This is a genomic window from Citrifermentans bremense (assembly GCF_014218275.1).
Classification (GTDB): domain Bacteria; phylum Desulfobacterota; class Desulfuromonadia; order Geobacterales; family Geobacteraceae; genus Geomonas; species Geomonas pelophila.
In genome coordinates this window covers 3,662,501-3,717,898 of the sequence record NZ_AP023213.1, presented here as the reverse complement: position 1 = coordinate 3,717,898, position 55,398 = coordinate 3,662,501, and the positions used below count along the sequence as shown (strand labels likewise).

Genomic DNA, 55,398 nt, shown 5'->3' with positions numbered 1-55,398 from the left:
GGTCGAAGGCCTCCGTGAGGGCCTCGCCGTCCAGGGCGAGCAGCAGGTCCCCCTCCTTCACCCCGGCGCGCGCGGCGTTCGATTCGGGAATCACGCTCTTTACCAGCAGTCCGCGCTTGTCAGGGCCCGGATCGAAGGCGACCCCCAAAAGCACGTCGTTACTTGGGAGTTCCTCGTAGGCGAAGTTCACCAGGAAGTCGAAGGGGACCATGGGGAATTCCGGAATCTCCACGTCCATCGTTTCCGGCGGCTTTTGCCGGGTGATGACAACCTCGTACCCCCCGATGGTGACGTAGGAAGTCGGGGCGCGGCGGAAGACGCGGCGCGGAATCCCGAAACCGTGGCTTACATGGTTGCCGCCGGCTACCACCAGCAGGTGGCGGTCCTTTCCCTGCGGGCTCTCCAGAAAACGCGCCGCAGTCTCGGCCATGGTGTCATCCCAAAGGGTCTGTGCACGCAGGAACCCCTCGACCGCCATCTTGCCGTGGCTGTGCCCGGCGAAGATGCTCTCGGTCTGCGCCCGCTGGTAGGGATCCGAGAGGTCCAGTTCGGGTAGCTGCGCCTTTTCTTCGGGCGTGAGTTCATCCAGATTCCTGTTACGCACCGCCTGCACCAGGTTTTTCTCCGCGTTAAGCCCGATAACCGGGATGTGCTTTTCTCTGGCGTACAGCAACAGGTCGCGGTAGTAGCCGAAATCCATCTTCCAGCTGTCGAACCAGCGTGACTCCTTGACGAAACTCTTCTCGTCCAGGTCCCCCGCGCTCCAGCGGTCCAGGACGGGCTGCTGGGACCTTTTGAACATCTCCATTCCGAGTGCTACCTTCCCTGGGTGGCGCTCCTCCAGGGCCTTGAGCATGTCCAACTCCAGGCGTTGAGACGCGGGGTTGTCGTGGGTCTCGCCCACGTAGACCACCCGCGCGTCGGTGGCAACTCGCTTCATCTGATCCGGGGTCACCAGCACGCCGGTGGGAAGGTGGACGATGTCCCCGACTTTGGGCGCAGACGGTGGCGGGTAGGGGGCCTCGGGGTTGCCGAGGACCTGTTTTCCTGAGGTCGTGCAGCAACCGGTCATGGCAAAGAGCGAGAGGGCGGCAGTAAGATGCCGGAAGTGGGAAGGGGAAAGCATGGTGCCTCCTGATAGCATGTCGGCCCAGCGGGCCTTGGATAATCGGGCAAGGAAACCTCCTGGCGGCGGACTGAACCGTCCGGAAACGGCCGTTCTGCCGGCAACGGCCGGCTGCGGCGTAAGCGCCCTTCTGTTAAGAGGGTATCATACCGTCTTTAATGAGGTTGTCCAGACGGTTTTGCCGGAGTACCGGCAAAACCAGGTCCAGTGGGCGTTCGCGACCCTGTAACTTCACTTTGCTGGATGAAGATTGGAAGGATATATCATAACTTTTCATGAATAGGAACTAAAAAGCATAAGGGGTAGAGAAGACAAAAGGTATACAGGACGAATACTTCATGACAATGGTATTTTCTGCGGCCTGCCCGTAGAGGTTCAGAGACTGTGTTAGTGATGATTGTCTTTGTGCCGGCTGCGACATGATCTCTGTGACTGTGCCGTTTCCCTCTCATGGTTTGGGGCGTTAAACGTATGTTTGACGGACTTTTTTTATGTTGACAATAGCGGCCGGTCGCAAATAGAATCCCTAATTTAATACACTTGGGAGGTCATGTGATGGGAAAGCTTTTTAAAGTGGCGGTATTGCCAGGAGACGGCATAGGCCCCGAGGTTATGGCGGAAGCACTGAGGGTGCTCGATGCGGTCGAGAAACGTTACGATGTCACTTTCGAGCGGACCCACGCCAACGTAGGTGGGGCGGGGATCGACCTGGAAGGTCGCGCGCTTCCCGAGACCACCGTGAATATATGCAAGTCTTCGGACGCCATCCTCTTCGGCTCCGTCGGCGGACCCAAGTGGGAGACCCTTCCCCCGGACGAACAGCCCGAGCGCGGCGCCCTCTTGCCGCTTCGCAAGATCTTCGGCCTCTACGCCAACCTGCGTCCGGCCATCATCTTCCCGTCGCTCACCAGCGCCTCCTCGCTTAAGGAAGAGGTGATCGCAGGTGGCTTCGACATCCTGGTGATCCGCGAGCTGACCGGCGGCATCTACTTCTCCCAGCCCAAAGGGATCGAAGGGGAAGGGCGCAACCGCGTCGGCGTCGACACCATGCGCTACAGCGTCCCCGAGATCGAGCGCATCACGCATGTGGCTTTCCAGGCGGCGAGAAAGCGCGGCAAGAAGGTCTGCTCCATCGACAAGGCCAACGTCCTTTCCAGCTCCGTGCTCTGGCGCGAGATCGTCATCAACATCGCCAAGGAATACCCGGACGTCGAGCTCTCCCACATGTACGTGGACAACGCCGCGATGCAGCTGGTGAAGTGGCCCAAGCAGTTCGACGTGATCCTTTGCGAGAACATGTTCGGCGACATCCTCTCGGACGAGGCGGCGATGCTGACCGGTTCCCTCGGGATGCTTCCCTCCGCCTCGCTGGCCGAGGGGACCTTCGGCATGTACGAGCCTTCCGGCGGTAGCGCCCCGGACATCGCAGGGCAGGGGATCGCCAACCCGATCGCCCAGATCCTCTCCGCGGGGATGATGCTCCGTTACTCCTTCGGCATGGTCGAGGCGGCAGACGCCATCGACCAGGCGGTCGCCAAGGTCCTCGACGGCGGCTATCGCACCCGGGACATCTATCAGGAGAAGGCAGGCGAGAAGCTGGTGAACACAAAGGAGATCGGCGACGCCATTATCGCCAACCTCTGATCGACGCAACATGGTAGAGGCGGGGCACAGCCGCCGGTGCATACATTAAATACAGATAAAAAGGAAGGTCGCCTATGAAAGTCGGACTGGTCGGTTGGCGTGGCATGGTAGGCTCCGTTTTGCTCCAGCGCATGCAGGAGGAGAACGATTTCCAGGGAATAGAGCCGGTTTTCTTTACAACCTCCCAAGTGGGGCAGCCCGCCCCGATGAACGCCGGAACCCTGAAGGACGCCTCGGACATAAACGAGCTTAAGAAGCTGGACGTGATCATCACCTGTCAGGGTGGCGACTACACAAAGTCGGTGCGCCCCGAGCTGAACAAGGCGGGCTGGCAGGGTTACTGGATCGATGCGGCCAGCACGCTGCGCATGGAGAACGACGCCGTCATCATCCTTGACCCGATCAACCGCAACGTCATCGACGCGGCACTTGCCAAAGGGGTCAAGGACTACATCGGCGGCAACTGCACCGTGAGCCTCATGCTCATGGGCCTGGGCGGGCTCTTCAAGGCCGGCGCGGTCGAGTGGATCACCTCCATGACCTACCAGGCGGCCTCCGGCGCCGGCGCTCCCAACATGCGCGAGCTCCTCTCCCAGATGGGCGTGCTGCAGGGCTCGGTAGCAGACCTCTTGGCGACCCCGGGCTCCGCCATCCTGGAGATCGACCGCAAGGTGACCCAGACCCTGAGAAGTGGCGATCTCCCGACCAAGGAGTTCGGCTTCCCTCTGGCAGGGAGCGTGCTTCCCTGGATCGACCGCGAGGTCGAGGACGGGCAGAGCCGCGAGGAGTGGAAAGGTTACGCCGAGACCAACAAGATCCTCGGCACCGCCAACCCGATCCCCGTCGACGGCATCTGCGTCCGCGTCGGCGCCATGCGCTGCCACAGCCAGGCGCTCACCATCAAGCTGAACAAGGACATCCCCATCGCCGACATCGAGGAGATGATCAAGAACGACAACCAGTGGGTCAAGTTCGTTCCCAACACCAAGGCGGAGACCCTGGCCCAGTGCACCCCGGCAGCCGTTTCCGGTTCGCTCACCGTGCCGGTGGGGCGCGTTAGGAAGATGAAGATGGGGCCGCAGTACCTCTCCGCCTTCACCTGCGGCGATCAGCTCCTTTGGGGCGCCGCAGAACCGCTGCGCCGCATGCTGCAGATACTCAAGGAGAGGTAAGGTCGAAGTCAAAGGCGTAGCACGCGGATTAAACGGATGGAACGGATGGAACGGATAGAGGCGGATAAGTCAAAAGCCTTTTGGGTTAACCCCCAAGGCTTCAGATTTTGCCTTTTCCGTCTTCTTCGGTGGCCATCCGTGTGAAACGCCGTTGACTCTGTTTCTGAATGTAAGGTAGCTGGAAGTGGAGCGCGTCCCCCGGTTTCAAGGGTGGCGCGCTCCCGTTTTTGTCTCAAGGAGATGTAATGAGTGTGAAGAAATTGTGGAATGTGGCAGTGGTAGGCGCAACCGGCGCGGTCGGGACCCAGATGATAGAATGCCTGGAAGAGCGGAAATTCCCGGTGGGGAAGATAAAGTTCCTGGCCAGCGCCCGCAGCGTCGGGCAGGTCCTTGAGTTCAACGGCAAGCCTGTGCCGGTGGAAGAGCTGAAGCACGACTCCTTCGAGGGGATCGATATAGCTCTCTTCTCCGCAGGCGGCGCGCGGTCCGAGGAATTCTGCCCCTCCGCCGCCAAGGCGGGTGCGGTCTGCATCGACAACTCCAGTGCCTGGCGCATGGACCCGGAGGTGCCGCTGGTGGTCCCCGAGGTGAACCCGCATGCGCTTGCGGGCTACCGCAAGAAGGGGATCGTCGCCAACCCCAACTGCTCCACGATCCAGATGGTGGTGGCCTTGAAGCCGCTGCACGACTTCGGTTCCATCAAGCGGATAGTCGTTTCCACCTACCAGGCAGTGTCCGGCACCGGCAACAAGGCGATCGACGAGCTGCGCAAGCAGACCGGCGAGCTCTTGAACGGGCGGCCGCCCAAGAACGAGGTATATCCGCACCGGATCGCCTTCAACTGCCTGCCGCAGATCGACTCCTTCTGCGACAACGGCTACACCAAGGAAGAGATGAAGATGGTGAACGAGACCAGGAAGATCATGGAGGCGGACATCAAGACCACCGCCACCTGCGTCAGGGTCCCCGTCTTCTTCGGACATTCCGAGTCGGTGAACATAGAGACCGCGAAGAAGATCACCGTGGTCAAGGCGCGCGAGCTCCTGGAAGATGCGCCCGGCGTGGAACTTGTCGACAACCCCGCCAATGGCGAGTACCCGATGGCGATGGACGCGGCGGGCGAGGACCTGACACTGGTCGGCCGCATCCGCGAGGACGCCACCGTCACCAACGGCCTGAATCTCTGGATCGTCGCGGACAACCTCAGAAAAGGCGCCGCCACCAACGCCGTGCAGATCGCGGAGCTGCTGGTGGAGGAGTACCTGAAGTAAGCTGGAGGACAGCTCGGACGGGTCCGCGGGAAGATTTATGCGCAACATCAAGCTGATCATAGAGTACGATGGCACCGCCTACTGCGGCTGGCAGGTGCAGCCGAACGGAAGGACGGTCCAGGAGGTGTTGGAGGAGGCGCTCGCCCGGATGCTGGGGGCGAAGGCGGCCCTGCACGGCTCCGGCCGCACCGATGCGGGCGTGCACGCGCGCGGCATGGTCGCCTGCTTCAAAACTGACAGTACCGTGCCGCTGCGCGCCTTCCGGGAGGGACTCAATTGCCTTCTTCCCGGCGACATCGCGGTGCGGGAGGCGTGTGAGGTCCCACTGGAGTTCCACCCCCGCTTCGACGCACACGCAAAGCACTACCGCTACACCATGCTCTTGGACGACCTGCGCTCTCCGCTTTCGCGCCTCACTGCCTGGCGCGTGAAGGGCAAGCTCGACGTCGAGGCGATGCGGGCCGCCTGCACCGCGTTTGTGGGAGAGCACGACTTCGCCGCCTTCCGGGCTTCCAACTGCGCCGCAAAGACCACGGTGCGCAGGATCTACAGCATGGAACTGGTGCAGGAGGGGCGCTTGCTCCACCTGGACATCAAGGGGAGCGGCTTTCTGAAAAACATGGTCCGCGTTATCACCGGGACCCTCATCGAGGTGGGGCAGGGGAAGAAAAGCGTAGAGGACGTGGCGCGCCTGCTCAAGGGGGGCGACCGGCAGCAGAACTCCGGCATGACGGTTCCTCCGCAGGGGCTTTGCCTGATGCAGGTCTACTACCCGGAAGGGAAGGATTGATGTCGCTTTTTATAGCGCGCTAATCTTGCCTTTTGGTTTTTTGTCTTGACATGAAGTCGCGAATCGATTAGATTCTCAAACTTCCGTAAGTTAATGTGCTAATTCCAGATAGCTGTGAGGTTTCGATGAAGACGCAAGTTGCCAAAAAAGAAGAAGTAACCAGGGATTGGTACCTGGTTGACGTGGATAATAAGGTGCTCGGTCGTGTTGCGACTGAAATCGCCAATGTGCTGCGCGGCAAGAACAAGCCGACCTTCACCCCGAGTGTCGATACCGGCGACTTCGTCATCGTCGTGAACGCTGAGAAAATCGCCCTGACCGGCAGGAAGCTCGCCGACAAGACCTACTACAGCCACTCCTCGTTCCCGGGCGGCCTGAAAGAGATCACTGCCGGCAAACTCCTCGACAAGAAGCCGGAAGAGCTTCTGAAAAAGGCTGTCAAAGGCATGCTTCCCAAGAACAAGCTTGCCCGCCACATGCTGAAGAAGCTCAAGATCTACAGTGGCGGAACCCATCCGCACGCGGCTCAGAACCCGAAGAATCTGAACATTTAATTCGTTCATCAGGAGATATAAAATGGCAGTCAGCTTTTACGCAACTGGGAAAAGGAAGTCGTCGATCGCCAGGGTTTGGCTCAAGCCCGGCAACGGCGAGATCATTGTAAATACCAAGACTCTTGACAACTACTTCGGCAGGGAGACCTCCAAGATGGTGGTCATGCAGCCGCTCGAACTGACCGAGAACGTCGGCAAGTTCGACATCTTCTGCACCGTCAAGGGCGGCGGCGACTCCGGCCAGGCGGGCGCCATCAAGCACGGCATCACCAAGGCTCTCATCGAGGCCGACGCCGATCTGCGCGGCACGCTGAAAAAAGCGGGCTTCATCACCCGCGACTCCCGTATCAAAGAAAGAAAGAAATACGGCAAGAAGGCTGCTCGCGCAAGCTTCCAGTTCTCCAAGCGTTAATCCGCTGCCGGGACAGGCTGTTTCAGCTTTACAAAGGGGGAATCCGCAAGGGTTCCTCCTTTTGCTGTTTCATCTCCCCCTGGCCCCGCTCCCGCTATGGGGCGGGGCGCTCCTTTCTGCGTGCCATCGGCGTGACAGCTGTGGTACATTGACCCTGTTTTTCCGTTCGATAACTTAGGGAGGCACTCATGCTCAAGGTCGCCATCGTCGGTGCAAGCGGTTATACCGGTGTTGAACTGCTGCGGATTCTCCATTCCCATCCCGAGGTCGCCGTCACCTGCGTCACCTCCGAACAAAGCGCCGGGCGGCCGGTCAGCTCCGTCTTCCCGAGCCTGCGCGGCAGGTGCGATATCGTGCTGGAGAACCTGGAGCCTGTGGGGATAGCAGAGAAGGTCGACATCGTCTTCACCGCGCTGCCGCACAAGGCCGCCATGGAGGTGGTGCCCACCTTCATGAAGATGGGAAAGGACGTGATCGATCTCTCCGCCGACTACCGCATTCACGACGCGGATACCTACGGCAAGTGGTACGAGCCGCACCTGAACCCAGAGCTTTTGCCGGAGGCGGTGTACGGCATTCCCGAACTGCGCCGCGCCGAGATTGCCGAGGCCTCGCTCATAGCCAACCCCGGCTGCTACCCGACCAGCGTCATCCTGGGCCTTGCGCCGCTTTTGAAGGGGAAGGTGATCGATCCGAAGTCCATCATCGTGGACGCCGCGTCCGGCACCTCCGGCGCTGGGCGGGGAGCCAAGGTCGATAACCTCTACTGCGAGGTGAACGAAGGGTTCCGCGCCTACGGCGTGGGGGGCGTTCACCGGCATATCCCCGAGATCGAGCAGGAGCTTTCGCTTCTGGCGGGAATCCCGCTCAACATCACCTTCACTCCGCACCTGGTTCCTATGGACCGCGGCATCCTGTCGACCATCTATTCGCAGCCCGGCGGGAGCGTCAAGGCATCCGATCTTATCGCCCTTTACGAGGCGTTCTACGACGGCGAGCCTTTCGTCAGGGTGCTGCCCGAGGGAGTTCTCCCGTCGACCGCGCATGTCAGGGGCTCCAACTTTTGCGACATCGGGGTGACGGTCGACCAGAGGACCGGGCGGGTCATCGTTATCTCCGCCATAGACAACTTGGTGAAAGGGGCTTCCGGGCAGGCGGTGCAGAACATGAACCTGATGTGCGGCCTCCCCGAGACCCTCGGACTGGATCTACTGCCGGTCTTCCCTTAAAGTAAAGAACCTTGGTCACGGAGGACATCTGACTAAATCCCTCTCAGATTTTCTCCGTGGCCAACGGTTTTAAGGTTCATATGAAACAGGCAAAACCTGCAAAGCATTCCCCTGTGAAACACTCCCCAGGCAAGTTTCTCCCCATCTCCCTTTCCGAAGCAAAAGCGCGCGGCTGGAACGAACTCGACGTCATCTTCGTCACCGGTGACGCCTACGTCGATCATCCCTCTTTCGGGGTGCCGCTTTTAGCGCGTCTGCTGGAGTCTAAAGGGCTGCGCGTGGGGATCATCCCGCAGCCGGACTGGCGCAGCAAGGAACCCTTCATGGCCCTTGGGCGCCCGCGCCTTTTCTTCGCCGTCGCCGCCGGCGCCATGGACTCCATGGTCGCCCACTACACGCCGGCCAGAAAGCTGCGCCGCGACGACGCCTACACCCCAGGCAACCGCCACGGCGCCCGCCCCAACCGCGCCACCATCGTCTATACCTCGAGGCTCAAGGAAGCCTATCGCGACGTGCCGGTCGTCATCGGCGGCATCGAGGCGAGCCTCAGGCGCTTTGCCCACTACGATTTCTGGGAAGACAAGGTGCGCCGCTCGGCGCTTCTGGACGCGAAAGCGGACCTGCTTGTCTACGGCATGGGCGAGACGCCGCTGTTGGAGATGGTGCGGCGGCTCCAGAAGGGGGAGCCTTTTGCCTCCATCAAGGATCTCAGGGGGACCGCCTACATCGCCGCCACCCCTCCGGAGACCGGGGAACTGCTGGAGCTTCCCAGCTTCGAGACGGTCGTCTCCGACAAGGCGGCCTATGGGGAATCTTTCCGGCTTTTGTCGGGCGAGCAGAACCCCGCCTGCGCGAAGGTGGTGGTTCAGCGCCACGCGGAGCGCTTTCTCGTCTGCAATCCCCCGGCTTGGCCCCTTTCCGAGCAGGCGCTGGACGCGATCTACGCGCTACCTTTCGTGAAAGCGCCCCATCCAAGCTACAAGGAGGCGATCCCCGCCTACGAGCAGATCCGCAATTCCATCACCACGCACCGGGGGTGCTTCGGCGGCTGCGCCTTCTGCGCCATCACCCACCACCAGGGAAAGACCATCCAGTCCAGAAGCGAGGAAAGCGTTTTGCGGGAATTGGAGCGGCTGGCGGCGCTACCCTGGTTTCGCGGCAGCGTAAGCGACCTGGGCGGGCCGACGGCAAATATGTTCGGCCTTTCCTGCGGCAACAAGGAGGAGGGGCGCAAGTGCCGCCGGGAGAGCTGCCTGTACCCCAAGGTCTGCGGCAACCTGGTCACCACCGATGCCAGGAGTTCCAGGCTTCTTGCCAAGGCCAGGAAGATCTCCGGGGTGAGAAACGTGGCAGTCTCCTCAGGGGTGCGCTACGACCTTTTGGAGCGTCAGCCCAACTACCTGCGCGAGCTGGTCGCGCATCACGTGAGCGGTCTGTTGAAGGTCGCCCCCGAGCACTTGACCGACAGGGTCACCTCGGTGATGCGCAAGCCCGGGCATGCCTGCTTCGAGCGCTTCAGGGATTCCTTCATGCGAGAGAGCGCCAAGGCCGGCAAGAGACAGTACATCGTCCCCTACTTCATCTCGGGACACCCGGGATGCACTCTCTCGGATATGGTCGATCTCGCTCTGGTGCTTAAGCGGTTGGGGATGAAGGTGGAGCAGGTGCAGGATTTCACCCCGACGCCGGGAACCCTTTCCACCTGCATCTACCATACGGGCGTGGATCCCTTTACCGGGGAGAAGGTGTACGTGGCGAAGAGCGGCCGGGAGAAGGGACTTCAGAAATCTCTGCTCTTATACCATGTGCCGGAGGAGAGAAAGAGCTGCCTGCAGGCGCTCAGGGAATGTGGCAGGGAAGACGCGGCGGAAGAGCTTTTCGGGATTGGAAGGAGGTAGCCATGCACTACTTGTTGTTCTACGAGGTGGCGCCGGATTACCTGGAGCGCCGCGGCGAGTATCGTGCCGAGCATCTGGCGCTTGCGTGGGAGGCGGTTGAGCGGGGCGAGCTGCTGCTGGGCGGGGCGCTGGCCGACCCCGCCGATGGCGCCGTGCTGCTGTTCCAGGCGGATTCCCCTGCGGTGCCGGAGGCGTTCGCCAAGGCGGACCCCTACGTGCTGAACGGACTCGTTGCCAGGTGGAGCGTGCGCGCCTGGACCACGGTGGTCGGGGCGCTCGCGCAGGCGCCGGTGGGCCCAAGGTAGCGGCACAATCGCGGGAGCGCCGCTCTCAAGGCGCCAGTGGGGCGGGGCGATGTCTGGGCGCTAGACGGCTGGGCGAACCTGAACCTGGTGCGCGACGGGTGCTATGGCGGCTCCAGAATGACATGGGGAATCCAGTCGCATCTCCACCGGGGCAAGCGCCTCGGCCAGGGCCGGCATCCCTTTTTTTACCTCGAACCTTGCTCCCGCTTGCAACAGGTAGTCCCGGCCGTCCCCGACTGTCAGCCAGATGGTTCCCTTGAGACATCGCAGTGTCAATGCGCCCTTGCCAGCTTCCAGTTGCAGCAACTCCCCTTTGTCGAGACTGCAGTTCATGTTCGTCCCCCTTTTCGTTTAGTGGATCAACTATAGCGATGAGCCGAGGATGAGTACAGACACAGGGGTCGCGATATGTCGCCGTTACAGTTGCTGCAGAGGCCAACTGTTGCCATTGCAAAGCGGAGCGACTGTGCCCCAGGCGGTTTGCTTTGATTTGAATCCGCCCTTGCTCTTTTTTGTCTTTGGACACGATGCGCGCCAGCGATCCACAATTATTGTTGCGCGGCGGGAAATGGCCGATATAGTGTTTCTTTTCCTGGATCGCTTCCGGGGCGCGTCTCGCGAAAATATGCGGGTGTACCTTGTCGGTTGGAAAAAAAATCACTCCCGGAAAAAAAGATATTGACACCAAGGGGGTTTTGCTTTAGAACAGGGATTCGCTTCGCAACGCAAGCTTTCGAAGCAAAGCAGGGCGCGATGGTAGCGGAATCGGCTGGCGTAGCTCAATTGGTAGAGCAGCTGACTTGTAATCAGCAGGTTGCGGGTTCGAGTCCCATCGTCAGCTCCAACTGACAATTAGTAAGCACTTCTGTCTGGAGGGATTCCCGAGCGGCCAAAGGGAACAGACTGTAAATCTGTCGTCATCGACTTCGGAGGTTCGAATCCTCCTCCCTCCACCATACAAACTTCAGATGAGATGAGCGTCTGCTCAATCCAGGAGATCGTAAGGTCGTTGGTACTGGGTGAGTGGGTGGCGAGTCGAGTCAAAAAACTTCTAGCAGGGAATGGGCGGGAATAGCTCAGTTGGCTAGAGCATCAGCCTTCCAAGCTGAGGGTCGCGGGTTCGAGTCCCGTTTCCCGCTCCAAAAATTGAATAAGCCCACATAGCTCAGTAGGTAGAGCACTTCCTTGGTAAGGAAGAGGTCACCGGTTCGAATCCGGTTGTGGGCTCCACTCTCTCTTTTAAAAAACAAAACAAAGCTATACATAAACACGCTGTCGATACATCAGGGAGGATTCCTCATGGCTAAAGCTAAATTCGAAAGAACTAAACCGCATGTGAACATAGGGACCATCGGTCACGTCGACCACGGCAAGACCACCCTGACCGCGGCAATCACCAAGGTACTCGCAGGCAAAGGCCAGGCCGAGTTCAAGGCATTCGACCAGATCGACAACGCTCCGGAAGAGCGCGAGCGTGGTATCACCATCGCGACCGCCCACGTCGAGTACGAAACCGACAAGCGTCACTACGCTCACGTCGACTGCCCGGGCCACGCCGACTACGTAAAGAACATGATCACCGGTGCGGCGCAGATGGACGGCGCTATCCTGGTTGTTTCCGCAGCAGACGGCCCGATGCCGCAGACCCGTGAGCACATCCTGCTCGCACGTCAGGTTGGCGTCCCCTACATCGTCGTGTTCCTGAACAAGGCCGACATGGTGGACGACGAAGAGCTCCTCGAGCTGGTCGAGCTGGAAGTTCGCGAACTCCTCTCCTCCTACGACTTCCCGGGCGACGATATCCCCATCATCAAGGGTTCCGCTCTGAAAGGGCTCGAGGGTGACCAGGGCGAGCTGGGCGAGCAGGCCATCATGAAGCTGATGGAAGCTGTCGACACCTACATCCCGGAGCCGCAGCGCGCCATCGACAAGCCCTTCCTGATGCCGGTCGAGGACGTTTTCTCCATCTCCGGTCGCGGTACCGTCGCAACCGGTCGTGTAGAGCGCGGGATTGTGAAGGTCGGCGAAGAGGTCGAGATCGTCGGCATGAAAGCCACCACCAAGACCACCGTAACCGGCGTCGAGATGTTCCGTAAGCTCCTCGACGAAGGCCGCGCAGGCGACAACATCGGCGCACTGCTCCGCGGCGTGAAGCGTGAAGAGATCGAGCGCGGCCAGGTTCTGGCCAAGCCGGGCTCCATCACCCCGCACACCAAGTTCAAGGCAGAAGCCTACATCCTCTCCAAAGAGGAAGGCGGCCGCCACACCCCGTTCTTCAACGGTTACCGTCCGCAGTTCTACTTCAGGACCACCGACGTGACCGGCGTGGTTGACCTTGAGGCTGGCGTAGAGATGGTCATGCCGGGCGACAACGTCTCGGTGACCGTCAACCTGATCACCCCGATCGCGATGGACGAAGGTCTGCGTTTCGCAATCCGCGAAGGCGGCCGTACCGTCGGCGCAGGTGTTGTAGCCTCCATCATCGAGTAAGGCACATCGAGCGCGCGCTTCGCTGCCGGTTTCCCCGGTACGAAGCGCGATGCTCTTTTTAAATTAGTTTGAAAAGGACACAAAGACATGCCTAGAGACATCATCACCCTTGGTTGCACCGAGTGCAAACAGCGTAACTATACGACCACCAAGAACAAGAAAAATACGCCGCAGAAACTGGAGTTCAACAAGTACTGCCGTTTCTGCCAGAAGCACACTCTGCACAAGGAAACTAAATAGTTCAGTTTGGGACCCCGCTCTTTGGGATCCCCGCCGCAGGCCAGTAGCTCTAACGGCTAGAGCACCGGTCTCCAAAACCGGGTGTTGGGGGTTCGAATCCCTCCTGGCCTGCCATTTTTTTGTAAATTCACCAAGTGGGGAGTGACAAGTGCTCGCTAAAGCCAAGACTTTTTTTGAGGACGTACAGGCGGAGCTTGCCAAGGTGACTTGGCCGACCCGCAAGGAGACCATCTCTACAGCTCAGGTAGTCGTCGTCATCATCGTGATCATCTCTCTATATCTTGGCGCCTGCGACGTGGTCCTTACTAAGCTCATCAGGTCGATTCTTCGCTAGGGGACTGAAAATGGCACATAAATGGTACGGCGTACACACCTACTCCGGATTCGAGAACAAGGTGCGCCTCTCGCTTGCCGAGCGCATCAAGAACCTCGAAATGGAGGAGTTCTTCGGCGAGATCCTGATCCCGTGCGAAACCGTCGTCGAACTGAAAAAGGGGGAGAAGAAGACTTCATCCAGGAAGTTCTTCCCCGGCTACATCCTGGTCAACATGGAATTGAACGACGACACCTGGCACGTGGTCAAGGAGACCGCAAAAGTGACCGGGTTCGTCGGAGGCAACAACCCCTTCCCGATACCGGACGACGAAGTCGCCAAGATCACGAAGAGGATGGAGGAGGGCGCCGAGAAGCCCCGCCCCAAGGTCCTCTTCGAGGTGGGCGAGACGGTGCGGGTCATCGACGGACCATTCCTCAACTTCTCCGGCGTAGTCGAGGACGTGAAGCCCGACAAGGGGAAACTCAAGGTCATGGTAAGCATCTTCGGGCGCGCCACCCCGGTCGAGCTCGAGTTCATGCAGGTAGAAAAGCAGTAGGGGCGACCCTTCTGTTACCTATAAGACGCTTCAGGCAGTTCGAAGGAATGATAAAGGAGTAGGAAAATGGCGAAAAAAATCACCGGTTATATAAAGCTGCAGGTACCCGCAGGAAAGGCTAACCCCTCTCCCCCGATCGGTCCCGCACTCGGTCAGCACGGCGTCAACATCATGGAGTTCTGCAAGGCTTTCAACGCGAAGACCCAGGCCGACGAGGGTACCATTACCCCGGTCGTCATCACCGTCTACGCCGACAGGTCCTTCACCTTCATCACCAAGACCCCGCCGGCTCCGGTCCTCATCAAGAAGGCTCTCGGCCTCCAGAGCGGCTCCGCGGTCCCCAACAAGACCAAGGTCGGCAAGCTCACCAAGGACCAGGTCCGCGAGATCGCTACCAAGAAGATGCCCGACCTCAACGCCGCGAGCCTTGAGGCTGCCATGAAGACCATCGAAGGCACCGCGCGCAGCATGGGCGTTGAAATAGTTTAAGTAAAGAGAGGGTAACTAGAAATGTCTATGTCAAAGAAGCTTAAAGAGGCTCGCGCCAAGGTCGACAGGACCAAAACCTATCCCCTCGCGGATGGCCTTGAGCTGGTTAAAGGCGCGGCATTCGCCAAGTTCGACGAGACCGTCGACCTCGTGGTGAAGCTGGGCGTCGATCCCCGTCACGCAGACCAGATGGTCCGCGGCGCAGTGGTGCTCCCGAACGGCCTGGGCAAGGACGTGCGCGTCCTCGTTTTCGCCAAGGGCGAGAAGGAGAAGGAGGCCCGCGAGGCCGGCGCCGATTTCGTGGGCGCCGACGACCTGGTCGCCAAGATCCAGGGCGGCTGGTTCGAATTCGACACCGCCATCGCTACCCCGGACATGATGGGTGTGGTCGGCAAGATCGGTAAGCTCCTCGGTCCCCGCGGCCTGATGCCGAACCCGAAAGTCGGCACCGTGACCTTCGACCTGGCCCGCGCCATCAAGGAATCCAAGTCCGGCAAGGTCGAGTTCCGCGTCGAGAAGGCTGGTATCGTCCACGCCCCGGTAGGGAAGGTCTCCTTCGGTGCCGACGTGCTGAAGCAGAACGTGGTCGCCCTGGTGGAAGCCCTCCAGAAAGCGAAACCGGCTGCTGCCAAGGGCACCTACATGAAGAAGGTCTCCGTATCTTCCACCATGGGCCCCGGCGTCAACATCGATCTCGCTGACATCAGCGCGATCTTGAAATAAAAAGCAGTAAAGCTGTAAAGCCAAAGTCAAAGACAGTAGGTGCCTGAAAAACAGATTGAGAGAGAAACAGATTGAGATTGAGATAAAGCTTTTAGCTTCTCCTTAACCTTAATCTTAGTCTTAGTCTTAATCTGCCTCTAGGGTTAAACGCCTCGCGGCGGCCAACCGAGACTTGCAAGACGTTGCGCGAAAATGCATGTTCCCGCAACTTCCTGACTTTGGCGGGGTTCCGTACCCGTATACCAAAAGAAAGGAGGAAGGCGCTTGAATAAGGAAAACAAACAAGAACTTGTTGCCGAGATGCACGACAAGCTCCAGAGGGCCCAGGCGGTCTTTCTCGCGGATTTCCGCGGGATGAACGTCGGCCAGGCCACCGAGCTCAGAAACGAGCTCAGGAAAGCGAACGCCGAGTACAAGGTCGTCAAGAACACCCTGCTCGAGATCGCTTCCAAAGGGACCGACAAGGAAGGGCTCAACCCCTACTACGCCGGCCCTACGGCTATCGCTCTTTGCTACGACGATCCCGTCGCAGCGGCCAAGGTGCTGTCCCGCTTCAACAAGGAAAACACCAACCCGTTTACCTTGAAAGCCGGCGTGCTCACCGGCAAGACCATCAACGTGGCTGACATCCAGGCCCTGGCGGACCTGCCGAGCCGCGAAGTGCTTATCGCCAAGATGCTGGGCAGCATGCAGGCACCGGCAAGCAACTTCGTACGCGTTCTGGCAGCAGTCCCGGGCGGCTTTGTACGCGCGCTGGACGCGATCCGCGCACAGAAAGAAGCCTAGTCACAGTTCACACACACTTTCGCTCAACCATCTAAAATATTCTGTGGAGGAATAAAGAAATGGCTATCACCAAAGAAGAAGTAATCAGCTTCATCGAAAACATGTCCGTACTCGAACTTGCTAACCTCGTGAAAGAGCTCGAGGAGAAGTTCGGCGTTTCCGCAGCAGCTCCGGTTGCTGTCGCTGCTGCAGGCCCGGCTGCTGGCCCGGCTGAGTCCGCTGAAGAGAAGACCGAGTTCGACGTCATCCTGAAATCCGCTGGCGCCAACAAGATCGCAGTCATCAAGGTCGTCCGCGGCCTGACCTCCCTCGGCCTCAAAGAAGCCAAGGACCTGGTCGACGGCGCACCGCAGCCGGTCAAGACTGGCATCTCCAAAGAAGAAGCTGCTGACGCACAGAAGCAGCTGGTCGAGGCAGGCGCAGAAGTGGAAGTGAAATAAGTAGTCCTGCACCGATCTTTACCAAAGCCAAGGTCGCTTCATGCGGCCTTGGCTGTTCTATTTTAGTTTGAGGCCGCTTCACCCCGCTGTACCCGCCACACCTACCACAGCAGGAAATTCAAGGGGGTGGAGGTCTTCCAAGGCGTTCACCACAAGGAGAAGATATGGCTTATTCAATCGCGAATAACCCCCTGTTGCGCAAGAACTTCGCCAAGATCCACAAGATCATCGACATACCGAACCTCATCGACATCCAGAAAAATTCCTACAAGAGATTCCTCCAACTCGACACTCCCGTAGACGCACGCAAGAACTCCGGCCTCGAGGCCGTTTTCCGCAGCGTGTTCCCGATCAGGGACTTCAGCGACACCGCCTCGCTTGAGTACGTTTCGTATTCGCTGGGCGCGCCGAAGTACGACGTGGAGGAGTGCCACCAGCGCGGGATGACCTTTGCGGCCCCGATGAAGGTGAAGGTGAGGCTGGTAGTGTGGGATGTGGCGAAGGACCCCGGTACCAGATCGATCCGCGACATCAAGGAGCAGGAGGTTTATTTCGGCGAAATCCCGCTGATGACCGACAACGGGACCTTTATCATAAACGGCACCGAGCGCGTCATCGTGAGCCAGCTGCACCGCTCTCCGGGCGTGTTCTACGACCACGACAAAGGGAAGACCCACTCCAGCGGCAAGGTGCTCTACTCCGCTCGCGTGATCCCGTACCGCGGCTCGTGGCTTGACTTTGAATTTGACCATAAAGACATCCTTTATGTCCGCATAGACAGACGCCGCAAGATGCCGGCCACCGTGCTCCTCAAGGCGCTCGGCTACTCCAACGACGCGCTGATCAACTACTTCTACAAGTCCGAGGAAGTGAAGGTCGGCGAAAACGGCGCCATGACCAAGCTCGCCGACGCTGAGCTTCTCTCCAACCAGAAGGCGACCGCGGACATCGTGGATCCTGCTACCGGCGAGGTGATCCTCAAGGCGAACCGCAAGTTCACCAAGGCGGCGCTCAGGAAGATGACCGAGCACGGGATCAAGGAGATCCCCATCTCCGAGGAGGAGGTGGTTGGAAAGGTCGCCTCGCACGACATCTACGATCCCGCCACCGGCGAGATCCTGGTCGAGTGCAACGAGGAGATCTCCCAGGCGAAGCTCGAGGAGATGATCCAGAAGGGGATCACCTCCTTCCAGGTGCTCTTCATCGACAACCTGCACGTCACCTCCAGCTTCCGCGACACCATCCTGATCGACAAGATCGGCTCCACCGACGAGGCGCTGATCGAGATCTACCGCCGTCTGCGTCCGGGCGATCCCCCGACTTTAAAGAGCGCGCTGGTCCTCTTCGAGAACCTGTTCTTCAACGCGGAGCGCTACGACCTCTCCGCCGTCGGCCGCCTGAAGCTCAACTACAAGCTGGGCGTGGACGTGCCGCTTGACTGCATGACGCTCACCCGCGAGGACATCCTCGAGGTGGTGCGCTACCTGATCGAGCTGAAAAACGGCAAGGGCAACATCGACGACATCGACCACCTGGGCAACCGCCGTGTCCGCGCCGTGGGCGAGCTCCTGGAAAACCAGTACCGCATCGGCCTGGTCAGGATGGAGCGCGCCATCAAGGAGCGCATGTCTCTCCAGGAAGTCGAGAACCTGATGCCGCACGACCTGATCAACTCCAAGCCGGTCTCCGCGGTGGTGAAGGAGTTCTTCGGTTCCTCGCAGCTCTCGCAGTTCATGGACCAGACCAACCCGCTCTCCGAGGTCACGCACAAGCGTCGTCTCTCGGCTCTCGGACCGGGGGGCTTGACCCGCGAGCGCGCAGGCTTCGAGGTCCGCGACGTACACCCGACCCACTACGGCCGCGTCTGCCCGATCGAAACCCCTGAGGGTCCGAACATCGGTCTCATTGCGTCGCTCTCCACCTATGCGCGGATCAACGAGCACGGCTTCGTCGAGACGCCGTACCGCGTGGTCAGGGACGGGCGCGTCACCGACGAGGTCCGCTTCTTCTCGGCTCTCGAAGAGGAAGGGCACGCCATCGCCCAGGCCAACGCCGAGATCGACGAAACCGGGCGCTTCGCAGCCGACTACATCTCGGCGAGGAAGTCCGGCGAGTTCGTCCTCGTCGGCCGCGACGAACTGGAGCTCATGGACGTGGCCCCGATGCAGCTCGTTTCCGTCGCTGCATCGCTGATCCCGTTCCTCGAGAACGACGACGCAAACCGCGCGCTCATGGGTTCCAACATGCAGCGTCAGGCAGTGCCGCTTCTGCGCGCCGACTCCCCGCTGGTCGGTACCGGCATGGAGCGCGTCGTGGCGAGGGACTCCGGGGTCTCTCTGGTCGCCCGTCACAACGGCGTGGTTGAATCGGTCGACGCCTCCAGGATCGTCGTCAAGATCGACGAGGACCAGTACGATGCGACCGGCACCGGCGTCGACATCTACAACCTGATCAAGTTCGCCCGTTCCAACCAGAACACCTGCATCAACCAGCGGCCGCTGGTCAAGGTAGGCGACCACGTCACGTCCGGCGACATCATCGCCGACGGCCCCTCCACCGACATGGGCGAACTGGCGCTGGGACAGAACGTGCTTATCGCCTTCATGCCGTGGGGCGGCTACAACTACGAGGACTCCATCCTCATCTCGGAGCGCCTGGTAAAAGACGACCGCTACACCTCGATCCACATCGAGGAGTTCGAGGCCGTCGCCCGCGACACCAAGCTCGGCAAGGAGGAGATCACCTCCGATATCCCGAACCTGGGCGAAGAGACCCTGAAGGACCTGGACGAGTCCGGCATCATCAGGATCGGCGCGGAAGTCCGTCCGGGCGACATCCTGGTCGGCAAGATCACTCCGAAGGGCGAGACCCAGCTCTCCCCGGAAGAGAAACTCTTGCGCGCCATCTTCGGCGAAAAGGCGGGCGACGTGCGCGACACCTCGCTGCGCGTGCCGCCGGGGGTCGAAGGGACCGTTATCGGCGCCAAGATCTTCTCCCGCAAGGGCGCCGACAAGGACGCCCGTACCGAGATCATCGAGAAGGCCGAGGAAATGCGCCTGCGGAAAGACGAGCAGGACGAGATCCGGATCATCCGTGATTCGGCTATCGGCAAGCTGAAGAAACTGCTGGTGGGGAAAACCGCCGCAGTGAAGATAGAAGGGGCCGACGGCAAGGTGCTGATCCCGAAAGGGGCGGCCATCACCGAGGAGATGCTGAAATCCTTCTCCATGGACCGCTGGGACGAGATCTCCATCGCCGATGACGACACCGTCGACGAGAAGGTAGCCCAGACCCTCTCCACGCTGAACCAGCAGATCGACATCATCAAGTACGTCTTCGACGACAAGGTGCAGAAGCTGCGCCGTGGCGACGACCTTCCGCCGGGCGTCATCAAGATGGTCAAGGTCTACATCGCCATCAAGAGAAAGCTCCAGGTCGGCGACAAGATGGCCGGCCGTCACGGCAACAAGGGCGTCGTCTCCAGGATCCTCCCCGAGGAGGACATGCCGTACATGGAAGACGGTCGTCCGGTCGAGATCGTGCTGAACCCGCTGGGCGTTCCTTCCCGTATGAACGTCGGGCAGATCCTGGAAATGCACCTCGGCTGGGCCGCCAAAGGCCTGGGTTGGAAGATCGAGGAGTTCCTTGAGAAGAACGCTCCGCACGATGAGATCCGGAGCTTCCTGAAGGGTGCCTACGACAACCCCGACATGGACCGGTTCCTCGACAAGCTGGAAGGGGAGGAACTCCTCAACGTGGCGAAGCGCCTGAAGCGCGGCGTCCCGATGTCGTCGCCGGTATTCGAAGGGGCGAGCGAGGATTCGATCCAGTCGATGCTGACCCACGCCGGCTTCAGCACCACCGGGCAGGTCACCTTGTACGACGGCAAGAGCGGCGACAAGTTCATGCACAAAGTCACGGTCGGCATCATGTACTTCCTGAAGCTGCACCACCTGGTCGATGACAAGATCCATGCGAGGTCCATCGGACCCTACTCGCTGGTCACCCAGCAGCCGCTGGGGGGCAAGGCCCAGTTCGGTGGGCAGAGGCTCGGGGAGATGGAAGTCTGGGCCATGGAGGCCTACGGCGCCGCTTACGCGCTGCAGGAATTCCTCACCGTCAAGTCCGACGACGTGGCCGGCCGCACCAGGATGTACGAGGCGATCGTCAAAGGGAAGCACACCCTCGAACCGGGTCTGCCGGAATCGTTCAACGTCCTCATCAAGGAACTCCAGTCCCTTGGCCTCGACGTGGAACTTCTGGAAGGCGACGAGGACTAGGGTGGTCGGACGTCGGACAGGTCGGACAAGTCTGACAGGTCCGACTGGTCCGACTGTCGGACGGAACGCTCTCAACTGATTACGTAACTCCTACTGCTAAGGAGGAATATACTTTGGAAGACATTTTTAACTTTTTCGATAAGCCGAAGGACCCGCTCCACTTCTCTTCCATCAAGATCTCGATCTCCTCGCCGGACAAGATCCGCGAGCGTTCCTTCGGGGAAGTGAAGAAGCCGGAAACCATCAACTACCGTACCTTCAAGCCGGAGCGCGACGGCCTGTTCTGCGCCAAGATCTTCGGACCGACCAAGGACTACGAGTGCAACTGCGGCAAGTACAAGCGCATGAAGCACCGCGGCATCGTCTGCGAGAAGTGCGGCGTCGAGGTCATCCCGTCCAAGGTGCGCCGCGAGCGTCTGGGTCACATCGACCTGGCCACCCCGGTGGCACACATCTGGTTCCTGAAGTCGCTCCCGTCCAGGATCGGCAACCTGATGGACATAACGCTTAAGGACCTCGAGAAGGTGCTCTACTTCGAGGCCTACGTGGTGACCGACCCGAAGGAAACCGGCCTTGCCTTCGGCACCGTCTTCTCCGAGGACCAGTACCAGAAGGCGCTCGAAGAGTACAACTACGGCTTCGAGGCCGGCATGGGTGCTGCGGCAATCCGCACCTGCCTCACCTCGATGGACCTGGACCAGCTCTCCGAGCAACTCCGCATCGAGATGCAGGAGGCGACTTCAGAGGCCAAGCGCAAGAAGACCGCCAAACGCCTCAAGGTAATCGAGGCGTTCAAGAACTCCGGCAACAAGCCCGAGTGGATGATCCTCGAGTGCATCCCGGTCCTGCCGCCGGAGCTCCGCCCGCTGGTTCCCCTCGACGGCGGCCGCTTCGCTACCTCCGACCTGAACGACCTGTACCGTCGCGTCATCAACCGCAACAACCGGTTGAAGCGCCTGATGGAGCTGCAGGCCCCCGAGGTCATCATCCGCAACGAAAAGCGCATGCTGCAGGAGGCTGTCGACGCGTTGTTCGACAACGGCCGCCGCGGCCGCGCCATTGCAGGCCCGAACAAGCGCCCGCTGAAGTCCCTCTCCGACATGCTCAAGGGAAAGAGCGGCCGCTTCCGCCAGAACCTCCTCGGCAAGCGTGTCGACTACTCCGGCCGTTCCGTTATCGTCGTCGGCCCGGAACTGCGCCTGCACCAGTGCGGTCTGCCGAAGAAGATGGCTCTGGAGCTCTTCAAGCCGTTCATCTACAACAAGCTCGAGGAGCGTGGCTTCGTCACCACCATCAAGAGCGCGAAGAAGATGGTGGAGAAGGAGAAGCCGGAGGTCTGGGACGTTCTGGAGGAGGTAATCAAGGAACACCCGGTCCTCTTGAACCGCGCCCCGACCCTGCACAGGCTCGGCATCCAGGCGTTTGAGCCGGTCCTGATTGAGGGTAAGGCTATCCAGCTCCATCCGCTGGTCTGCACCGCCTTCAACGCCGACTTCGACGGCGACCAGATGGCGGTCCACCTCCCCCTCTCCGTAGAGAGCCAGGTGGAGGCGCGCGTCCTCATGATGTCCACCAACAACATCCTGTCGCCGGCGCACGGCAAGCCGATCATCGTGCCGTCGCAGGATATGGTTCTCGGCATCTACTACATGACCCGCGAGAAGTACTTCGCCCAGGGTGAAGGTAAGATCTTCGCCTCTCCGGACGAGGTGAACATCGCCTGGGATGCAGGCGAGATCCACCTGCAGGCGCGCATCAAGGTGAGGATGAAGAACCTCGTCTCCGACGAGAAGCCCACCCTGATCGAGACCACGACCGGCCGCGTGCTTCTGCGCGACATCCTGCCGGACGCGGTGCCTTTTGCGACCATCAACAAGGTCATGACCAAGAAGGAGCTCTCCAACCTGGTGGACGTCTGCTACCGTCTGGCCGGGAACAAGGAGACGGTCATCCTCGCCGACAAGCTGAAGGCGATCGGTTTCCGCTACGCGGCCAAAGCCGGTATCTCCATCTCCATCAACGACATGGTCATCCCGGAAGGAAAGTCGGCCATCATCACCCGCGCGACGGAAGAGGTGCAGGAGATCCAGAATCAGTACACCGAGGGTCTCATCACCGACGGCGAGCGCTACAACAAGGTCATCGACATCTGGGCGAAATCCACCGAGGACATCGCGAAAGAGATGCTGGACAACCTCTCCCGCGACACCATCCTCGATCCGGAAGGCAAAGAAGTGAAGGTCCCCTCCTTCAACGCGATCCACATGATGGCCGACTCGGGCGCAAGGGGTAGCGCACAGCAGATCCGCCAGCTGGCAGGGATGAGGGGACTCATGGCCAAGCCTTCCGGCGAGATCATCGAGACCCCGATCACCGCGAACTTCCGCGAGGGTCTCACCGTGCTCCAGTACTTCATCTCCACCCACGGCGCACGTAAGGGTCTGGCCGATACCGCGCTCAAGACGGCGAACTCCGGTTACCTCACCCGCCGTCTGGTCGACGTCGCCCAGGACGCCATCATCACCGAGGCGGACTGCGGCACCATCGACGGGCTCACCGTCTCCTCCCTCACCGAGGGGGGCGAGGTCATCGAGCATATCGGCGACCGCATCCTCGGCCGCGTGGCGCTCGACGACATCCTCGACCCGGTCACCGGCGACGTGCTGGTCCCGGCCAACGAGGAGATCGACGAAACCCTGGTGGCGAAGATCGAGGCCGCCGGCCTCGAGAAGGTCAAGATCCGCTCGGTGCTCACCTGCGAGAGCCGCCGCGGCATCTGCGCCAAGTGCTACGGCCGCGACCTGGCACGCGGACACCTGGTGAACCGCGGCGAGGCGGTCGGCGTCATTGCCGCCCAGTCCATCGGCGAGCCGGGCACCCAGCTCACCATGCGTACCTTCCACATCGGTGGTACTGCTTCCAGGCGCGCCGAGCAGACCGCGTTGGAGGCGAGGAACGAAGGCTTCGCCAAGTTCATCAACATCAACTACGTCACCAACTCGGAAGGGCACCACATCGTCATGAACCGCAACGGCGAGCTCGCCATCGTGGACGAGACCGGGCGCGAGCGCGAGAAGTACGGTGTCGTCTACGGCGCGAAGATCAAGGTCAGCCCGGAAGAGAAGGTCACCCAGGGGCAGTCGGTCGCCGAGTGGGACCCGTACACCATGCCGATCCTCACCGAGATCGCCGGCCGGGTCAAGTTCGGTGACGTCATCGAGGGTGTCACCATGGAGGAGCAGGTCGACGAAGTCACCGGCCTCTCCAGGAAGGTCATCATCGAGACCCGCGACGCCGACAAGCGTCCGCGCATCACCATCAAGGACGAAAGCGGCAAGACGGCCAAGATCGGCGAGAACCTCCTGGCACGCTACTACCTCCCGGTGGGCTCCAACATCAACGTGCTGGAAGACACCGAAGTGAACGCAGGCGACGTGATCGCCAAGATCCCGCGCGAAACCACCAAGACCAAGGACATCACCGGTGGTCTGCCGCGCGTAGCCGAACTGTTCGAGGCGAGAAAGCCCAAGGACTTCGCGGTCATCACCGAGATCGACGGCGTGGTTGCTTTCGGCAAGGACGCCAAGGGCAAGCGCAAGGTCCTGGTCACCCCGGAACTGGGCGAGCCGAAGGAATACCTCATCCCCAAAGGGAAGCACATCAGCGTCCACGAAGGGGACCATGTCCGCGCCGGCGAGGCGCTCATGGACGGCTCATCCAACCCGCACGACATCCTGCGCGTACTGGGTCAGAAAGAGCTGGCCAAGTACCTGGTCGACGAGGTCCAGGAGGTGTATCGACTCCAGGGCGTCAAGATCAACGACAAGCACATCGAGACCATCGTACGTCAGATGCTGCGCCGCGTAAGAGTCAAGGATGTCGGCGACACCAATCTGCTCATCGACGATCAGATCGAGCGCTGGGTCTTTGAGGAAGAAAACGAAAAAGCCATGGAGAAAGGCGGGCGTCCTGCAACGGCTGAGTCACTGCTCCTTGGCATAACGAAGGCGTCGCTTTCTACCGAGTCATTTATTTCTGCTGCTTCCTTCCAGGAAACAACAAAAGTATTGACACAAGCTTCCATAGAAGGTAAGGTTGATAGTCTTCGCGGTCTCAAAGAGAACGTGATTATGGGCCGCTTGATCCCGGCGGGAACGGGATTGGCTCTTTACCGCAACCTGCGCATGGTTGCTGAGGAGCCAGTAATCATTCCGGAGCCAGTTGAACCGGAAGATGAAGAAATCTACGAAGAAGAAGCCTAGCCTGAATGCTCGGTCGGAGGAAGAGGGGTTCCCCTGAATCCTCCGACCGATTTCTCACTTTTTTCAAAATAAAACTTGACAAGCGCCGTATGCGCTGTTATTTTCGTCGCTTCCGCCGGGAGACCATCTCCCTTGCGGGAAGAATTGCGTGAGAGGAATGTATGCCAACTATTAATCAGCTTATTCGTCATGGTCGGGAGTCAAAGGGTGATAAATCCACTGCTCCGGCACTCAGGAGCTGCCCGCAGAAGAGGGGCGTTTGCACCAGGGTTTACACCACAACCCCGAAGAAACCGAACTCCGCACTCCGCAAGGTTGCGAGGGTAAGGCTTACCAACGGCGTTGAGGTGACCTCCTACATTCCGGGTGTTGGTCACAACCTCCAGGAGCACTCCGTCGTTCTGATCAGGGGCGGCAGGGTCAAGGACCTTCCGGGTGTTCGTTACCACATCGTCCGCGGCACGCTCGACTCTGTCGGCGTCAAGGGTCGGATGAAGAGTCGTTCGAAGTACGGGGCCAAAAGACCCAAGTAACCGATTAAAGTGAGAGGTTTGACATGCCAAGAAGAAGAGAAGTAGCCAAGCGGGTAATTCTTCCAGATCCTAAATATGCGGATAGGGTAGTTGCCAAGCTCATCAATATAATCATGCTGGACGGCAAGAAGTCGACCGCAGAGAAGGCCCTTTACGGGGCGATGGAAATCGCTGCCGGCAAGGCCGGTGAAGAGCCGGTCAAGGTGCTCAAGAAGTGCCTGGACAACATCAAGCCGATGCTCGAAGTCAAGTCCCGCAGGGTCGGCGGTTCCACCTACCAGGTGCCGGTCGAGGTGCGTCCCGAGCGTCGCGTCTCCCTGGCGATGCGCTGGCTGGTGAAGTACTCCAACGCCAGGAGCGAGAAGACTGTTACCGACAAGCTGGCTGGTGAGATCCTTGACGCGTACAACAACCGCGGCTCCGCGGTGAAGAAGCGCGAGGACACCCACAAGATGGCAGAGGCGAACCGCGCCTTCGCCCACTACCGCTGGTAGCTTTCGGCGGCACACATTAAGGCTTAGAGAGCAACTCGAAGGAGATAGTAAGTGGCACGTCAGGTTTCGTTGGAAATGACCCGTAATATCGGGATCATGGCTCACATAGATGCAGGGAAGACCACCACCACGGAGCGTATCCTCTACTACACCGGTGTCTCCCACAGGATCGGCGAAGTCCACGACGGCGCCGCTACCATGGACTGGATGGAGCAGGAGCAGGAGCGCGGCATCACCATCACCTCCGCTGCTACCACCTGCAACTGGAAGGACCACCGCATCAACATCATCGACACCCCGGGGCACGTCGACTTCACCATCGAGGTCGAGCGCTCCCTGCGTGTTCTCGACGGCGCGGTCGCCGTCTTCTGCTCGGTCGGTGGCGTCGAGCCCCAGTCCGAGACCGTCTGGCGTCAGGCTGACAAGTACCACGTCCCCCGCATCGCGTTCATCAACAAGATGGACCGCATCGGTGCAGACTTCTTCCGTGGCGTCGCCATGATCAAAGACCGCCTCAAGGCGAACCCTGTGCCGCTGCAGATCCCGATCGGCTCCGAGGAGAACTACAAGGGCGTCGTCGACCTTATCCTGATGAAGGGTATCGTCTGGAACGACGAGTCCATGGGCGCAACCTACGACGTCATCGACATCCCGGCGGACCTGGTCGAGCAGGCTAACGAATACCGCGAGGCGCTGATCGAGGAAGTTTCCTCCCACGACGACGTGCTGATGGAGAAGTACCTGGGTGGCGAGGAGATCAGCAACGCGGAACTGAAGGCTGCCATCCGTCAGGCCACTCTCGACATCAAGATCTGCCCCGTGATATGCGGATCCTCCTTCAAGAACAAGGGCGTTCAGAACCTGCTTGACGCGGTTCTCGACTACATGCCGGCTCCGACCGACATCCCCGCTATCCAGGGTGTCGACGCCAACACCGACGCGCCGATCGAGCGTCATGCATCCGACTCCGAGCCGTTCGCGGCCCTGGGCTTCAAGATCATGACCGACCCGTTCGTGGGGCAGCTCTGCTTCTTCCGCGTCTACTCCGGCGTGATCCAGTCCGGCTCCTACGTGTACAACGCCACCAAGGGCAAGCGCGAGAGGATCGGCCGCATCCTGAAGATGCACGCCAACAAGCGTGAAGAGATCAAGGAAGTCTACGCCGGCGATATCGCCGCCGCGGTAGGCCTTAAATACACCACCACGGGCGACACGCTCTGCGCCGAGGACCATGCCGTCATCCTCGAGTCCATCGAGTTCCCCGAGCCGGTCATCTCCATCGCCATCGAGCCGAAGACCAAGGCCGACCAGGAGAAGCTGGGCATCTCGCTCGGCAAGCTCGCTTCCGAGGACCCCTCCTTCCGCGTCAAAACGGACGAGGAGACCGGTCAGACCATCATCTCCGGCATGGGCGAGCTGCACCTCGAGATCATCGTGGACCGTCTGTTCCGCGAGTTCAAGGTTGAGGCGAACGTCGGCAAGCCGCAGGTCGCCTACCGCGAGACCATCACCAAGAAGGTCAAGGCGGAAGGGAAGTTCGTACGCCAGTCCGGCGGCCGCGGTCAGTTCGGCCACGTCTGGCTCGAGATCGAGCCGCAGGAGGCAGGGAAGGGTTACGAGTTCGTCGACGCCATAAAGGGGGGCGTCGTTCCCCGCGAGTACATCCCTGCGGTCGACAAAGGGATCAAGGAATCGCTCGACAACGGCGTCATGGCCGGCTTCCCGGTGGTGGACGTGAAGGTCACCCTGGTCGACGGTTCCTACCACGAGGTCGACTCCTCGGAGATGGCCTTCAAGATCGCAGGTTCCATGGGCTTCAAGGAAGGCTGCCAGAAGGCCTCGCCGATCATCCTCGAGCCGATCATGTCGGTTGAAGTCGTGGTTCCGGAGGAGTACATGGGCGACGTCATCGGCGACTTGAACTCCCGCCGCGGCCGCATCATGGGGATGGAAGGGCGCGCAGGCGCACAGGTGGTCGCATCGATGGTGCCGCTGGCACAGATGTTCGGCTACTCCACTGACCTGCGTTCCGCAACCCAGGGTCGTGCAACGTACTCCATGACCTTCGATCATTACGAGCCGGTGCCGAAGTCTGTCGCCGAGGAAATAGTAGCGAAGGTCAAAGGCTAATTATTCAATTTCCCTATCGAGGAGGATTCCGAAATGGCAAAAGCTAAATTTGAAAGAACCAAGCCGCACGTTAACATCGGCACCATCGGTCACGTCGACCACGGCAAGACCACCCTGACCGCAGCGATCACCAAGGTGCTCGCAGGCAAGGGCCAGGCCGAGTTCAAGGCGTTCGACCAGATCGACAACGCACCGGAAGAGCGCGAGCGTGGTATCACCATCGCTACCGCCCACGTCGAGTACGAGACCGACAAGCGTCACTACGCTCACGTCGACTGCCCGGGTCACGCCGACTACGTAAAGAACATGATCACCGGTGCAGCGCAGATGGACGGCGCCATCCTGGTCGTTTCCGCAGCAGACGGCCCGATGCCGCAGACCCGCGAGCACATCCTGCTCGCACGTCAGGTCGGCGTCCCCTACATCGTCGTGTTCCTGAACAAGGCCGACATGGTGGACGACGAGGAACTCCTCGAGCTGGTCGAGCTGGAAGTTCGCGAACTTCTCTCCTCCTACGACTTCCCGGGCGACGATATCCCCATCATCAAGGGTTCCGCTCTGAAAGGGCTTGAAGGTGACCAGGGCGAGCTGGGCGAGCAGGCCATCATGAAGCTGATGGAAGCTGTCGACACCTACATCCCGGAGCCGCAGCGCGCCATCGACAAGCCCTTCCTGATGCCGGTCGAGGACGTGTTCTCCATCTCCGGTCGCGGTACCGTCGCAACCGGTCGTGTAGAGCGCGGGATCGTGAAGGTCGGCGAAGAGGTCGAGATCGTCGGCATGAAAGCCACCACCAAGACCACCGTAACCGGCGTCGAGATGTTCCGTAAGCTCCTCGACGAAGGCCGCGCAGGCGACAACATCGGCGCACTGCTCCGCGGCGTGAAGCGTGAAGAGATCGAGCGCGGCCAGGTTCTGGCCAAGCCGGGTTCCATCACCCCGCACACCAAGTTCAAGGCAGAAGCCTACATCCTCTCCAAAGAGGAAGGCGGCCGCCACACCCCGTTCTTCAACGGCTACCGTCCGCAGTTCTACTTCAGGACCACCGACGTGACCGGCGTGGTTGACCTCGAGGCTGGCGTAGAGATGGTCATGCCGGGCGACAACGTCTCGGTGACCGTCAACCTGATCACCCCGATCGCGATGGACGAAGGTCTGCGTTTCGCAATCCGCGAAGGCGGCCGTACCGTCGGCGCAGGTGTTGTAGCCTCCATCATCGAATAAGAACAGAAAAACATACGGTTTTCATCCCGGTTTCCGGCGGGCCGCCTGTGCGGTCCTGCCGGAAACTTCGGCTGTAAACTGAAAACTTGTTTCATCACGAGGAAGAGATGCCTAGTCAGAAAATTAGAATTCGCTTGAAAGCATACGACCACAAGCTGCTTGATACCTCTGTTGGCGAGATCGTCGACACCGCGAAACGGACCGGGGCACGCGTTGCCGGCCCGATCCCGCTGCCGACCGTGATCAACAAGTACTGCGTGCTTCGTGGACCGCACGTCGACAAGAAGTCGCGCGAGCAGTTCGAGATCAGGACCCACAAACGCCTGATCGACATCCTCGAGCCGACTCAGCAGACTGTTGACGCTCTGATGAAACTCGACCTCTCCGCAGGTGTGGACGTCGAGATCAAGCTTTAATACAAGGATAGGAAGTCGACCATGAATAAGGGATTGATTGGGAAAAAGCTGGGGATGACCCAGATATTCGCCGAAGACGGCAGACGCATCGCTGTTACCGTCGTCGAGGCTGGGCCGTGCGTCGTCGTCCAGAAGAAGAGCGTGGCAAAGGACGGCTACTCCGCCATACAGGTCGGTTTCGGAGCGAAGGAAGCCTCCAGGGCTAACGCAGCACAGGTCGGGCACTGCAAGGGTGCCGGCGCGGGCGTGTTCACCCACTACCGCGAACTGCGCATGGACGACACCGACGCCTACAACCTGGGCGACGTGATTGAGGCTGCGGTTTTCGAGGAAGGCGACCTGGTCGACGTGACCGGCACCTCCATCGGTAAGGGTTTTGCCGGCGTCATCAAGCGCTGGGGCTTCAAAGGCGGACGGTCGAGCCACGGCTCCCGTTTCCACCGTGCTCCGGGCTCCATCGGCTGCTCCGCGACCCCCTCCAGGGTTTTCAAGAACAAGAAGATGCCGGGCCAGCTCGGTAACGAGAAGGTGACCGTGCAGCGCCTCAAGGTGGTTCGCGTTGACGCTGCTGACAATCTGATTCTGCTCGGTGGAGCGATCCCCGGTTCCGCCAACGGCGTTGTCCTGATCAAGGACTCCGTCAAGGCGAAGAAATAACGGGGGCTGGAGATAGTTATGGCAAAGCTAGACGTATTTGACATCAAGAAAGCAAAGGTCGGTGAGATCGAGCTCGACGACGCAGTCTTCAACGACGACGTCCGCGAGTACCTGATCCACGAGGCCGTAAAGATCCAGCTCGCTAACCGCAGGCAGGGTACCGTTGCCGTCAAGAACCGCGCCCTGGTGGCAGGTTCCGGCAAGAAGCCGTTCAAGCAGAAGGGAACCGGCCAGGCCCGCCAGGGTTGCCGCAGGGCTCCCCAGTACCCGGGCGGCGGCGTCGCCTTCGGTCCGCAGCCGAAAGACTACAACCTCTCCATGAACAAGAAGGCGAGGAAGGCCGCGCTGAGAAGCGCTCTTTCGATGCTCTACAAGAAGGACGCAATCACCGTGGTGAACAGCTTGGAGCTTCCCTCCATCAAGACAAAGGCATTTGTTGAGGTACTAACTGCTTTTAACCTTGACAAGACGCTCGTTATCACTGATACTGCGACTCCCACTTTAGAACTGTCCGCCCGCAATGTGAAACACGTCAAGGTGCTGGGTCCTGAAGGTCTCAATATTTTCGACATTATGAAATACCAGAGCGTCGTCTTTACCGAGGCAGCCGTTCGTCGTGTTGAAGGAGCATTACAGTCATGAACATTTATGACGTCATAAAGAAACCTCTCATCACTGAGAAGACCACGGTAGAGAAAGACGACAAGAACGTCGTCGCTTTCGTGGTGAACGGCGCGGCCAACAAGATAGAGATCAAGGCGGCCGTCGAGAAGCTCTTCAACGCGCAGGTTTCCGCCGTCAACACCGTCAACGTGGCCGGCAAAACCAAGCGCACCGCCAAGGGCATCGGCAAGCGTTCTAACTGGAAGAAGGCGTACGTCACCCTGAAAGAGGGTTCCAACGTAGATTTCTTCGAAGCATAAAAATATCTGTGGGGATTTAGATAATGGCTATAAAAACTTACAAACCTACTTCTCCGGGTAGAAGGGCGCAGACCTGCTCGACCTTCGAGGAGATCACTGCCTGCAAGCCCGAGAGGTCCCTCGTTGAAAACCTCAAGAAAAGCGGCGGCAGGAACTCGAATGGCCGCATCACTTCCAGGAACGTCGGTGGTGGTCACAAGCAGAAGTACAGGATTATCGACTTCCGCCGTGACAAGACCGACATCCCGGCCAAGGTCGCCAGCATCGAGTACGATCCGTGCCGCAGCGCGCGCATCGCTCTTCTTAACTACGCAGACGGCGAGAAGCGCTACATTCTGGCTCCGCTTTCCCTGAAAGTGGGTGACGCCGTTATCTCCAGCGAGCAGGCCGACATCAAGCCGGGCAACGCGCTCCCCATCAGGTGCATCCCGCTGGGTACTATCATTCACAACATCGAGCTGAAGATCGGCAAGGGCGCACAGCTTGCGCGCTCCGCCGGCACCTTCGCACAGCTCATGGCCAAAGAAGGGAAGTACGGCCAGGTGAAGCTCCCCTCCGGCGAAGTCCGCATGATCCTGATGGACTGCAAGGCGACCATCGGCCAGGTGGGCAACGTGGATCACGAGAACGTCTCCATCGGCAAGGCGGGCCGCTCCCGCTGGCTCGGCGTACGCCCCCACGTAAGGGGCGTCGCGATGAACCCGGTCGACCACCCGCACGGCGGTGGCGAGGGCAGGACCTCCGGTGGCCGTCACCCGGTAACCCCGTGGGGTATCCCGACGAAGGGTTACAAGACGCGCACCAACAAGCGTTCCACCCCGTTCATCGTGAAGAAACGCACCAAATAAATCATCTGGATAGAGGATTTTAAAAGATGGCAAGATCTATAAAGAAGGGGCCTTTCGTCGACGGACATCTGGAAGCGAAAGCCCAGGCAGAACAGGCCGGCAGCAAGAAGGTGATCAAGACCTGGTCGCGTCGCTCGACCATCATCCCCGAGTTCATCGGACTCACCTTCGCGGTGCACAACGGCAAGAAGTTCATCCCTGTGTTCGTCACCGAGAACATGGTCGGCCACAAGATGGGCGAGTTCTCACCCACCAGGACCTTCTACGGCCACGCTGCTGACAAGAAGAGCAAGCTCAAGAAGAAGTAAGGTCCCTAAAGGAGTTTTGTAATGGAATCATCGGCTAAATTATCCTCTGTCCGCCTCTCTCCGAGAAAGACACGCCTGGTCGTGGATCTCGTCAGGGGCAAGGGCATTCAGACTGCGCTGAACACTCTGCGTTTTTCGCCGCAACCGTCGGCGAAGCTCATCTCGAAGCTCCTCTCCTCTGCCGTGGCCAACGCCGAGCAGAAGGGTTGCTCCGATGTGGACAAACTCTTCGTCAAGACGATTTTCGTCGACGGCGGCGCAGTACTTAAGCGCTTCACCCCCCGCGCCATGGGCCGGGCCAGCAAGATCAGAAAACCGACGAGCCACATTACCGTGGTCCTTGCGGAAAAGAAATAAGAAACGGGTCGGAGGTGATGTTTTGGGTCAGAAAGTAAATCCTATCGGGTTCAGACTCGGGGTTATTAAAACCTGGGATTCGAAATGGTACGCGGAAAAAGATTATGCAAAGCTTCTTCACGAAGATCTGAAGCTGCGCAATTTCCTTAAAAAAAGGCTGTATCATTCCGGCGTCTCCAAGATCGAGATCGAGCGCGCTGCGGGCAAGGCGAAGATAAATATCTACACCGCCCGTCCGGGCCTCATCATCGGTAAGAAGGGCTCCGAGGTCGAGACCCTGAAGAAGGAGCTGGCCAAGCTCACCGACAAAGAGGTCTACCTTAACATACAGGAAGTCAGGAAGCCCGAGCTGGACGCACAGCTCGTCGCCGAGAACGTGGCCATGCAGCTGGAGCGCCGTATCGCGTTCCGCCGTGCCATGAAAAAGAGCGTCACCTCGACGCTCAAGTTCGGCGCCAAAGGGATCAGGATTACCTGCTCGGGCCGTCTGGGCGGCGCAGAGATGTCCAGGACGGAATGGTACCGCGAGGGGAGGGTGCCGCTGCACACGTTGCGCGCGGACATCGATTACGGCTTCGCCGAGGCGAAGACCACCTACGGGATCATCGGCGTAAAAGTGCTCCTCTTCAAGGGTGAAGTGCTCTCCGCTAAAAAATAGGAACAGGAGTTTTTTGCGATGTTAATGCCCAAGAAAGTTAAGTATAGAAAGCAGATGAAGGGGCGCATGACCGGTACTCCGCAGCGCGGCGTTGAGCTCGCCTTCGGCGACTTCGGCCTGCAGGCCACCGAGTGCGGCTGGCTGGACTCCCGCCAGATCGAAGCTGCCCGTATCGCTATGACCCGTTACATCAAGAGGGGTGGCAAGATCTGGATCCGTATTTTCCCGGACAAACCGCTCACCTCGAAACCTGCCGAGACCCGTATGGGTAAGGGGAAAGGCTCCCCGGACTCCTGGGTTTGCGTCATCAAGCCGGGCAGGATCCTTTACGAGATGGAAGGGGTCAGCGAGGAAGTAGCGCGCGAGGCGTTCAGGCTCGCGGCGCACAAGCTCCCCGTAGCCAGCAAGTTCATCACAAGGACGGAAATCAATGAAGGCTAACGAACTGAAAAAAGCGACGGCTGCTGAGCTCGAAGCCAAAGGCACGGAGCTGACCAAGGAACTCTTCAACGTGAAGTTTCAGCTTCACACCGGGCGGCTGGAAAACACTTCCAAGGTTTCCAACCTGAGGAAGGACATCGCCCGCGTGAAGACCATACTCCGTGAAAAGAGAGGCTAAGAGATATATATGAGCGAAAGAGGCAACAGGAAAACTCAGGTCGGTGTGGTCGTCAGCGACAAGATGGACAAGACCGCGGTAGTGAAAGTCGACCGTCTGGTGAAGCACCCCGTCTACAACAAGTACATCAAGCGCTCCGCCAAGTACAAGGCGCACGACATGGACAATGCCGCGAAGATCGGCGACCGCGTCCTCATCGTAGAGACTCGTCCGCTTTCCAAGGACAAGCGCTGGAAAATCAGACAGATTATCGAGTCCAAGGGTTAAGGGCTCGCCGGGAGTTAAACAATGATTCAGATGCAGACACTATTGGACGTGGCGGACAACTCCGGCGCGAAGAAGCTCTTTTGCATTAAAGTGCTCGGCGGCTCCAAGCGCCGTTACGCCGGGATTGGCGACATCATCGTCGCTTCCGTGAAGGAAGCTCTCCCCAATTCGAAGGTGAAAAAGGGTGACGTGGTGAAGGCTGTCGTGGTGCGCACCGCCAAGGCTGTGGGACGTCCTGACGGCTCCTACATCCGTTTCGACACCAACTCCGGCGTGGTCATCAACAACGCCAAGGAGCCGGTCGGCACTCGTATCTTCGGGCCGGTCGCCAGGGAACTTCGCGCCAAGAAGTTCATGAAGATCATATCCCTCGCCCCCGAGGTACTTTAGACAAGATCCTGGAGAATAAGAGATGCTGGGCAAAAAATTACATGTAAAGAAAAACGACACCGTCGTGGTCATCGCGGGCAAGGACCGCTCCAAAAGCGGCAAGGTGATCTCCATCCATCCCAAGAAGGACGGGGTCATCGTCGAAGGGGTCAACGTGGTCAAGCGCCACCAGAAGCCCCGCGGGTCCGAGCAGGGGGGCATCCTGGAGAAGGAAGCTCCGGTGCACATCTCCAACGTCATGCTGCTCTGCGGGAAGTGCAACAAGCCGGTCAGGACCAAAACCACCGTACTCGAAGACGGTAAGAAGGCGCGCTGCTGCGTAAAATGCGGCGAGTCTTTCGATAAATAGTTTGGAGGATTGCAATGGCACGGCTAGCTGAGCTTTACAATAAAGAGATGGTTCCGGCCCTCATGAAGGACCAGAATTACAAGAACATCATGGAAGTCCCCAAGCTGGTGAAGATCGTGGTCAACATGGGCCTCGGCGAGGCGATCCAGAACGTCAAGATCCTGGACTCCGCAGCAGAGGAACTGGCCGCCATCACGGGGCAGCGCCCGGTCATCACCAAGGCGAAGAAGTCCATCGCGGGCTTCAAACTGCGCCAGGGGATGCCTATCGGCTGCGCCGTGACGTTGCGCCGCGAGAAGATGTACGAGTTCCTCGACCGCCTGGTTAGCGTATCGCTGCCGCGCGTCCGCGACTTCAAGGGGATCTCCGGCAAGGCCTTCGACGGCAAGGGTAACTACTCCCTGGGCGTCAAGGAGCAGTTGATCTTCCCCGAGATCGATTACGACAAGGTCGACAAGATCAAGGGCCTCAATATCACGATCGTGACCACGGCAAAGACCGACGCTGAGGGGAAAGCCCTGCTCAAGCTGATGGGTCTGCCGTTCAGGAACTAATACAGGTTTGGAGGAACTCCGTGGCTAAGACATCTATGATCATAAAGGCTCAGAGAGGGAACAAGTTCAAGGTGCGCGAGCGTAATCGCTGCCCTTTGTGCGGCCGCCCCAGAGCTTACTACCGGAAATTTGACATGTGCAGGATCTGCCTGAGGAAGCTGTCCAACCTCGGTCAGATTCCCGGTGTGATAAAGTCCAGTTGGTAAAAAGATTCCGATTTAGGAAAGAGGAGTAGTTTGTATGTGCATGACAGATCCAGTTACCGACATGCTGACCAGAATCAGGAACGCTGGTATGGCAAAACACCAGAAAGTTGACATTCCCTCGTCGAACCTCAAGGTGAGCCTCGCCACGGTGCTGCGCGCCGAAGGGTTCATCAAGAACTTCAAGGTGATCGCGGACAACAAGCAGGGTATCCTGCGGGTTTACCTCAAGTTCATCGACGAGAAGGAACCGGTCATCAACGAGATCAAGAGGATCAGCAAGCCGGGCGGCCGGGTCTATGTCAACTCCGACAAGATCAAGCAGGTGAAGAACGGACTGGGCGTAGCCATCCTCTCGACTTCGAAGGGGCTGGTAACCGACAAGACCGCCCGTGAAATGGGCATCGGCGGAGAAGTTCTCTGCACGGTCTGGTAGTCATTTCGCTTTAAGGAGCTTTGCATGTCTAGAATAGGAAAACTTCCCATCGCGATTCCCGCGGGGGTGAAAGTCATATACAACGCCCCTGAGATCAAGGTGGAGGGCCCGAAAGGGAAACTCGCCCGCAGCATCGGGGAAGGCGTCTCCGTCGACGTGACCGCGCAGGCGATCACGGTGAACAGGAACGACGACACCATCAAGTCCCGCTCGGCCCACGGCCTGACCAGGACCCTGATCAACAACATGGTGGTCGGCGTCTCCAAAGGGTTCGAGACGCTGCTCGAGATCAACGGCGTCGGTTACCGCGCCGAGGTGAAGGGCAACGTGCTGAACCTGGCCCTGGGCTTCTCGCACCCGGTCAACTTCGAGCTTCCGGCAGGCATCACCGTCGAGGTGGAGAAGATGACCAAGCTGAAGGTCATGGGCATCGACAAGGAGATGGTCGGCGAGACCGCCGCCAAGATCCGCGCGTTCCGTCCGCCCGAGCCGTACAAGGGCAAGGGTGTGAAGTACGCTGACGAAACGATTCTGAGAAAAGCCGGCAAAACCGGTAAAAAATAGCAATTGCTAAGGAGAAGTGCCTTGAGTTCTTTAGCCCAAAAACAGGTAGCTCGTCTTAAGAGACAGACCAGGGTCAGGAAGAAAATAACCGGATCGCCGGCACGCCCGAGACTGAACGTCTTCAAGAGTGCACGCCACATATACGCTCAGTTGATCGACGACACCACCGGCGCAACCCTCGCCTCGGCCTCCACCCTGGTGGGCGACGTTGCCGAGGGGCTCAGCTACACCGGCAACATCGAAGCTGCCGCCAAGGTGGGCGCCGCGATTGCCAAGAAGGCCCTGGAGAAGGAAATCACCGCGGTGGTCTTCGACCGCAACGGCTTCCTCTACCACGGTAGGATCAAAGCTCTGGCTGACGCCGCACGCGAAAACGGTCTGTCCTTCTAGGGCAGGTAAGGAGGAATTAGTTTGCTTAAGATCAATGCCAGTGAAATGAATCTTACCGATAGGGTCGTCCACATCAGCCGCGTAGCCAAGGTGGTGAAGGGTGGCCGCAGGTTCAGCTTCTCCGCCCTCGTGGTGGTAGGCGACGGTAACGGCTGCGTGGGCTACGGCCTGGGCAAGGCCAACGAAGTGCCGGAAGCGATCCGCAAAGGGGTCGAGCAGGCCAAGAAGAACCTGATCAAGGTTCCCATCGTGGCCGGCCAGACCATCCCGTTCGAGATCCTCGGCTGCTTCGGCGCGGGCAAGGTTCTCATGATGCCCGCTTCCCCGGGTACCGGTGTCATCGCAGGCGGCGCCGCCCGCGCGGTATTCGAGTCGGCAGGTCTGCACAACATCCTTGCCAAGTGCCTGGGCTCCAACAACCCGCACAACGTGGTCAAGGCCGCATTCGCGGGTCTCTCCCGTCTCAAGACTGCGGAAGAGCTGATGGCGCGTCGCGGCATCACCGAATAGCATTTAAGGAGTTGAACATGTCTGCAGAACTGAAGATAACCCTGGTTCGGAGCGCCATCGGCCAGTCCGAGAAAATGAAAGGCCGTCTGCTCGGCATGGGGCTCACCAAGCGTGAGAAGACCGTGACCCTGCAGGACACCCCGGAGATCCGCGGCATGATCGCCAAGGTGGCCCATCTGGTAAGAGTCGAAGAGTAATCCCCCTAAAGGTGATAAAAATGCAATTAAATACCATCAAACCGGCCGTCGGGTCGACCAAGAATAGAAAGCGTATCGGCAGGGGCATCGGCTCCGGTCACGGCAAGACCGCTACCAAGGGCCACAAAGGCCAGAAGGCGCGCTCCGGCGGTTCTGTGAAGCCCGGCTTCGAGGGCGGCCAGATGCCGATGCACAGAAGGCTTCCCAAGCGCGGATTCACCCCGCTGTCCAAGAAGGACTACGCCCTGGTGAACCTCTGCCAGCTGGAAGTGTTCGAGGCGGGGAGCGTCATCGACGCCGAGGCGCTTCTGAAGAGCGGGATCATCTCCGGCGTGCGCGACGGCATCAAGGTGCTGGCAACGGGTGACATCACCCGGGCACTGACCATCAAGGCTCACAAATTCAGCGCCTCTGCTCGCGAAAAAATAACTGCGGCAGGTGGATCCATCGAGGAGATTTAGTCTTGATAGAAGCCTTCCAGAACATTTTCAAGATCCCCGAGCTCAAAAAGAAGGTCCTGTTTTCGCTGGCCATGCTGGCCGTCTACCGGGTAGGGTGCCACATCCCTACTCCGGGGATCGACGCCCAGGCGCTCTCGCAGTTCTTCAAGGCTGCGCAGGGCACGCTGCTCGGTATGTTCGACATGTTTTCTGGCGGGGCTCTCGAGAAGCTGACCGTCTTCGCCCTCGGCATCATGCCGTACATCTCCTCCTCCATCATCTTCCAGCTCCTCACCGTAGTGCTTCCCGCCGTCGAGAAGCTTTCCAAGGAAGGTGACGCTGGCAGGAAGAAGATCATCCAGTACACCCGCTACGGCACCATCGTGCTGGCGGTGGTCCAGGCGTTCGGCATCAGCATCGGCCTCGAAGCCATGCGCGGCCCCGCCGGCGAGCTGGTGGTGCCGAATCCGGGCTGGAGCTTCAGGCTGATGACGGTGATCACCCTGACCGCAGGTACCGCGTTCATTATGTGGCTCGGCGAGCAGATGTCCGAGAAGGGGATCGGCAACGGTATCTCCCTGATCATCTTCGCCGGCATCGTGGCTCGTATCCCGAACGCCATCGGCAACAGCTTCCGCCTGGTCAAGACCGGCGAGCTCTCTCTCTTCGTGTTGATCCTGATCGCCGCGGTGATGTTCGCGGTGATCGCGGCGGTGGTCTTCATGGAGCGCGGCCAGCGCAGGATCCCGATCCACTATGCCAAGAGGGTTGTGGGGCTCAAGACCGTCGGCGCGCAGAGTTCGCACCTGCCGCTTAAGGTGAACATGGCCGGCGTCATCCCGCCGATCTTTGCTTCGTCGATCATCATGTTCCCGGCCACGGTGGGCAACTTCATCGACGTCCCCTGGGTGCAGGCAGCATCGAAACAGCTGGCCCCCGGAAAGTTGCTCTACGAGATTTTATTTGTTGCCTTTATCGTCTTTTTCTGTTACTTCTACACGGCTGTGACTTTCAACCCGGTTGATGTCGCCGACAACGTCAAGAAGCAGGGGGGGTACGTCCCCGGGATCCGTCCCGGCAAGGAGACCTCCGACTTCCTCGACGCGGTGCTGACCAAATTGACCTTCGCCGGTGCCATCTACATCTCCGCTGTCTGTGTGCTTCCTTCGATCCTGATCGGGAAATTCAACCTCCCCTTCTACTTCGGCGGCACTTCCCTGCTCATCGCCGTTGGCGTTGGCATGGACACCCTGGCGCAGATAGAGGCGCACCTGATTACCCGTAGCTACGAAGGGTTCATGAAGGGTGTGCGCATACAGGGTAGAAGGTAAGGGGTTATCATGAATCTCATCCTCCTCGGACCCCCGGGCGTCGGCAAGGGGACCCAGGCAAAACTTCTCATAGACAGGTTTGGTATCCCGCAGATATCGACAGGCGATATTCTGCGGGCTGCCGTTAAAGAGCTCACTCCCATGGGAGCGAAGGCCAAGGGGTACATGGACTCCGGCGCGCTGGTTCCCGACGAGGTCGTGATCGGCATCGTCGAGGAGAGGCTGGCGCAGGCGGACTGCCAGAAGGGATTCATCCTGGACGGTTTCCCCCGCACGGTCCCCCAGGCAGACGCCCTTGGTCAGGTCCTTTCCGGCATGGGGAAGTCGATCGACCACGTAGTCTCGCTGTCTGTGGACAAGGCAGAACTCCTGAAGCGGCTCACCGGCCGTCGCGCTTGTGCCAATTGCGGCGCCGGCTACCACGTCGACTTCGCACCTTCCAAGGTTGCAGGCGTATGCGATGCCTGCTCCGGCCAGTTAGTCCAGCGTGAGGACGACAAGGAAGAAACCATCCTGAACCGCCTGGCGGTTTACGAAGCGCAGACCGCACCTCTGATCGCCTACTACCAGGCGGCAGGGCTGCTCCGCTCGGTCGATGGCCTCGGGACCGTAGAAGGGGTCCAGGCGGACATCCTCGCGGCGGTACAGGCCTAGCGGTGATCGTACTCAAATCCCCGGCTGAGATCGAGAAGATGGCGGCCGCCGGAAGGATCGTAGCTGAGATCCTGGCCGGGCTCAGGGAAAAGGTGGCACCCGGGGTTACCCTGGCAGAGCTGGACGCATTCGCGGAGAGGGAAACGCTGAAGAGGAAGGCGAAGCCAGCCTTCAAGGGTTACAGCGGCTTCCCCTTTTCGCTTTGTTGTTCGGTAAACGAGCAGGTGGTTCACGGTTTCGCGACGCAGCGCGTCCTGGTCCCGGGCGACATCGTCAGCCTCGACTTCGGCGTCGTCTACGGCGGCTTTTACGGCGATTCGGCTATTACGGTTCCCGTAGGTGAGATCTCCCCGGCCGCGGCCAAGTTGATCAAGGTCACCGAGGAGTCGCTCTACAAGGCGATCGAGGTCGCTGATGCCTTGCACCGCCTCTCGGACGTGTCCCACGCGGTGCAAGCCTACGTCGAGGCGCGCGGCTTCTCCGTGGTGCGCGACTTTGTCGGGCACGGCATCGGCAAAGAGCTGCACGAAGGGCCGCAGATCCCGAATTTCGGTGTGGCCGGCAAAGGGCCCAAGCTGAAGCCGGGCATGGTGCTCGCCATCGAGCCAATGATCAACGAGAAGGGATACGACGTGCGGGTGCTGGCAGACGGTTGGACCGCAGTCACCACAGATGGCGGACTCTCGGCACACTTCGAGCACACGGTGGCAGTAACGGACAATGGTCCGTTGATACTTACACAAATTTAGAACAGCAATACGTCTTCAAAAGGAAGTGAACTATGAAGGTTCGGGCATCGGTTAAGAAGATCTGTGTTAAATGCAAGATAGTTAAGCGCAAGGGCATCGTCCGCGTTATCTGCGAGATTCCCAAGCATTCACAGAGACAGGGTTAAGAGTAACCATTAGGAGGAGCGGGCATTGGCACGTATCGCAGGGGTAGACTTACCCAGGAATAAGAGAATAGAGATCTCACTCACTTACATCTACGGCATTGGCAGATCTCTGTCCCAGGAAATTCTCAAGGCAGCCGGTGTGGACATGAACACCCGTTGCGACGACCTGACCGAGGCTGAAGTCACCAAGATCAGGGAGTATATTGATAAGAACGTGAAGGTCGAAGGCGACCTGCGCCGCGACATTTCCATGAGCATAAAGCGTCTGATGGATCTCGGCTGCTACCGCGGACTTCGTCACAGGAAAGGTCTTCCCTGCCGCGGACAGCGGACCAAGACCAATGCACGCACTCGCAAAGGGCCGGCTCGTACGGTCGCTGGCAAGAAGAAATAAGATTCTGGAGGGATAATGGCGAGCCCGGCTAAGAAGGTCGTTAAGAAGAAAAAAGAGAAGAAGAATATTCCTAATGGCGTCGCGCACATCCAGGCGACGTTCAACAATACCATGATCACCATCACCGACCCGGTCGGTAACGTGGTAGCCTGGTGCACCTCCGGTGCCAAGGGTTTCAAAGGGTCCAGGAAGAGCACCCCGTTCGCAGCGCAGATGGCTGCCGAGGATGCCGCCAAGAAGGCCCAGGAGCACGGTATGCGCAGCATCGAGGTGTACGTGAAGGGTCCCGGTTCCGGCCGCGAGTCCGCTCTGCGCGCGCTGCAGGCCGCCGGCTTCGCCGTCAGCTTCATCCGCGACGTCACGCCGATCCCGCACAACGGCTGCCGTCCCCCGAAGAGAAGAAGAGTCTAGGCCTTAATCGAGCCTGGAGTTACGGAACAATCAGTTAGGATCAAGGAGGTCTTCAATTGGCTAGGTATACAGGGCCCTCATGCAGGCTGTGCAGACGGGAAGGTTCGGAGCTATTTCTTAAAGGCGAGCGTTGCTACACCGACAAATGTGCCATTAAGAGAAGAAGCTATCCCCCGGGGCAGCACGGCCAGGGCCGCATAAAGGTATCAGATTACGGTGTTCAGCTGCGTGAAAAGCAGAAGGTGCGTCGCATCTACGGCATCCTCGAGAACCAGTTCCGCGGTTACTTCGAGACGGCCGACCGGATGAAAGGCGTGACAGGCGAGAACCTCCTCTTCATCCTGGAGAGAAGGCTCGACAACGTCGCTTACCGCCTTGGCTTCGCAACCTCGCGCGACGAGGCACGTCAGCTGGTACGTCACGGACACTTCACCCTGAACGGCAAGAAGGTCAACATCCCTTCCCTTCAGGTGAAGGCAGGCGATGTCCTGCAGCTGCGCGAGAAGAGCCGCAAAGTTGCCGCCATCTCCGAATCTCTCGAAGGCGTAGTACGCAGGGGTATCCCGCAGTGGCTTGAACTGGATAAGGATGCGTTCAAAGGTACCGTCAAGGCTATGCCGGTACGCGAGGACATCACCATGCCGATTCAGGAACAGTTAATTGTCGAGCTCTACTCCAAGTAAAGGCTGACTACAACCGATACAGGGGGATCTAAATGTATAGAAACTGGCGCGATCTGATCAGACCTAAGAAGCTCCAGGTTGAGACGGAATCGCTCACAAATACATACGGGAAGTTCTTTGCCGAGCCTTTTGAAAGGGGCTTCGGCACCACCCTGGGAACAGGTCTGCGTCGGGTCCTCATCTCCAGCCTGCAGGGGGCGGCCATCGTCTCCGTGAAGGCGAAGGGCGTACTGCACGAGTTCTCCGCAGTCCCGGGCGTCACCGAGGACATGACGGACATCATCCTGAACCTCAAGGGTGTGCGCCTCAAGGTGCACGGCAACGAGTCCAGGATGATCAGGATCGTCCAGAAGGGCGAGGGGGTGGTGAAGGCGAAGGATATCATCACGGACAACAACGTGGAGATCCTGAACCCCGAGCACCACATCGCGACCTGCTCCAAGGACGCGAACCTGGAGATGGACCTCATGGTCAAGGTCGGCAAAGGGTACGTCCCCGCTGACCGCAACCGCGACGAGAAGGCGCCGGTAGGGACCATCCCCATCGACGCGATCTTCTCCCCGGTCCACAAGGTGAACTTCACTGTAACCAACGCTCGCGTGGGTCAGATCACTGACTACGACAAGCTCACCATCGAGGTCTGGACCGACGGCAGCGTCAAGCCGCAGGATGCCGTGGCCTACGCTTCCAAGATCCTCAAGGACCAGCTTTCCATCTTCATCAACTTCGATGAGGACGTAGAGCCCCAGGAGGAGGCGGAGCCGGAGGAGGAGCGCGAGCGTTTCAACGAAAACCTGTACCGCTCGGTAGACGAGTTGGAACTCTCGGTTCGCTCCGCGAACTGCCTGAAGAACGCTGGGATCAAGCTGATCGGCGAACTGGTTTCCAGAAGCGAAGCCGAGATGCTGAAGACCCAGAACTTTGGCAGGAAATCTCTGAACGAAATCAAGGACATCCTCGTCGACATGGGCCTCACCCTCGGCATGAAACTGGAGAACTTCCCGGATCCCGAGATCATGAGGCGCCTGCGCGGCGAGCAGAAAGAAGAATAGTCCTCAAGACTTTATTTATAGATAGAAAGGAAGTGAAAAGATATGCGTCACAATAGCGCGGGTAGAAGATTAGGCAGGACCACAAGCCACAGGATCGCCATGTTCAGGAATATGGTGACATCCTTTCTCCAGCACGAAAAGATCACCACGACCGACGCCAAGGCGAAGGAGCTCCGCTCCATCGCTGAGAAGATGATCACCCTGGGCAAAAGGGGTGACCTTCACGCGACCAGGCAGGCAGCCGCCTACATCCGCGATAAGAAAGTCGTGACCAAGCTTTTCACCGAGATCGCTCCGCGTTACACCGAGCGTCCGGGTGGCTACACCAGGATCATCAAACTCGGCATCCGTCCGGGCGACAATGCTCCGGTGTCCGTACTCGAACTGGTGGAAGCCGAGATGAAACCGAAGAAAGCAGCCGCCAAGCCGGCCAAGGCGCCCAAGGCCGCCAAGGCAGCTCCGGTTGCCGCTGCTCCGGCAGAAGAAGCACCGGTCGCAGAAGCGCCGGTTGCCGAGGCTCCGGCAGCAGAGGAAAAAGAGGAAACCACCGAGGCGTAGGCCGCGGCTGGTACTGATGCAAAAAAGGAGGGGCGCGGGAAACCGCGCCCCTTTTCGCGTGGGCGGCCAGAAGCCGTTTTTCTCCCTCGTGATGATCGCTGATGATGAACTTCTCCTTTTGCTGGTCTTCGTTTATTCCTTCCATCCCCTTCGTCCCTGTTAAAAGCCTTTACCCCGGCGCCAGTCCCCCATCTTCTCCTTTACATAAAAACCACCTCTCTGATAATATGCGCAGTTCATGAAGATCAAGAGACTAGAAATACACGGCTTCAAATCCTTTCAGGACAAGGCTGTCCTGGACTTCAACCAGCCGATAACCGGGGTGGTCGGCCCCAACGGTTGCGGCAAGTCCAACGTCGTCGACGCGATCCGCTGGGTCATGGGGGAGCAGTCCGCCAAGAACCTGCGCGGCAAGTCGATGGAGGACATCATCTTCGGCGGCACCGAGTTCAGGAAACCGCTTGGCATGGCCGAAGTCTCCCTGTTCTTCTCCACCGAGGACGGCCGCGTCCCCGCCAAATACCTGAACTTTTCCGAGATCCAGGTCACCCGCCGCCTCTACCGCGACGGCGACAGTGATTACCTGCTGAACAAGACCCCATGCCGTCTTCTGGACATAGCCGAGCTCTTCATGGACACCGGCATCGGCGCCAAGGCCTACTCGATCATCGAACAGGGCAAGATCGGCATGATCCTGCACGCAAAGCCCGAGGAACGCCGCTTCCTGATCGAGGAAGCCGCCGGGGTCACCAAGTTCAAGGCGCGCAAGGTAGTCGCCATGAAGAAGATGGAGGCGACCCGCCAGAACCTTTTGCGCCTGGGAGACATAATCTCCGAGATCAAGCGCCAGATGAACGGTCTGCAGCGCCAGGCGAAGAAGGCCGAGCGCTTCCGCGAGATACGGCTCGAACTGAAGGAGATCGAGCTGCTTTTCGCCGCCAAGGGGTACGGTTCGGTGCAGAAGCAGCGGCAGGGGCTGGAGCGGGAAATTGCGGAACTCGAGTCCAAGCTGGTCGACATCACCGCGCGGCTCAACGAGGCTGAGCTTTCCATAGAAGGGAAGAGGATGGCCCTGCTGGAGACCGAGCGCGCGCTTTCCGCAGCCCAGGAGGAGATCTTCCGCTGGAAGAGCGAGCTGCAGGGAGGGGAGAACAAGCTTGAATTTCAGCGGCGGGAGCTCGCCAACCAGGAGCGCCACGGCGCGCGGTTCCAGGAAGAACTCCAGGGGCTCAAGGACCAGCTGGCCGCTTCGGAGCGCGAACTTGCCTCGCTGGAGGCCCAGCAGGCAGCCTTTCTCGAAGAGCACGCCCGCGAGAGCGAGGCGCTGGAGCACCGGGAGTCGCTGCTGGAAGAAATGGCGGCGAGCGAGGCTGGTGTCACCCGGGACCTCGATGAGGCGCGGCGCGCCCTGTTCGCGGCACTTTCCGAGGGCGCCCAGGCGAACAACCAGCATGCCGCAGCGGTCAAAAGGCTCGCCTCCATAGACGAGCGCCTGCAGGCAAGCCAACGGGAGCGCGTGCTCCTGGGGGAGCGCCTTTTCGAGTCCAACGGGAAGGTGGACGCGCTCAAGGTCGAGCGCGAGCAATTGGCCCGGGATAAAGAGCAGCTGGATGAAGAACTGACGCTCGCGGGAAGCCGCGAGGCGGAGCTCAAGCAGGCGCAGGAGGCCGGCGACAAGCTGCTGCAGCAGCGTCGCGACGAGCTTTCCTCCGCGTCCTCGCGGCTTAAGTCGCTCCAGGAACTGGAGGCCCAGTTCGCCGGGTACGGGCAGGGGGTGAAGAACCTGCTCCTGGCGGACTCGTTCAAGGGGGCTTCCCTCACCATGCTGGCCGATGCCATCGAGGTCGAGGAAGAGTTCGAGGTGGCGCTTGAATCCGTGCTGGGAGAGCGTCTGCAGTACCTTCTGTGCGGCTCCCCGGACCTGGCTCTGGATGCGGTCCGGCATCTCAAGGGAAGCTCCGGCGGGCGCTGCAGCTTCATCACGGCCCCACCGTGGCACCACAAAGGTGCAGCGCCTGCCGGCGCGGCGCCGCTTTTGGAGCGGGTCACCGTTCCGGCCCAGCACGCGCAGCTGGTCGAGCCGCTGCTCTCAGGCGCGTACCTGGCGCGGGACCTTCATCATGCCCTTGAACTTGCGGCCTCCTTCCCCCACGCCACCTTCGTTACTGCGGACGGTGACCTGGCCCATGGCGGCGGCATCCTGAACGGCGGCTCCGCCGAACCCGCACAGCAAGGGATCATTCACAAAAAGCGCGAAATCAAGGCGCTGGGATCCGATGTGGAGCGCCTTGCCGGCGAGGTGCAGCAGCTGGCAACTGCACGCGAAAGCAGGAGGGTGGAGATCGCCGAGGCCGAAGCCCACCGGGTCGAACTGCGCCAGTCGTTGCATCGCCTGGAGATCAGGGTGTTGAACGCGGAAAAGGACCTCCAGTCCGCGCAGGCCGAGTGCCGCAGGCTCGAGGAGAATGCCGCCGTCCGCGAGATGGAGCAGGAGCAGTTCTCCGAAGAGAAGGATCTCGTCGCCAAGGAAATCGCACAGGCGGATAACCGGCGGGGAGAAGCCGAAGAGCGCAAGGCAGCCCTGGAAAAGAATGTCGAGGCGCTGCAGGGACGCCTGGAAGGATCCCGGTTCGAGATGGAAGAGGCACGCGAGATGGTCACCTCCCTCAAGGTGCGGGTGGCCGCGCTCAAGGAAAAGGGGGAGTCGACCCAGCGCGCTTACCGGCGCGTGGAGGGGCTTTGCGTCGACCTGACCAGCCGGATCGCCTCACGCGGCAGCGAGCTGGAGGGGTCGGGTGCCGAACGCACGCGACTGATCGCGGCGATCGCCTCGGGCGAGGAGGCGCTGCGCGATATCGTGAAGCAGCAGCTTAAAAGCGAACAGGCGCTGCTCCTGGTGAAAGAGCGTTACGAGGCGGAGGCGGCAACGGTTCAGGAGGAGGAGCTCCGGCTGAAGGGAACCCGCAGCGAGGCCGCTGTTTTGCGGGACCAGCTCAACGCCAAAAGCCTGCGGCTCACCGAGGTCAGCATGCGGCTTTCCCACCTGGAGGAGACCCTGCGCGAAAAGCACCGCATGGAGATCGCCGACGCCCTTTTGAACTATTCCAAGGTGGAGTGGGACGAGGAAGAAAGCGCCGCGCGCCAGTCCGAACTGCAAAAGTCGATCAACGAGATGGGCGAGGTGAACCTGATGGCGATCGAGGAATTCAAGGAGATGGAGGAGCGTTTCTCCTTCCTCTCGGGCCAGAAGGACGACCTGGAAGAATCGATGAACGCGCTGCAGAAAGCCATCCAGCGCATCAACCGCACCACGCGCAAGCGATTCCTCGAGACCTTCCAGATGGTGAACGAGAAGTTCCAGACCATCTTCCCGAGGCTCTTCTGTGGCGGTCACGCGGAACTGCGCCTGACCGACGAGGAGGACCTCCTCAACACCGGGCTCGACATCGTGGTACAGCCTCCCGGCAAGAAGCTGCAGAACGTGTCGCTTCTCTCGGGTGGGGAGAAGGCGCTAACCGCCGTGGCGCTGATCTTCTCCATCTTCCTGATCAAGCCCTCGCCCTTCTGTCTGCTGGACGAGGTCGACGCTCCGCTGGATGACGCGAACATCGGAAGGTTCAACGACATGGTGCGCGAGATGAGTGCCAACTCGCAGTTCATCATCATCACCCACAACCGCGCCACCATGGCAGTGGCCGACACCCTCTACGGGGTCACCATGGAGGAGCCGGGTGTCTCGAAGCTGGTGTCGGTGCGGCTCAACCGCTAGCCACCCCCGAAGGCGTCCTCTGGCTTGAACCCTATCTTATTTGACGTAGGAGCTTGACGTGCCGTTCAAGAGACTGTTGACTTCACTGGTCGAGGCTGTGCCGGGTGCTAGCGGGGCTATCCTTGCGGATTGGGAGGGAGAGGCCGTGGAGCAGCACACCGACGGCGACGCTTTCGAGATCAAGGTGGCCGCCGCGCACTGGGGTATCTTGCTGACTCATTTCAAGGGGCTGCACCACAAATACGAAACGGGGCCGGTGCAGCAAAGCGTGATTACGACGGACCAGCAGCACGTGATAGTGGGGGCGGTGGGGGACGACTACGCCCTGGTCATGACCATGAACAGAAACGCACTGCCGCTCCTGGCGCTCAACAAGTTCCGGGAGACCGCCGCGCTTTTGCATAAGGAGATCTATTGATGGCCGAGGAAAACAAGGGCTTTTTCAAAGGACTGCTGAAGAAACTCGGGGTGGGGCCGGTCGAGGAACCTGCTCCCTCTGAGAATGAAGCGAGGCAGGAAGGCGAGCCTGGCCAGGCGCCGGAGTCCGAGGAGCTGCAGGCGCCGGTCCCCCCCCCGCAGCAGGAGCAGGTCGCGCAGGCTGCACCGTCCGAGGCACCCGCATCGGCTGAGCCATCGCGCTCTCCATGGGTTGAGCCCCCTGCACCGGCGCCGCGCCCCGCGTGGCATGAACCCGCGGTCGCGGTGCAGCCTCTCCCCGAGCCGGAGGCAGTTAAGCCCAGCTTCTTCGAGCGTCTGAAAAAAAGCCTGAGCAAGACCCATGAGAGCATCGTCGGTCGTATGGATACGCTGCTTTTGGGCAAGAAGCAGATCGATACGGACACCCTGGAGGAGCTCGAGGAGATCCTGATCACTGCGGACCTGGGGGTGAAGACCACCGTGGACCTGATCCGTACCCTGGAGCAGCGCCTCAAGCGGGATGAACTGCAGGACGGTGACGCCTTGAAAAAGGCCTTGAAGGAGGAAATCCAGCTGCGCCTGATGGCCCATGCCGCGCCGCTGGTGGTGACCGACAAGAAGCCGTTCGTGATTCTCGTCATCGGGGTGAACGGCGTCGGCAAGACCACGACCATCGGGAAGCTCGCCGCCCGCTACGCAGGGGAGGGGAAGAAGGTTCTCCTCGCCGCGGCGGACACGTTCCGTGCCGCAGCCGCGGAGCAGCTCGAGCTGTGGTCGCAGCGCGTGGGCGCCGACATCGTGCGCCACAAGGAGGGGGCGGATCCTTCCGCCGTCGTCTTCGATGCCTGCAAGGCGGCCGTCGCGCGCGGCACCGACGTTCTCATCATAGACACCGCCGGGCGCATGCACACCAAGGTTAACCTGATGGAGGAGATGAAGAAGATCCGCCGGGTGCTAACCCGCGAGATTCCGGACGCCCCGCACGAGACGCTTTTGGTTCTTGATGCCGCCACAGGGCAGAACGCCCTGTCCCAGGCGAAGCTCTTCAAGGAGGCCGCTTTCGTCTCCGGCGTGGTTCTGACCAAACTCGACGGCAGCGCCAAGGGTGGCGTCGTGGTCGCGGTGAGTAATGAGTACGCGCTTCCGGTTCGGTTCATTGGCGTAGGAGAGTCGGTAGAGGATCTCCGGGAGTTCGACCCGGCCCAGTTCGTGGAGGCTCTTTTCCAATAATTGCCTTGACTTTTGAGTACTTATTGCATAAGATTTCGCCGCAAAAGGTGAAATAATGAGTAACGACTTGTTTAATAAGCTGGAGGAACGGGTAGTCTCTCTAATGAATGTCGTTGCCGAGTTGAAGCTCGAAAACGTCAGGCTGAAAGAGGAGAACTTCCGGCTTAGCGAAGAGAGGGCCGGGTTCAAATCCCGAATTGATTCCATTCTCAAGAAGTTGGAAGGGGTCTGACAGCTTGATCTCGACACACAGCATAAGGGTTCTGGGGAGGGATCTCCAGGTAAAGAGCGTTTCCGCCCCCGAGCATGTGGCGCAGGTCGAGGCGCTTGTTAATGATAAATTGGCTGAAGCGGAAGCCGCGGTAAGTGGCGGCGACACTCAGGTGGTAGTGATCTTGGCACTGATGAATCTTGCCGAGGCTCTCCTGGGCGCACAAAACGAGCTGGCGGAAGAACGGCGCAACAGCAATGAGCGGATCGCCGGACTCATCGAACGATTGGATCGGCAGAAGGTTTAGAGTTTCAGGTCTCTTGCGGGAGATTAAACATATAGCAGATAGGTTGTACGGTTGCACAGCTTTGCCAGAACCTGCGCGGGGTCCTATGTTCCCTGCCCCGTGTTTGTTGATAGTAGCCTAAAGACGTTTAGCAGCATGTCCTGAGGTTAATGGCTGCAATATATACAAGTTCAATGGCGCTTCACTTGAACGCGGCCCTTTCTATCTTACCTGTCATCGCAGCACCCGTAACACCATCCGCGTCCCCCACCAAGAGTACCTGTCTTCAGGACGGCGCCTGCCGTCTGCCTTTTTGTCTCTACGGATAAGAAAAGTTATGCCCAAACGCAGCCTTAGAGCCGCGACTCTCGCCCGCAGGCGCGAATTGACGCGGCAGCAGGTGGCGAGCCTGAGCTTCGCTTTGCACCAGCGCTTCCTCGGACTTCCGGAGTTCGAAGCCGCCAAGGTGGTGGCGCTTTATGCCCCGATCCACCACGAGGTCGAGACTGACGCCGTTGCCATGGCGGCGCTCACCTCGGGGAAGACGCTCCTCTACCCGGCTGTCGTAGGCGATGATCTTGAATTTCGCAGGGTCTGCGCGCTGGACCGACTGGTTCCAGGCAAGTTTGGGATACTGGAGCCTCAGGGACAAGCTGTAGATCCTGCAAGCGCCGACCTCATCGTGGTTCCCGGTGTTGCCTTCGACCTTTGCGGTAGGCGCATCGGCTACGGCAAGGGGTTCTACGACCGGTCGCTGCACCGGCTGGAAAGAAGCGGCAGGCTGGTGGCGTTTTGTTACGATTTTCAGCTGGTTGAAGAGATAGCCGGCGAACCGCACGATGTGACGATGGACTTCATCGTCACTGAGCTTCAGGTGGTTCGCGTTAATAAAAATATATGTGAGGGGGAATAACAGTGAGTATTGACATTACGATAACCATAATCCTCGTTCTTGTAGCGGCCGGTATCGGTTACGCGATTGGGAACGTGCTGCGCAAAAAACTATCCAACTCCCTGGTGTCCGATGCCGAGACGCTCGCCGCCAAGATGATCGAGGACGCCAAGCGTCAGACTGAAGTGATGGCCATGGAGGCCGCGGTCCAGGCAAAGGACGCGGTATACCAGGCAAAAGAAGAGCTGGAGAAGCAGTTCGAGCAGGAAACGCGGGAGAAACGCCGTGATCTCCAGGCTCTCGAGAAGAGGCTGCAGCAAAAAGAAGAGAACCTCGACAAGAAGACCAATCTCTTTGACCAGCGTGACGCGGACTTCCTGAAGCGGGAACAGGCGCTGGCCGTTCGCGAGCAGTCCCTGGTCACCAAAGAGCAGGCGCTCGGGCAGAAGGAGGAAAGGCTCGACGCGCTGGTCGGCGAGCAGAAGGCGAAGCTGGAGCAGATCGCCGGCATGACCGCCGCCGAGGCGAAGAAGTTCCTCATGGACTCCATGGAGGACGAGGCCAAGCTCGACGTCGCCAAGCTGATCAAGGCGATGGAGGAGGAGGCCAGGGAGACTGCGGACAAGAAGGCGAAGGAGGTTCTCGCCCTTGCCATGCAGCGCTACGCCGGCGAGTACGTCGCCGAGCGGAGCGTTTCGGTGGTGACCCTCCCCTCCGACGAGATGAAGGGGCGCATCATCGGCCGTGAAGGACGCAACATCCGGGCGCTTGAGGCGGCAACCGGCATCGACCTCATCATCGACGATACGCCTGAGGCGGTCATCCTCTCCGGGTTCAACCCGGTCAGAAGGGAAGTCGCGAAGCTTTCGCTGCAGAAACTGATCGCCGACGGCAGGATCCACCCGGGCCGCATCGAAGAGGTAGTCGCCAAGTCCCAGGAGGAAATCGAGCAGGCGATGAAGGAAGCAGGCGAGCAGGCTGCCTTCGATCTGGGCGTGCACGGCATTCACCCCGAGATCCTCAAGCTGATCGGCAGGCTCAAGTACCGCACCTCCTACAGCCAAAACGTCTACCAGCACTCGCTGGAAGTAGCCTTCCTCTGCGGCATCATGGCCGCCGAGCTCGGCATCAACGTGAAGCAGGCCAAAAGGGCCGGCCTTCTGCACGACCTCGGCAAGGCGGTCGACCACGAGGTGGAAGGCTCACACGCCGTCATCGGCGCCGACATCGCCAAGAAGTACGGCGAGTCCCCGAAGATCGTGCACGCGATCATGGCGCACCACGAGGACGAGAAGCCGGCCACGGTGCTCGCCGTCCTGGTACAGGCAGCGGACGCGCTCTCCGGAGCCCGCCCCGGTGCCCGTCGCGAGATGATGGAAACCTACGTGAAGCGTCTGGACGACCTGGAGAGGATCGCCACCTCGTTCGACGGTGTCCTGACCTCCTTCGCCATTCAGGCTGGCCGCGAGATCCGTGTCATGGTCTCCAGCGAGCAGGTGACCGACGACCGTGCGCTGGTTTTGGCCAAGGACATTGCCAAGAAGATCGAGACCGAGATGACCTATCCGGGTCAGATCAAGGTGAACGTGATCAGGGAAACCAGGGCCACCGAATATGCCCGTTAAGCTTCTCTTCATCGGTGACGTCATCGGGAAGCCGGGGCGCGAGGCCCTCTCCCGTGAATTGCACCGGATCGTGGACCGCCACATGGTCGATTTGGTCATCGCCAACGGCGAGAACGCGGCAGGCGGGTTTGGTCTGACCGAGGAGACCGCCCAGGATATGTTCAAGTGCGGCGTCCAGATGATTACCTCCGGGAACCACATCTGGGACAAGAAGGACGCGCTCGAGTACATCAAGAGGGAAGAGCGGATCGTGCGTCCGGCAAACTACCCCGAGGGGACCCCCGGCAGGGGAACTACCATCGTCAAGACCCCGGGTGGAGTGAAGGTCGGCATTCTGAACCTCGAGGGGCGCGTCTTCATGAACAATCTCGACTGTCCCTTCCGTTGCGCCGATCGAGAGATAGCTAAACTGAAGGAAGAGACGGCGGTCATCCTGGTTGACTTTCACGCCGAGGCGACCAGCGAGAAGGTTTCCCTAGGGTGGTACCTCGACGGCCGCGTGTCGGCCGTCATCGGCACCCACACCCATGTGCAGACCGCGGACGAGCGCATCCTTACTGCCGGAACCGCCTACATGACCGACGCCGGCATGACCGGGGCCTTCGATTCGGTGATCGGCGTGAAAAAGGAAGAAGCGATTCTGAAGTTCGTGAGCCAGCGTCCCTCGAAGTTCGAGGTGGCGAAAAAGGACATCCGCATCAACGCCGTCGCCATCGAGGTAGACGAGAAAACCGGCCTGGCCCTGGGTATCGAGAGAATCAACATCCCTTGCGGGTAGAGGGGGCAATCCTGCTCTTGGACACGCGGCCGCGGCCAACGCGTCCCCGGCGGGAGAGGGACAGGGTGAGGGTTTTTTGAAATAACTTTGGAGGGAAAGTGATGACCGTTGCAGAGCAGATGGAAATAATCAAGAGGGGCGCCGTAGAGATTCTGGTGGAGAAGGAGCTGGTTGAAAAGCTCGAAAAATCCGTCAAGACCGGCGTGCCGCTCAAGATCAAGGCCGGTTTCGATCCGACCGCGCCGGATTTGCATCTGGGGCACACCGTGCTGTTGCACAAGATGCGTCAGTTCCAGAAGCTCGGCCACGAAGTCCACTTCCTGATCGGCGACTTCACCGGGATGATCGGCGATCCCACTGGCAAGTCGGAAACCCGCAAGGTCTTGACCCGCGAAGACGTGTTGAAGAACGCGGAGACCTACAAGGAGCAGGTCTTCAAAATCCTCGATCCCAAGCTGACCAAGGTGGTGTTCAACTCCGAGTGGCTCGGTAAGCTCTCCGCATCCGACATGATAGGGCTTGCCTCCAAATACACGGTCGCCCGTATGCTGGAGCGTGAAGATTTCAGCAACCGTTTCTCCAACCAGCTTCCCATCAGTATCCACGAGTTCATGTATCCCCTGGTTCAGGGGTACGATTCAGTGGCTCTCAAGGCTGACGTCGAGCTGGGCGGCACCGATCAAAAGTTCAATCTCCTGGTTGGGCGCGAACTGCAGAGGGAGTGGGGGCAGGCTCCCCAGTGCGTCATCACCATGCCGCTTCTGGAAGGTCTCGACGGCGTGAACAAGATGAGCAAGTCCCTGGGCAACTACATCGGCATCAACGAGCCGGCGGACGAGATCTACGGGAAGATCATGTCTATCTCCGACGAGCTGATGGTTCGCTACTACGAACTGTTGAGCGATCTCACCATAGTCGAGTTCGAGAAACTCAAGGCTGACCTGAAGGCAGGGGCCATTCATCCGATGGAAGCAAAGAAACAGTTGGCCCGTGAGATGGTAGGGCGCTACCACGGTGCAGAGGCTGCCACCCTTGCTGACGAGAACTTCGTCAAGCGTTTCAAGAACAACGAGACCCCGGAGGACATGCCGGAGTTCACTCTCAAGGCTGAGGGGGAGAAGGTTCTGCTTTGCAAGGTGTTGGCGGAGGCGCAGCTCACCAAGTCCAACAGTGAGGGGCGTCGTTCCATCCTGGGCGGCGGCGTAAAGATCAACGGCGAGAAAGTGTCGGACGAGAACCTGGAAATAACCTGTGTCGGCGAGTATGTCATCCAGGTCGGGAAGCGTCGCTTCGCCAAGGTCCGTTTCGCCTAGGCCATAAAAAGACAGTATTCGATAACAGTGGGGCGGCGCGCAGCGCCGCCCTTTTCAGTGTGTCATTTGCAAGTGTCCATAACGTCCATTGGGTCCACCAGGTCCACACCGTCCATAAAAAGCCGCTTCCATGGCTACTCAGTTGCCCCTTTTCACCATTGGAAAAAACAAACGACAAACCCGTTGACGCGGGGGAGGGGTTTTGTTATAACCACCATCCGCTGACGAACGACGCAGTTGTTCGGCAGCGGGTCGGAAAAAAAGCATTGACAGCAAAAAACGTCTTTGCTATAAAGTCTGACTTCGCAGCACAGTTCTTTGCAACCGAATAAGCCGGAATGAAGTTCGTTAACTGTTGTTAGTCAGCAGCTTGAGATTGAGAGCGTAAAGCTCGTAATCTCATCGGTGACTGCAGCGGAAAACAACTTTGAAAAAATCTGAAAAGAATT

At 59.6% G+C, this 55,398-nt stretch carries 64 protein-coding genes and 5 tRNA genes (1 of these 69 running past the window's edge); 67 read left to right on the top strand and 2 right to left on the bottom strand.

Translation table 11 applies throughout. The features are described 5' to 3' along the window. A protein-coding gene (locus GEOBRER4_RS16460) for a ChaN family lipoprotein (RefSeq protein WP_185243185.1) crosses the window boundary here: on the bottom strand, positions 1-1,126 show its 5' portion. Its footprint begins 155 nt before the window's first position; 1,126 of the gene's 1,281 nt are visible here — the first part of the coding sequence; it begins with the start codon at positions 1,124-1,126; its stop codon lies beyond the left edge, outside the window. Between the two features lie 555 nt (positions 1,127-1,681). Between GEOBRER4_RS16460 and leuB the strand changes: the two genes are divergently transcribed. The 9 genes from leuB to GEOBRER4_RS16415 all read left to right on the top strand — a co-directional run bounded on the left by leuB (position 1,682) and on the right by GEOBRER4_RS16415 (position 10,401). Continuing rightward, positions 1,682-2,770: a 3-isopropylmalate dehydrogenase gene (leuB, locus tag GEOBRER4_RS16455; protein WP_185243184.1), complete on the top strand. Its 1,089-nt coding sequence runs from the start codon at positions 1,682-1,684 to the stop codon at positions 2,768-2,770. Positions 2,771-2,844: 74 nt separating this feature from the next. Beyond that, positions 2,845-3,942, top strand: a complete 1,098-nt coding sequence (asd, locus tag GEOBRER4_RS16450; protein WP_185243183.1) for an aspartate-semialdehyde dehydrogenase — start codon at positions 2,845-2,847, stop codon at positions 3,940-3,942. Between the two features lie 251 nt (positions 3,943-4,193). Further along, the gene (locus GEOBRER4_RS16445; protein WP_185245355.1) at positions 4,194-5,213 is read left to right on the top strand and encodes an aspartate-semialdehyde dehydrogenase; all 1,020 of its coding nucleotides are present in this window, start codon (positions 4,194-4,196) and stop codon (positions 5,211-5,213) included. Positions 5,214-5,250: 37 nt separating this feature from the next. Then, entirely contained in the window at positions 5,251-6,003 is a 753-nt protein-coding gene (gene truA, locus GEOBRER4_RS16440; RefSeq protein WP_085815248.1) for a tRNA pseudouridine(38-40) synthase TruA, read from the top strand. A gap of 125 nt (positions 6,004-6,128) precedes the next feature. Continuing rightward, complete coding sequence (rplM, locus tag GEOBRER4_RS16435; RefSeq protein ID WP_085815247.1) at positions 6,129-6,557, top strand: 50S ribosomal protein L13; 429 nt, start codon at positions 6,129-6,131, stop codon at positions 6,555-6,557. 22 nt (positions 6,558-6,579) lie between these two features. Next, entirely contained in the window at positions 6,580-6,969 is a 390-nt protein-coding gene (gene rpsI / locus GEOBRER4_RS16430) for a 30S ribosomal protein S9 (RefSeq protein ID WP_085815246.1), read from the top strand. Between the two features lie 188 nt (positions 6,970-7,157). Next, positions 7,158-8,198, top strand: coding sequence for an N-acetyl-gamma-glutamyl-phosphate reductase (gene argC / locus GEOBRER4_RS16425; RefSeq protein WP_185243182.1), 1,041 nt, complete (start codon positions 7,158-7,160; stop codon positions 8,196-8,198). Positions 8,199-8,278: 80 nt separating this feature from the next. Further along, positions 8,279-10,096 carry a YgiQ family radical SAM protein gene (locus tag GEOBRER4_RS16420; protein ID WP_185243181.1) on the top strand — a complete coding sequence of 606 codons (1,818 nt, stop codon included), beginning with the start codon at positions 8,279-8,281 and terminating at the stop codon, positions 10,094-10,096. Positions 10,097-10,098: 2 nt separating this feature from the next. After that, the gene (locus GEOBRER4_RS16415; protein WP_185243180.1) at positions 10,099-10,401 is read left to right on the top strand and encodes a YciI-like protein; all 303 of its coding nucleotides are present in this window, start codon (positions 10,099-10,101) and stop codon (positions 10,399-10,401) included. A gap of 60 nt (positions 10,402-10,461) precedes the next feature. Here the strand turns inward: GEOBRER4_RS16415 and GEOBRER4_RS16410 are convergent, their stop codons facing one another. Then, a complete protein-coding gene (locus tag GEOBRER4_RS16410; RefSeq protein ID WP_185243179.1) occupies positions 10,462-10,734 on the bottom strand; it encodes a DUF2917 domain-containing protein in 273 nt (90 codons plus the stop codon). A gap of 435 nt (positions 10,735-11,169) precedes the next feature. Between GEOBRER4_RS16410 and GEOBRER4_RS16405 the strand changes: the two genes are divergently transcribed. The 58 genes from GEOBRER4_RS16405 to tyrS all read left to right on the top strand — a co-directional run bounded on the left by GEOBRER4_RS16405 (position 11,170) and on the right by tyrS (position 54,949). Continuing rightward, positions 11,170-11,245, top strand: a tRNA-Thr gene (locus GEOBRER4_RS16405). A 27-nt stretch (positions 11,246-11,272) separates the two neighbouring features. Beyond that, a tRNA-Tyr gene (locus GEOBRER4_RS16400) sits at positions 11,273-11,357 on the top strand. A gap of 109 nt (positions 11,358-11,466) precedes the next feature. Continuing rightward, a tRNA-Gly gene (locus GEOBRER4_RS16395) sits at positions 11,467-11,543 on the top strand. Between the two features lie 12 nt (positions 11,544-11,555). Further along, positions 11,556-11,631: transfer RNA gene (locus GEOBRER4_RS16390), tRNA-Thr, on the top strand. A gap of 69 nt (positions 11,632-11,700) precedes the next feature. Next, positions 11,701-12,891 (top strand): elongation factor Tu, encoded by a 1,191-nt coding sequence (gene tuf / locus GEOBRER4_RS16385; RefSeq protein ID WP_085815242.1) that lies wholly within the window; start codon positions 11,701-11,703, stop codon positions 12,889-12,891. Positions 12,892-12,978: 87 nt separating this feature from the next. Continuing rightward, positions 12,979-13,131: a 50S ribosomal protein L33 gene (gene rpmG / locus GEOBRER4_RS16380; RefSeq protein ID WP_012529352.1), complete on the top strand. Its 153-nt coding sequence runs from the start codon at positions 12,979-12,981 to the stop codon at positions 13,129-13,131. A 37-nt stretch (positions 13,132-13,168) separates the two neighbouring features. Then, positions 13,169-13,245 (top strand) — tRNA-Trp (locus GEOBRER4_RS16375). A gap of 34 nt (positions 13,246-13,279) precedes the next feature. Beyond that, on the top strand, positions 13,280-13,465 hold the full coding sequence (secE, locus tag GEOBRER4_RS16370) for a preprotein translocase subunit SecE (protein ID WP_015838557.1): 186 nt from the start codon (positions 13,280-13,282) through the stop codon (positions 13,463-13,465). Between the two features lie 10 nt (positions 13,466-13,475). Further along, positions 13,476-14,003: a transcription termination/antitermination protein NusG gene (gene nusG, locus GEOBRER4_RS16365; protein WP_012529354.1), complete on the top strand. Its 528-nt coding sequence runs from the start codon at positions 13,476-13,478 to the stop codon at positions 14,001-14,003. A 66-nt stretch (positions 14,004-14,069) separates the two neighbouring features. After that, complete coding sequence (gene rplK, locus GEOBRER4_RS16360; protein ID WP_012529355.1) at positions 14,070-14,492, top strand: 50S ribosomal protein L11; 423 nt, start codon at positions 14,070-14,072, stop codon at positions 14,490-14,492. Positions 14,493-14,513: 21 nt separating this feature from the next. After that, positions 14,514-15,215, top strand: coding sequence for a 50S ribosomal protein L1 (gene rplA, locus GEOBRER4_RS16355; protein WP_185243178.1), 702 nt, complete (start codon positions 14,514-14,516; stop codon positions 15,213-15,215). Positions 15,216-15,479: 264 nt separating this feature from the next. Further along, positions 15,480-16,001, top strand: coding sequence for a 50S ribosomal protein L10 (gene rplJ / locus GEOBRER4_RS16350; RefSeq protein WP_012529357.1), 522 nt, complete (start codon positions 15,480-15,482; stop codon positions 15,999-16,001). A 59-nt stretch (positions 16,002-16,060) separates the two neighbouring features. Beyond that, complete coding sequence (gene rplL / locus GEOBRER4_RS16345; protein WP_085815240.1) at positions 16,061-16,441, top strand: 50S ribosomal protein L7/L12; 381 nt, start codon at positions 16,061-16,063, stop codon at positions 16,439-16,441. A gap of 164 nt (positions 16,442-16,605) precedes the next feature. Further along, complete coding sequence (gene rpoB, locus GEOBRER4_RS16340) at positions 16,606-20,721, top strand: DNA-directed RNA polymerase subunit beta (protein ID WP_185243177.1); 4,116 nt, start codon at positions 16,606-16,608, stop codon at positions 20,719-20,721. Positions 20,722-20,834: 113 nt separating this feature from the next. Further along, positions 20,835-24,983, top strand: coding sequence for a DNA-directed RNA polymerase subunit beta' (rpoC, locus tag GEOBRER4_RS16335; protein ID WP_185243176.1), 4,149 nt, complete (start codon positions 20,835-20,837; stop codon positions 24,981-24,983). A gap of 161 nt (positions 24,984-25,144) precedes the next feature. Then, complete coding sequence (gene rpsL / locus GEOBRER4_RS16330; protein WP_012529361.1) at positions 25,145-25,516, top strand: 30S ribosomal protein S12; 372 nt, start codon at positions 25,145-25,147, stop codon at positions 25,514-25,516. Positions 25,517-25,539: 23 nt separating this feature from the next. Next, positions 25,540-26,010: a 30S ribosomal protein S7 gene (gene rpsG / locus GEOBRER4_RS16325; protein WP_015838552.1), complete on the top strand. Its 471-nt coding sequence runs from the start codon at positions 25,540-25,542 to the stop codon at positions 26,008-26,010. Between the two features lie 51 nt (positions 26,011-26,061). Then, positions 26,062-28,140, top strand: a complete 2,079-nt coding sequence (fusA, locus tag GEOBRER4_RS16320; RefSeq protein ID WP_185243175.1) for an elongation factor G — start codon at positions 26,062-26,064, stop codon at positions 28,138-28,140. A 33-nt stretch (positions 28,141-28,173) separates the two neighbouring features. Beyond that, a complete protein-coding gene (gene tuf / locus GEOBRER4_RS16315) occupies positions 28,174-29,364 on the top strand; it encodes an elongation factor Tu (protein ID WP_085815242.1) in 1,191 nt (396 codons plus the stop codon). Between the two features lie 107 nt (positions 29,365-29,471). Beyond that, entirely contained in the window at positions 29,472-29,780 is a 309-nt protein-coding gene (gene rpsJ / locus GEOBRER4_RS16310) for a 30S ribosomal protein S10 (protein ID WP_012529365.1), read from the top strand. 21 nt (positions 29,781-29,801) lie between these two features. After that, on the top strand, positions 29,802-30,437 hold the full coding sequence (gene rplC / locus GEOBRER4_RS16305; RefSeq protein ID WP_185243174.1) for a 50S ribosomal protein L3: 636 nt from the start codon (positions 29,802-29,804) through the stop codon (positions 30,435-30,437). A gap of 18 nt (positions 30,438-30,455) precedes the next feature. Next, positions 30,456-31,079, top strand: a complete 624-nt coding sequence (rplD, locus tag GEOBRER4_RS16300) for a 50S ribosomal protein L4 (RefSeq protein WP_012529367.1) — start codon at positions 30,456-30,458, stop codon at positions 31,077-31,079. Beyond that, a complete protein-coding gene (locus tag GEOBRER4_RS16295; RefSeq protein WP_185243173.1) occupies positions 31,076-31,360 on the top strand; it encodes a 50S ribosomal protein L23 in 285 nt (94 codons plus the stop codon). Before rplD ends, GEOBRER4_RS16295 begins: the two co-directional genes overlap by 4 nt. Positions 31,361-31,383: 23 nt before the next feature. Continuing rightward, entirely contained in the window at positions 31,384-32,208 is an 825-nt protein-coding gene (gene rplB, locus GEOBRER4_RS16290; RefSeq protein WP_185243172.1) for a 50S ribosomal protein L2, read from the top strand. A gap of 26 nt (positions 32,209-32,234) precedes the next feature. Further along, the gene (gene rpsS / locus GEOBRER4_RS16285) at positions 32,235-32,516 is read left to right on the top strand and encodes a 30S ribosomal protein S19 (RefSeq protein ID WP_012529370.1); all 282 of its coding nucleotides are present in this window, start codon (positions 32,235-32,237) and stop codon (positions 32,514-32,516) included. A 21-nt stretch (positions 32,517-32,537) separates the two neighbouring features. Next, positions 32,538-32,873, top strand: a complete 336-nt coding sequence (gene rplV / locus GEOBRER4_RS16280) for a 50S ribosomal protein L22 (protein ID WP_012529371.1) — start codon at positions 32,538-32,540, stop codon at positions 32,871-32,873. Positions 32,874-32,895: 22 nt separating this feature from the next. Next, positions 32,896-33,531: a 30S ribosomal protein S3 gene (gene rpsC / locus GEOBRER4_RS16275; RefSeq protein WP_085815233.1), complete on the top strand. Its 636-nt coding sequence runs from the start codon at positions 32,896-32,898 to the stop codon at positions 33,529-33,531. An 18-nt stretch (positions 33,532-33,549) separates the two neighbouring features. Beyond that, the gene (gene rplP, locus GEOBRER4_RS16270) at positions 33,550-33,972 is read left to right on the top strand and encodes a 50S ribosomal protein L16 (protein WP_085815232.1); all 423 of its coding nucleotides are present in this window, start codon (positions 33,550-33,552) and stop codon (positions 33,970-33,972) included. Beyond that, positions 33,962-34,150: a 50S ribosomal protein L29 gene (gene rpmC, locus GEOBRER4_RS16265; RefSeq protein WP_085815231.1), complete on the top strand. Its 189-nt coding sequence runs from the start codon at positions 33,962-33,964 to the stop codon at positions 34,148-34,150. The genes rplP and rpmC overlap by 11 nt, the downstream gene beginning before the upstream one ends. 9 nt (positions 34,151-34,159) lie before the next feature. Continuing rightward, on the top strand, positions 34,160-34,417 hold the full coding sequence (gene rpsQ / locus GEOBRER4_RS16260) for a 30S ribosomal protein S17 (RefSeq protein ID WP_012529375.1): 258 nt from the start codon (positions 34,160-34,162) through the stop codon (positions 34,415-34,417). 21 nt (positions 34,418-34,438) lie between these two features. Continuing rightward, positions 34,439-34,807: a 50S ribosomal protein L14 gene (gene rplN, locus GEOBRER4_RS16255; RefSeq protein WP_012529376.1), complete on the top strand. Its 369-nt coding sequence runs from the start codon at positions 34,439-34,441 to the stop codon at positions 34,805-34,807. 22 nt (positions 34,808-34,829) lie between these two features. Further along, positions 34,830-35,156 carry a 50S ribosomal protein L24 gene (gene rplX, locus GEOBRER4_RS16250; RefSeq protein WP_012529377.1) on the top strand — a complete coding sequence of 109 codons (327 nt, stop codon included), beginning with the start codon at positions 34,830-34,832 and terminating at the stop codon, positions 35,154-35,156. A gap of 14 nt (positions 35,157-35,170) precedes the next feature. Next, positions 35,171-35,710, top strand: a complete 540-nt coding sequence (gene rplE, locus GEOBRER4_RS16245) for a 50S ribosomal protein L5 (RefSeq protein ID WP_012529378.1) — start codon at positions 35,171-35,173, stop codon at positions 35,708-35,710. 20 nt (positions 35,711-35,730) lie between these two features. Continuing rightward, positions 35,731-35,916, top strand: a complete 186-nt coding sequence (locus GEOBRER4_RS16240) for a type Z 30S ribosomal protein S14 (protein WP_085815230.1) — start codon at positions 35,731-35,733, stop codon at positions 35,914-35,916. Between the two features lie 34 nt (positions 35,917-35,950). After that, positions 35,951-36,349, top strand: coding sequence for a 30S ribosomal protein S8 (gene rpsH / locus GEOBRER4_RS16235; protein ID WP_185243171.1), 399 nt, complete (start codon positions 35,951-35,953; stop codon positions 36,347-36,349). Between the two features lie 24 nt (positions 36,350-36,373). Next, complete coding sequence (gene rplF / locus GEOBRER4_RS16230; protein ID WP_185243170.1) at positions 36,374-36,913, top strand: 50S ribosomal protein L6; 540 nt, start codon at positions 36,374-36,376, stop codon at positions 36,911-36,913. Positions 36,914-36,934: 21 nt separating this feature from the next. Beyond that, the gene (gene rplR, locus GEOBRER4_RS16225; RefSeq protein WP_085815228.1) at positions 36,935-37,303 is read left to right on the top strand and encodes a 50S ribosomal protein L18; all 369 of its coding nucleotides are present in this window, start codon (positions 36,935-36,937) and stop codon (positions 37,301-37,303) included. Between the two features lie 21 nt (positions 37,304-37,324). Next, positions 37,325-37,813, top strand: a complete 489-nt coding sequence (gene rpsE, locus GEOBRER4_RS16220; RefSeq protein WP_012529383.1) for a 30S ribosomal protein S5 — start codon at positions 37,325-37,327, stop codon at positions 37,811-37,813. A gap of 17 nt (positions 37,814-37,830) precedes the next feature. Beyond that, positions 37,831-38,010 carry a 50S ribosomal protein L30 gene (rpmD, locus tag GEOBRER4_RS16215; protein WP_012529384.1) on the top strand — a complete coding sequence of 60 codons (180 nt, stop codon included), beginning with the start codon at positions 37,831-37,833 and terminating at the stop codon, positions 38,008-38,010. A 20-nt stretch (positions 38,011-38,030) separates the two neighbouring features. Then, entirely contained in the window at positions 38,031-38,471 is a 441-nt protein-coding gene (gene rplO, locus GEOBRER4_RS16210; RefSeq protein WP_185243169.1) for a 50S ribosomal protein L15, read from the top strand. A gap of 2 nt (positions 38,472-38,473) precedes the next feature. Beyond that, the gene (gene secY / locus GEOBRER4_RS16205; RefSeq protein WP_185243168.1) at positions 38,474-39,781 is read left to right on the top strand and encodes a preprotein translocase subunit SecY; all 1,308 of its coding nucleotides are present in this window, start codon (positions 38,474-38,476) and stop codon (positions 39,779-39,781) included. Positions 39,782-39,790: 9 nt separating this feature from the next. Beyond that, on the top strand, positions 39,791-40,435 hold the full coding sequence (locus GEOBRER4_RS16200) for an adenylate kinase (RefSeq protein WP_185243167.1): 645 nt from the start codon (positions 39,791-39,793) through the stop codon (positions 40,433-40,435). 2 nt (positions 40,436-40,437) lie between these two features. Further along, positions 40,438-41,184: a type I methionyl aminopeptidase gene (gene map, locus GEOBRER4_RS16195; protein WP_185243166.1), complete on the top strand. Its 747-nt coding sequence runs from the start codon at positions 40,438-40,440 to the stop codon at positions 41,182-41,184. Positions 41,185-41,216: 32 nt separating this feature from the next. Then, positions 41,217-41,330, top strand: a complete 114-nt coding sequence (gene rpmJ, locus GEOBRER4_RS16190) for a 50S ribosomal protein L36 (protein ID WP_085815223.1) — start codon at positions 41,217-41,219, stop codon at positions 41,328-41,330. A 25-nt stretch (positions 41,331-41,355) separates the two neighbouring features. After that, positions 41,356-41,724 carry a 30S ribosomal protein S13 gene (gene rpsM, locus GEOBRER4_RS16185; protein WP_085815222.1) on the top strand — a complete coding sequence of 123 codons (369 nt, stop codon included), beginning with the start codon at positions 41,356-41,358 and terminating at the stop codon, positions 41,722-41,724. 15 nt (positions 41,725-41,739) lie between these two features. Next, positions 41,740-42,135, top strand: a complete 396-nt coding sequence (gene rpsK / locus GEOBRER4_RS16180) for a 30S ribosomal protein S11 (protein ID WP_012529391.1) — start codon at positions 41,740-41,742, stop codon at positions 42,133-42,135. Positions 42,136-42,191: 56 nt separating this feature from the next. Then, positions 42,192-42,818, top strand: a complete 627-nt coding sequence (gene rpsD, locus GEOBRER4_RS16175) for a 30S ribosomal protein S4 (protein WP_026842548.1) — start codon at positions 42,192-42,194, stop codon at positions 42,816-42,818. Positions 42,819-42,850: 32 nt separating this feature from the next. Next, complete coding sequence (locus GEOBRER4_RS16170; RefSeq protein ID WP_185243165.1) at positions 42,851-43,870, top strand: DNA-directed RNA polymerase subunit alpha; 1,020 nt, start codon at positions 42,851-42,853, stop codon at positions 43,868-43,870. A 42-nt stretch (positions 43,871-43,912) separates the two neighbouring features. Then, a complete protein-coding gene (gene rplQ, locus GEOBRER4_RS16165; protein ID WP_185243164.1) occupies positions 43,913-44,428 on the top strand; it encodes a 50S ribosomal protein L17 in 516 nt (171 codons plus the stop codon). A 238-nt stretch (positions 44,429-44,666) separates the two neighbouring features. Beyond that, a complete protein-coding gene (gene smc, locus GEOBRER4_RS16160; RefSeq protein ID WP_185243163.1) occupies positions 44,667-48,197 on the top strand; it encodes a chromosome segregation protein SMC in 3,531 nt (1,176 codons plus the stop codon). A gap of 58 nt (positions 48,198-48,255) precedes the next feature. Then, positions 48,256-48,615 (top strand): roadblock/LC7 domain-containing protein, encoded by a 360-nt coding sequence (locus GEOBRER4_RS16155; protein WP_085815219.1) that lies wholly within the window; start codon positions 48,256-48,258, stop codon positions 48,613-48,615. Further along, entirely contained in the window at positions 48,615-49,844 is a 1,230-nt protein-coding gene (gene ftsY, locus GEOBRER4_RS16150) for a signal recognition particle-docking protein FtsY (RefSeq protein WP_185243162.1), read from the top strand. The genes GEOBRER4_RS16155 and ftsY overlap by 1 nt, the downstream gene beginning before the upstream one ends. Before the next feature lie 55 nt (positions 49,845-49,899). Further along, the gene (locus tag GEOBRER4_RS16145; RefSeq protein WP_185243161.1) at positions 49,900-50,076 is read left to right on the top strand and encodes a cell division protein ZapB; all 177 of its coding nucleotides are present in this window, start codon (positions 49,900-49,902) and stop codon (positions 50,074-50,076) included. Between the two features lie 4 nt (positions 50,077-50,080). Next, a complete protein-coding gene (locus tag GEOBRER4_RS16140; protein ID WP_185243160.1) occupies positions 50,081-50,362 on the top strand; it encodes a cell division protein ZapA in 282 nt (93 codons plus the stop codon). A 316-nt stretch (positions 50,363-50,678) separates the two neighbouring features. Beyond that, positions 50,679-51,254: a 5-formyltetrahydrofolate cyclo-ligase gene (locus tag GEOBRER4_RS16135; protein ID WP_185243159.1), complete on the top strand. Its 576-nt coding sequence runs from the start codon at positions 50,679-50,681 to the stop codon at positions 51,252-51,254. 8 nt (positions 51,255-51,262) lie between these two features. Continuing rightward, positions 51,263-52,858, top strand: a complete 1,596-nt coding sequence (gene rny / locus GEOBRER4_RS16130; RefSeq protein WP_143424364.1) for a ribonuclease Y — start codon at positions 51,263-51,265, stop codon at positions 52,856-52,858. Continuing rightward, positions 52,848-53,636 (top strand): TIGR00282 family metallophosphoesterase, encoded by a 789-nt coding sequence (locus tag GEOBRER4_RS16125; protein WP_085815214.1) that lies wholly within the window; start codon positions 52,848-52,850, stop codon positions 53,634-53,636. The genes rny and GEOBRER4_RS16125 overlap by 11 nt, the downstream gene beginning before the upstream one ends. A gap of 101 nt (positions 53,637-53,737) precedes the next feature. Then, positions 53,738-54,949, top strand: a complete 1,212-nt coding sequence (tyrS, locus tag GEOBRER4_RS16120) for a tyrosine--tRNA ligase (RefSeq protein WP_185243158.1) — start codon at positions 53,738-53,740, stop codon at positions 54,947-54,949. Positions 54,950-55,398 lie beyond the last annotated feature (449 nt).

Bases quoted from the DNA above. Each gene is read 5' to 3' on its own strand.
- leuB (WP_185243184.1), top strand. From the start codon at position 1,682: ATGGGAAAGCTTTTTAAAGTGGCGGTATTGCCAGGAGACGGCATAGGC.
- asd (WP_185243183.1), top strand. From the start codon at position 2,845: ATGAAAGTCGGACTGGTCGGTTGGCGTGGCATGGTAGGCTCCGTTTTG.
- truA (WP_085815248.1), top strand. From the start codon at position 5,251: ATGCGCAACATCAAGCTGATCATAGAGTACGATGGCACCGCCTACTGC.
- rplM (WP_085815247.1), top strand. From the start codon at position 6,129: ATGAAGACGCAAGTTGCCAAAAAAGAAGAAGTAACCAGGGATTGGTAC.
- rpsI (WP_085815246.1), top strand. From the start codon at position 6,580: ATGGCAGTCAGCTTTTACGCAACTGGGAAAAGGAAGTCGTCGATCGCC.
- argC (WP_185243182.1), top strand. From the start codon at position 7,158: ATGCTCAAGGTCGCCATCGTCGGTGCAAGCGGTTATACCGGTGTTGAA.
- GEOBRER4_RS16420 (WP_185243181.1), top strand. From the start codon at position 8,279: ATGAAACAGGCAAAACCTGCAAAGCATTCCCCTGTGAAACACTCCCCA.
- GEOBRER4_RS16415 (WP_185243180.1), top strand. From the start codon at position 10,099: ATGCACTACTTGTTGTTCTACGAGGTGGCGCCGGATTACCTGGAGCGC.
- GEOBRER4_RS16410 (WP_185243179.1), bottom strand. From the start codon at position 10,734: ATGAACTGCAGTCTCGACAAAGGGGAGTTGCTGCAACTGGAAGCTGGC.
- tuf (WP_085815242.1), top strand. From the start codon at position 11,701: ATGGCTAAAGCTAAATTCGAAAGAACTAAACCGCATGTGAACATAGGG.
- rpmG (WP_012529352.1), top strand. From the start codon at position 12,979: ATGCCTAGAGACATCATCACCCTTGGTTGCACCGAGTGCAAACAGCGT.
- nusG (WP_012529354.1), top strand. From the start codon at position 13,476: ATGGCACATAAATGGTACGGCGTACACACCTACTCCGGATTCGAGAAC.
- rplK (WP_012529355.1), top strand. From the start codon at position 14,070: ATGGCGAAAAAAATCACCGGTTATATAAAGCTGCAGGTACCCGCAGGA.
- rplA (WP_185243178.1), top strand. From the start codon at position 14,514: ATGTCTATGTCAAAGAAGCTTAAAGAGGCTCGCGCCAAGGTCGACAGG.
- rplL (WP_085815240.1), top strand. From the start codon at position 16,061: ATGGCTATCACCAAAGAAGAAGTAATCAGCTTCATCGAAAACATGTCC.
- rpoB (WP_185243177.1), top strand. From the start codon at position 16,606: ATGGCTTATTCAATCGCGAATAACCCCCTGTTGCGCAAGAACTTCGCC.
- rpsL (WP_012529361.1), top strand. From the start codon at position 25,145: ATGCCAACTATTAATCAGCTTATTCGTCATGGTCGGGAGTCAAAGGGT.
- rpsG (WP_015838552.1), top strand. From the start codon at position 25,540: ATGCCAAGAAGAAGAGAAGTAGCCAAGCGGGTAATTCTTCCAGATCCT.
- tuf (WP_085815242.1), top strand. From the start codon at position 28,174: ATGGCAAAAGCTAAATTTGAAAGAACCAAGCCGCACGTTAACATCGGC.
- rpsJ (WP_012529365.1), top strand. From the start codon at position 29,472: ATGCCTAGTCAGAAAATTAGAATTCGCTTGAAAGCATACGACCACAAG.
- rplC (WP_185243174.1), top strand. From the start codon at position 29,802: ATGAATAAGGGATTGATTGGGAAAAAGCTGGGGATGACCCAGATATTC.
- rplD (WP_012529367.1), top strand. From the start codon at position 30,456: ATGGCAAAGCTAGACGTATTTGACATCAAGAAAGCAAAGGTCGGTGAG.
- GEOBRER4_RS16295 (WP_185243173.1), top strand. From the start codon at position 31,076: ATGAACATTTATGACGTCATAAAGAAACCTCTCATCACTGAGAAGACC.
- rplB (WP_185243172.1), top strand. From the start codon at position 31,384: ATGGCTATAAAAACTTACAAACCTACTTCTCCGGGTAGAAGGGCGCAG.
- rpsS (WP_012529370.1), top strand. From the start codon at position 32,235: ATGGCAAGATCTATAAAGAAGGGGCCTTTCGTCGACGGACATCTGGAA.
- rplV (WP_012529371.1), top strand. From the start codon at position 32,538: ATGGAATCATCGGCTAAATTATCCTCTGTCCGCCTCTCTCCGAGAAAG.
- rplP (WP_085815232.1), top strand. From the start codon at position 33,550: ATGTTAATGCCCAAGAAAGTTAAGTATAGAAAGCAGATGAAGGGGCGC.
- rpmC (WP_085815231.1), top strand. From the start codon at position 33,962: ATGAAGGCTAACGAACTGAAAAAAGCGACGGCTGCTGAGCTCGAAGCC.
- rpsQ (WP_012529375.1), top strand. From the start codon at position 34,160: ATGAGCGAAAGAGGCAACAGGAAAACTCAGGTCGGTGTGGTCGTCAGC.
- rplN (WP_012529376.1), top strand. From the start codon at position 34,439: ATGATTCAGATGCAGACACTATTGGACGTGGCGGACAACTCCGGCGCG.
- rplX (WP_012529377.1), top strand. From the start codon at position 34,830: ATGCTGGGCAAAAAATTACATGTAAAGAAAAACGACACCGTCGTGGTC.
- rplE (WP_012529378.1), top strand. From the start codon at position 35,171: ATGGCACGGCTAGCTGAGCTTTACAATAAAGAGATGGTTCCGGCCCTC.
- rpsH (WP_185243171.1), top strand. From the start codon at position 35,951: ATGTGCATGACAGATCCAGTTACCGACATGCTGACCAGAATCAGGAAC.
- rplF (WP_185243170.1), top strand. From the start codon at position 36,374: ATGTCTAGAATAGGAAAACTTCCCATCGCGATTCCCGCGGGGGTGAAA.
- rpmD (WP_012529384.1), top strand. From the start codon at position 37,831: ATGTCTGCAGAACTGAAGATAACCCTGGTTCGGAGCGCCATCGGCCAG.
- rplO (WP_185243169.1), top strand. From the start codon at position 38,031: ATGCAATTAAATACCATCAAACCGGCCGTCGGGTCGACCAAGAATAGA.
- GEOBRER4_RS16200 (WP_185243167.1), top strand. From the start codon at position 39,791: ATGAATCTCATCCTCCTCGGACCCCCGGGCGTCGGCAAGGGGACCCAG.
- rpmJ (WP_085815223.1), top strand. From the start codon at position 41,217: ATGAAGGTTCGGGCATCGGTTAAGAAGATCTGTGTTAAATGCAAGATA.
- rpsK (WP_012529391.1), top strand. From the start codon at position 41,740: ATGGCGAGCCCGGCTAAGAAGGTCGTTAAGAAGAAAAAAGAGAAGAAG.
- GEOBRER4_RS16170 (WP_185243165.1), top strand. From the start codon at position 42,851: ATGTATAGAAACTGGCGCGATCTGATCAGACCTAAGAAGCTCCAGGTT.
- rplQ (WP_185243164.1), top strand. From the start codon at position 43,913: ATGCGTCACAATAGCGCGGGTAGAAGATTAGGCAGGACCACAAGCCAC.
- smc (WP_185243163.1), top strand. From the start codon at position 44,667: ATGAAGATCAAGAGACTAGAAATACACGGCTTCAAATCCTTTCAGGAC.
- ftsY (WP_185243162.1), top strand. From the start codon at position 48,615: ATGGCCGAGGAAAACAAGGGCTTTTTCAAAGGACTGCTGAAGAAACTC.
- GEOBRER4_RS16145 (WP_185243161.1), top strand. From the start codon at position 49,900: ATGAGTAACGACTTGTTTAATAAGCTGGAGGAACGGGTAGTCTCTCTA.
- GEOBRER4_RS16135 (WP_185243159.1), top strand. From the start codon at position 50,679: ATGCCCAAACGCAGCCTTAGAGCCGCGACTCTCGCCCGCAGGCGCGAA.
- GEOBRER4_RS16125 (WP_085815214.1), top strand. From the start codon at position 52,848: ATGCCCGTTAAGCTTCTCTTCATCGGTGACGTCATCGGGAAGCCGGGG.
- tyrS (WP_185243158.1), top strand. From the start codon at position 53,738: ATGACCGTTGCAGAGCAGATGGAAATAATCAAGAGGGGCGCCGTAGAG.